This is a genomic window from Rhodococcus sp. P-2, from assembly GCF_016598535.1.
GTDB classification, from domain to species: domain Bacteria; phylum Actinomycetota; class Actinomycetes; order Mycobacteriales; family Mycobacteriaceae; genus Rhodococcus_F; species Rhodococcus_F baikonurensis.
Window position 1 is genome coordinate 5,091,739 of sequence record NZ_CP066779.1, and the last position, 57,671, is coordinate 5,149,409.

The following is a 57,671-nucleotide window of genomic DNA, read 5'->3' on the forward strand; positions in this document are numbered from 1 at the left end:
TCAACCGGATGAGCGCAGCTTTCGACGCTCCGTACGCCGCGATGACGCCCGTCGATCGGATCCCGGCCACACTGGCCAGGTTCACGACGGCTCCACCGTGTTCTCCCATCCATGCCCGATGCGCTTGCTGGACGTAGCCCAGGGCGGCAACCACGTTCACGTCGAAGATCTTGCGTACGGCGTCGAGGTCGGCCTCCATGAGCGAACCGAAGACCGGATTGATGCCGGTGTTGTTGACCAGAATGTCGAGCGATCCGAACTCGGCGACAGCACGGTCGACGGCACCGGAGCGGGCTTCGGCATCGGCAGCGTTGCCCGCGAATGCGACGACCTTGCCGCCGTGCCCCAGATCGGACAGTTCGGTTGCAGCGGCCTCGAGAGGCTCCGCCTTGCGTGCGGTGATCAAGACGTCGGCGCCGCGAGCGAGGAGCTCGGCGGTGACAGCTTTGCCGATTCCGCGACTTGCGCCGGTGACGATGGCGGAGCGGCCTTCGAGGTCGCGAGGACGAGTGCTGTTTTCGCTAGTCATGTCCCGAACGTTAGCGGACTCACACGCTGCTGGTCGGAACGACCGTCAGGTCACGGTAAAATCGATAGTTCTTGTGTCTGTAGTCAGGCATTGTTTACCCGTATTCGTCGTTTTTCCTGAGGAGTTTGCTTGATTACCGCCACTGACCTCGAAGTTCGTGCCGGTGTCCGCACCCTTCTCACAGCTCCCGGGCCTTCGCTGCGCATCCAGCCGGGCGACCGGATCGGTCTCGTCGGACGTAACGGAGCCGGAAAGACGACCACACTGCGCATCCTCGCCGGTGAAGGTGAGGCATACGCGGGAAGCGTCGTACGCACCGGTGAACTCGGATACCTCCCGCAGGACCCCAAGGAGGGCGACCTGAGCGTCCTCGCCAAGGACCGGGTTCTCTCCGCACGCGGCCTCGATACGATGCTCCGCGAGATGGAGAAGCAGCAGATTCTGATGGGCGAGGTGCTCGATCAGGAATCGCAGGACCGCGCGGTCAAGAAGTACGGCCAGCTCGAAGATCGATTCTCGGCCCTCGGCGGATACGAAGCCGAAAGCGAAGCCGCACGTATCACCAGCAGCCTCGGCCTCGAAGACCGTATTCTCGGGCAGCCGCTCAGCACGCTGTCCGGCGGTCAGCGGCGTCGTGTCGAATTGGCTCGAATCCTCTTTGCCGCCTCCGACGGCAGCGGTGCCCGCTCGGACACGACTCTGCTTCTCGACGAGCCCACCAACCACCTCGACGCCGACTCCATCACCTGGCTGCGTGGATTCCTCCAGAACCACGAGGGTGGACTGGTGGTCATCAGCCACGACGTCGACCTGCTCAACGACGTCGTCAACCGTGTGTGGTTCCTCGATGCCGTCCGCGGTGAGGCCGACGTCTACAACATGAACTGGAAGAAGTACCTCGACGCCCGCGCCACGGACGAGCAGCGTCGTCGCCGTGAGCGTGCGAATGCCGAGAAGAAGGCCGGCGCGCTGCGCATTCAGGCAGCGAAGATGGGCGCGAAGGCAACCAAAGCCGTCGCGGCTCAGAACATGGCCAAGCGAGCCGACAAATTGATGGCCAACCTCGATGCCGAACGTGTCTCGGACAAGGTTGCGCGTATTCGTTTCCCCGAACCCGCCGCTTGTGGCAAGACGCCGCTGATGGGCAAGAACCTCACCAAGGTGTACGGCTCGCTCGAGATCTTCACCGGTGTCGATCTTGCGATCGACCGTGGTTCTCGTGTGGTCATCCTCGGACTTAACGGTGCAGGTAAGACCACGCTTCTCCGCATTCTCGCGGGTGCGGAGAAGGCGGACGCGGGTGAACTGATCGCCGGTCACGGACTCAAGGTCGGTTACTTCGCTCAGGAGCACGACACCCTCGACGACGACGCGTCCGTGTGGGAGAACATCCGCCACGCCGCGCCGGATACGGGGGAGCAGGAACTGCGGTCGCTGCTCGGTGCCTTCATGTTCACCGGCCCGCAGCTCGAACAGCCGGCCGGAACGCTCTCGGGTGGTGAGAAGACGCGTCTGGCTCTGGCCGGTCTGGTGTCGTCCGCTGCCAACGTTCTGCTTCTCGACGAGCCCACCAACAACCTGGACCCGATCTCACGCGAGCAGGTGCTCGACGCGCTCCGAAGCTACACCGGCGCCGTCGTCCTGGTCACTCACGATCCGGGTGCTGCCGAGGCACTGAACCCCGAGCGCGTCATCCTCCTGCCCGACGGCAACGAGGACCACTGGTCGCAGGAGTACCTCGAGCTGATCCAGCTCGCCTAGCCCCCTGTGCGTGGTTAGGGAGTCCCCGCACTCCTCAACCACTCACAGGGGCGAAGCCCCTCAATCTCTCCGCCGTACCGATTCCTCGACCAGATCGAGAACAGCTGACAGGTTGTCGACACCATGGCCGGAGGCGATTCTCGCGACCAGGCCGTCCATCACCAGATCCAGATACCCGATCAGGATTTCGGTGGGAACGTCGTCACGGAGTCGACCTGCCGATTTCTGTCGGGCGAGACGCGCACTGGTCGCTTCCGTCAGTTCTACAGAGCGCTGTGACCACTTCTCGCGGAAATCGGCGTCGTTGCGCAGTCGACGCGCTATCTCCAGTCGCGTTCCCAGCCAGTCGAATTGATCGGGCTGCGCGAGCATGTCCCGCATGACCTGGACGAGGCCCTCTTCGGCGACGACATCTGCCATCCGGCTCGCATCCTCGCTTGCGAGAGCGAGAAACAGGCCGTCCTTGTCCTTGAAGTGATGAAAGATCGCTCCTCGGGACAAGCCGGTGACTTCTTCGAGACGGCGAACTGTGGCGCCGTCGTAGCCGTATTCCGCAAAGCAGCGGCGGGCGCCGTCAAGGATCTGACTGCGCCGTGCCGCGAGATGGTCTTCACTGACCTTGGGCACGTTGTTGTCCTCGTCTCGCGCTTTCTTTGTGCTCCGAACGCACGTGGCGGACTCAGCACCTCGCTGAGTCCGCCACGTGGGTTAGAACAGGGCTCGGTTGACTAGCCCCGGATCATGTTGCGAAGCACGTACTGCAGGATGCCACCGTTGCGGTAGTAATCCGCTTCGCCGGGGGTATCGATGCGTACGACTGCGTCGAACACGACCTTCTCGCCGTTCTCGCGCGTCGCCGTGACCTTCATGGTCTTCGGGGTGACGCCCTCGTTGAGCTTCTCGACACCTTCGATGTCGAAGGTCTCGGTGCCGTCGAGCTTGAGCGAACCTGCGGACTCGCCGACCGGGAACTGCAGCGGAACAACGCCCATGCCGATGAGGTTGGAGCGGTGGATGCGCTCGAACGACTCGGTGATGACGGCCTTGACGCCGAGCAGGCTGGTGCCCTTGGCTGCCCAGTCACGCGAGGATCCGGAGCCGTACTCCTTGCCGCCCAGGACGACCAGCGGGATGCCGGCTGCCTGGTAGTTCTGCGACGCGTCGTAGATGAATGCCTGCGGTGCGCCTTCCTGCGTGAAGTCGCGGGTGTATCCACCGGAGACGTCGTCGAGGAGCTGGTTGCGCAGACGGATGTTCGCGAACGTTCCGCGAATCATGACCTCGTGGTTACCGCGACGCGATCCGAGCGAGTTGTAATCCGCACGCTCGACGCCGTGGGAGTCGAGGTACTGCGCAGCGGGGGTACCGACCTTGATCGGACCTGCCGGGCTGATGTGGTCGGTGGTGACCGAGTCGCCGAGCAGTGCGAGGACGCGAGCGCCCTTGATGTCCTTGACCGGAGCCGGATCCATCGTCATGCCGTCGAAGTACGGTGGCTTCCGCACGTAGGTGGAGTTCACGTCCCACTCGAAGGTGTCACCCTTCGGGGTTTCGAGGTTCTGCCAGCGGCTGTCGCCCGCAAAGATGGTTGCGTACGACTTGCGGAACATGTCCTGGTCGATCGAGGACTTGATCGTCTCTTCGATTTCCTGCGTGGACGGCCAGATGTCCTTGAGGTAGACGGGGTTTCCGTCGGTGTCGTTACCGAGCGAATCGGTCTCGAAGTCGAAGTCCATGGTTCCGGCGAGGCCGTAGGCAATCACGAGCGGCGGGGAAGCCAAGTAGTTCATCTTGACGTCGGGGGAGATGCGTCCCTCGAAGTTACGGTTACCCGAGAGCACCGCGGTGACCGAGAGGTCGTTGTCGTTGATGGCCTTCGAGACTGCCTCGGGCAGCGGTCCGGTGTTACCGATGCACGTGGTGCAGCCGTAACCGCCGAGGTAGTAGCCGAGTTTCTCGAGGTACGGCCACAGGCCGGCCTTCTCGTAGTAGTCGGTGACGACCTGCGAACCGGGAGCCATGTTGGTCTTGACCCACGGCTTGGTGGCGAGGCCCTTTTCGACGGCGTTGCGTGCGAGCAGTGCTGCACCGAGCATGACCGACGGGTTGGACGTGTTGGTGCAGGAGGTGATACCTGCAACAACGACGGCGCCGTGGTCGAGAACGAACTCACCGGCGTCGGACTTGACGACGACCGGCTTGCTCGGACGGCCTTCTGCACCGTTGGCAGCGGAGAGAACGTCGACCGCTCCGTCGTCGGCAAACGACAGAACCGCGGGATCGGAAGCCGGGAAGGATTCCTCGACTGCCTCGTCGAGCTGGGTGTGCTCGGTCGGGTAGTTCTCTTCCACGTAGTTGTGGATGTCCTTGCGGAACGCAGTCTTGGACTCCGACAACAGGATTCGGTCCTGCGGGCGCTTCGGGCCGGCGATCGAGGGAACAACGGTTCCCAGATCCAGCTCGATGTACTCCGAGAAGACAGGCTCCTTGTCGGGGTTGTGCCACAGGCCCTGTTCCTTGGCGTACGCCTCGACGAGAGCGAGCTGCTCGTCGCTGCGGCCGGTGAGGCGCAGGTATTCGATGGTCTCGGCGTCGATCGGGAAGATCGCTGCGGTGGAACCGAATTCGGGGCTCATGTTGCCCAGCGTCGCGCGGTTCGCGAGCGGAACCTCGGCAACACCGTTGCCGTAGAACTCGACGAACTTGCCGACGACGCCGTGCTTGCGAAGCATCTCGGTGGCGGTGAGCACGACGTCGGTTGCGGTGACGCCGGGCTTGATCTCACCGGAGAGCTTGAAGCCGACAACGCGGGGGATCAGCATGGAGACGGGCTGGCCGAGCATTGCTGCCTCGGCCTCGATGCCGCCGACACCCCAGCCGAGCACGCCGAGGCCGTTGACCATCGTGGTGTGCGAGTCGGTGCCGACACAGGTGTCGGGGTATGCCTGTCCGTTACGGGACATGACGGTGGGCGCCAGGTACTCGATGTTGACCTGGTGAACGATGCCCATTCCCGGGGGGACGACCTTGAAGTCGTCGAATGCGCCCTGGCCCCAACGGAGGAACTGGTAACGCTCGCCGTTGCGCTCGTATTCGAGGTCGACGTTGCGCTCGAGTGCGTCGGCCTGGCCGAAGACGTCGAGGATGACCGAGTGGTCGATGACCATGTCGGCGGGGGAGAGCGGGTTGACCTTGTTCGGGTCGCCGCCGAGGGTGGTGACGGCCTCACGCATGGTGGCGAGGTCGACGATGCAAGGAACGCCGGTGAAGTCCTGCATGATCACGCGGGCAGGCGTGAACTGGATTTCGATGCTCGGCTCGGCCGAGGGATCCCAGCTTGCGATTGCGCGGATGTGATCCGCGGTGATGTTGGCACCGTCTTCGGTGCGGAGAAGGTTCTCGGCGAGAACCTTCAAGGAATAGGGCAATTTCTCGGTGCCGGGGACGGCCGAGAGGCGGAAGATCTCGTAAGAGTTCTCACCGACCTCGAGGGTTCCCTTGGCTCCGAATGAATCGATACTGGTGCTCACGTCTGCTCCACTCGTCTATGAGGGTCGCTACCGACGGGGCTGTGTCGGCAGCTGAAGCGAGGTACTTCGGCCGGGAAGATCCTCCGTAGCTCACGCCAATCGCACAGTTCGCGTGAGAACTGTCCGAACATCGGAGCTGCAGTAGAACCCGTCCTGACCGGTGGTACCTCTTGGTCCAAGTCTAACAGTACGCTTGTCCTGTGAGAATTCAGGGCAAGTTGACCGAAACAATCTTCATGCAGACCGGGGGCCTGCGCAACGCAGGCTTGGCTGGGTGACCGCACCCACAGCTACCGCTCGGGCGGCACGCGCGGCGGTTGTGTGTGACGCCTGGTGGCAGTCGACCTGAAGTAGGGTGCATGCAGGCCCGTCGCGGGTCGGCCGCCGAAAAACGACCTCGGAAGAACTCCCCGCATCTCAGCGGTGGACGGAATCCGAACAGCACCCGGATGAGAGATGTCTGCTCCTACCAATCACGCTTTTGCGCCTGTGCACGTGAAGTCCCCGTTGCACGTCGCCGTTCCGTCGGACGTCGATCTCGACGACGTGCTCGCGGACATTTCGACGGACGGTGTCTCCGCCCCAGAGTCCGATGTATCGGGGCTGACTGCGGTGGTGACCGACGCTCGTGAACGTGGTGTCGACTTGAGCGTCGTGGTCGTCGACGCGAATCCGGGCCGGCCGTCCGATCTTCGCGATCTGGCCACGACAGTCGGCAAAACCGAAGGCGGCACGGTTCTCGTTCTGAGCCCTGACTGGATGGGTAGCTACAGCGACTCGATCAGTCGCGTACAGCTCGAAACTGCACAGGACCGATCTTTCGGCGAAAGCGCGAGCGTGACCGCGGACCGCTTCTCGCACGAGATCGTGGCGCCAGGTCCGCCGTGGACGCTGTACACGGTCCTTGTCATCGCAGTGGTGGCGGTTATTGCCGGGATCACCTTTGCCGTGAAGTGGCGGCGCGGACCGGAAAATACGCAAACCAGACATACCGCGCCAACGTCAGAGACCGCGACATCGTCCGACCACCGGGCCGATTCCGTCTGACCTTGGTCCTTTTGCGAGATTTTCAGTAACTCGTCGAAAACAGGTACTCACCGCTGTTTGCAGTGAGTACCTGCCCTTTTTGGTGTCTGCATGCCATTCGACCAGCTCAAATACCGTTTGTGTTATTTGTGGCTAAAGTTTCCAAAGAACGCTTGAGTGTCGTACGGTACAACTGGCACTTTTTGGGGAAGAAGTGTCGCAGACAGGCTGATGTTGTTCGACGCGTACTTGTCGGTTGCCTTGTTCCCGAGGTGTCGACAGTGGCGTTGTGACGGCACGCCCGGGTCGACGAGCAGCTCTCGGGCTGTGGGCGGCCGGTGCTTGGTCTGCGCATTCCCTCCCCGCACGGATCGGCGACCCAGCGGGCCGTGGCGTTACACGCGAGGGAGAGTTATTTGTGAGGCAAGTAACACGTGGCGGCAAGTCCCGTCGTGGTCCTTCCCGTAAGTCGATGCGCCTGGCGCAGCTGGTCATCGGATTCGGCGTCGTCGGCTCCCTGATCGTCGGAACGCCGGCCATGTCCTCGGCCGTACCTCCACCGCCGCCGAATCCGAGTGACTCGGACATCGCTGCGGCCGATTCGCAGGTCTCGTCGAGCGTCGGCACCGTCAGCGCGCTCATCAATCAAGTCGCATCGGCCAACGAACAGTTGTCGGCACTCGACAACGAAGTCGCGATCAAGCGTGAAGACGTCAACAAGACGCTCGTGGATCTGCAGAACGCTCGCGGCGCCGCAGACACCGCGGCGCAGGCCGTCGGCGTCACCAAACAAGCTCTGAAAGACGCCTCGGCGCAGATCGAGGTCGCTCAGACGGACTTCGACAAGTACGCACGCTCGAGCTACGTCAAGGGCACCAACACCGCGTCCATCTCGTCATTCCTCGACGCCAAGGGCCCGGGCGACGTTCTCGATCGTGCACAGGTCCTCAAACTGCTCGCCAACACGCAGAGCGCAGTGCTCGACGGTCTTCAGCGAGCACGTACCGAGCAGGCGAACAAGGACTCCGCGACCCGCCAAGCGAAGCAGCAGGCCGACGCCGCCGCCGAGGTAGCCGCCCAGCTGAAGGATCTGGCCGAGCAGGCGATTCAGATCGCACGCAACGCCCTCGACCAGCAGGTAGCCAAGAAAGCCGCGATCGAAGCCGAGCGCAACTCCGCTCAGGCCCAGCTCGACGCCGCCCGAAACGCAGTCGCCGGCTTGCAGGGCCAACGCCAGGCGTACGCGACGTGGGACGAACAGCGTCGCGCCGAGGAAGCTCACCAGAAGGCTCTCGAAGCCGCCGCCAAGGAAGCTGCCGCACAAGCGGCCGCCCGCGCAGCAGCCGACCAGGCAGCCAAGGATCGAGCCGCGGCACTGGCAGCGGCTCAGCGCCCGCACACCGCAGTCGAAGACCCGACTCCGACCGTCATCCCGGACGACGACGACACCTGGACGGACGAGGAGACCGGGACCGACGAAGAAACCGGCACGGACGAAGAGACCGGCACCGAAGAGGAAACGGTCACCACACCCAAGCCCACCACTCCCAAGCCGACGACACCGAAGCCCAGCACGCCGAAGCCTTCCGTCACCGGAAGCGCTGCAATCGAATCCGTCATCGATCGTGGAATGTCTCAGCTCGGCGTGCAGTACGCCTGGGGCGGCGGCGACGAGAACGGGCCGACGCGAGGCATCCGTGACGGCGGCGTCGCAGACAGTTACGGCGATTTCAACAAGGTCGGTTTCGACTGCTCGGGGCTGATGATCTACGCCTTTGCCGGTATCGGCATCTCGCTGCCGCACTACACCGGCTATCAGTACACCGCGGGCACACAGGTTCCGTCGTCGGAGATGAAACGCGGCGACATGATCTTCTACGGTCCCAATGCCAGCCAACACGTGGCGCTCTACCTCGGTAACGGGCAGATGCTCGAGGCACCGCAGTCCGGTTCGAGTGTCATGGTCTCCCCGGTTCGCTGGGGCGGAATGACGCCGTACGCCGTCCGACTGGTGTCCTGATCGCTGCATCGTCAGAACACTGATGCCGGCATTGACGGGAGAAGTATCAAGTTCCCGACGTGGTGTTACGGCATCGAGCGCAACTACCTGGAATAATTGACGGGGAACACGTTACTGTCGGTACTTTTCTAGGTGAAAGCGATGGATTCTTGGTGACCTCACGTGAAGATTCGGTCGGAACGGTCGACGTAAGCAAGGCGAGCGGAAGTGCGGACGGAGCAGCACCTTCCCTGGCAGCCGACGTTCAGACCTTGGAACGAGCGATCTACGAGGTCAAGCGAGTCATCGTCGGGCAGGACCGGCTGGTCGAGCGCATTCTCGTCGGACTTCTCGCCAAGGGGCACGTCCTCCTCGAAGGCGTCCCCGGTGTCGCCAAGACGCTGGCTGTCGAGACTTTCGCGAAGGTCGTCGGCGGTTCGTTCTCCCGCGTGCAGTTCACCCCCGACCTGGTGCCCACCGACCTCATCGGCACGCGCATCTACCGTCAGGGCCGTGAAGAGTTCGACACCGAACTCGGACCCGTCGTCGCCAACTTCGTCCTGGCCGACGAGATCAACCGTGCTCCGGCCAAGGTGCAGTCCGCGCTCCTCGAGGTGATGGCGGAGCGCCACGTCTCGATCGGTGGCAAGCGCTACCACATGCCCGACCCGTTCCTGGTGATGGCGACGCAGAACCCCATCGAGAACGAGGGCGTCTACCCGCTGCCCGAAGCGCAGCGCGACCGCTTCCTGTTCAAGATCCTCGTCGACTACCCGACGGTGGAGGAAGAACGCGAAATCGTCTACCGGATGGGCGTCGCTGCCCCGGAGCCGCACCAGATCCTCGGTCCGGAGGAGTTGGTCAGGCTCCAACGCGTTGCAAGCAACGTCTTCGTCCATCACGCGCTGGTCGACTACGTGGTCCGAGTGATCGCCGCTACCCGCACGCCTCGTGAGGTCGGGCTCGAGGACGTTGCAGGCTGGATCGCGTACGGTGCCTCACCCCGCGCGACGCTCGGCATCATCGCCGCGTCACGGGCCCTCGCTCTCGTCCGTGGCCGCGACTACGTCGTGCCGCAGGACGTCATCGAAGTGATCCCGGACGTGTTGCGTCACCGTCTCGTTCTTTCCTACGACGCCATGGCCGACGAGGTGACTCCCGACGCCGTCATCGCTCGGGTGCTGCAGACCGTCGGACTGCCTCAGATCGCCGCGCGGCCGGTTCCGACCGTTCCCGGTCCGCCTCAGCAAGGCGCACCGCAAGCACCCCAGTTCAATGCACAGGGCCCCGTCACTCCACAGGGCACAGCCAATCCACAGGGAAACGGCGCGCCGATCGCGACCGCTGAGACGATGAGTCGCCCGCAGTGACCGATGGCCGCGACGGTGGCCAGGCGACACCCGCCGGATCCACCGGTTCTCCGCCGTCGTTCCGATCCGGCGAGCTCAGCGATCCCAAACTCACCGCTGCGCTGCGCACCCTCGAGCTGACGGTTCGTCGTCGCCTCGACGGTGTGCTGCACGGCGATCATCTCGGCCTGATTCCCGGCCCGGGTTCGGAACCGGGGGATGCTCGCGAGTATCAGCCGGGCGACGACGTGCGGCAGATGGATTGGTCCGTCACCGCCCGGACGACGCACCCACACGTGCGCCAGTCGGTCGCAGATCGTGAGCTCGAGACGTGGCTCGTCATCGACCTGTCCGCAAGTCTCGACTTCGGGACCGCCGGATGCGAGAAGCGCGACCTGGTTGTCGCCGCAGCCGCAGCAATCACCCACCTGACCAGTTCGGGCGGTAACCGCGTCGGCGCCATCATCTCGACCGGAGCTCAGACAACTCGAATTCCGGCCCGCGGTGGGCGAATTCACGCACAGGCGATGCTCCGCAAGATCGCGACGACTCCGCACGCTCCGGACGGGGTACGCGGTGATCTGGTCGGTGCGATCGAAGCACTCAGACGCCCACAGCGTCGGCGCGGACTCGCGGTGGTGATCAGTGACTTCCTCGGACCGATCGACTGGGAACGGTCGCTGCGCGCCATTTCGGGACGACACGACGTGCTCGGCGTCGAAGTGGTGGACCCGCGCGACCTCGAACTTCCGGACGTCGGCGACGTGGTGCTCCACGATCCCGAGTCCGGCCGGACCAGAGAATTCACCACGACGCCGCAACTACGCGCCGACTTCGCCAGAGTCGCCGCCGAGCACCGCGTCGAGGTCAGGCAAGCTCTACGTCGTTGCGGCGCACCGCTCATGTCTCTGCACACCGACAGGGACTGGATCGCCGACGTCGTGAGATTCATCTCGGCACGCCGCCACAGTTATGGTGCCGGCGCCGGAACTGGGGGCGTTCGTTCGTGAGTCTTTCTCAATTCACCGCACCGTGGTGGTTGCTGTTCCTCGCTGTCATCGCCGCGTTGGTGGTCGGTTACGTCCTCGTGCAGAAGCAGCGGGCCAAGCACACACTTCGGTTCACGAACTTCGCACTGCTGGAGAAGGTGGCGCCTTCCCGGCCCGGCCGGTGGCGTCATATTCCGGCGATTCTGATGGTCGTCGCGTTGGTGTTCTTCACTGTCGCCCTTGCCGGTCCGACGGCGGACAAGAAGGTCCCGCGAAACCGTGCCACCGTCATCCTCGTGATCGACGTGTCGCTGTCGATGCAGGCCACCGACGTCGAACCGACGCGATTGGCAGCAGCGCAGGAAGCAGCAAAGTCGTTTGCCGACGGTCTGACACCCGGAATCAACCTCGGGTTGGTCGCATTTGCCGGAACAGCGTCGGTTCTGGTGTCGCCCACCACGAATCGTGACGCGACGAAGGTCGCGATCGACAACCTCAAGCTCAGTGAGCGGACGGCGACGGGCGAAGCGATCTTCACCTCGTTGCAGTCGATCGACACGCTGTCGGCTGTGCTCGGCGGTAGCGATCAGGCGCCTCCGGCGCGCATCGTGTTGCTGTCCGACGGGAAGCAGACCGTTCCCGAGAACTCGGACGATCCGCGGGGCGGATTCACCGCTGCCCGTCAGGCCAAGGACAAGGGCGTGCCGATCTCGACCATTTCCTTCGGAACGACCTACGGCCGCGTCGAGATCGAAGGCGACCGAATCCCCGTCCCGGTCGACGACGCGTCACTGAAGGAGATCGCCAACCTTTCCGGCGGAAGTTTCTTCACGGCATCGAGCCTCGAAGAACTGCGCCAGGTTTACGACACGCTCGAAGAGCAGATCGGTTTCGAGACGACACGCGGCGACGCGAGCCGACCGTGGCTGATCCTCGGCGTAGTCTTCGCGACCGCTGGTCTGACGATTGCCCTGGTACGCAGGCAGCGTTTGCCTTGATCGTGAGCAGTTCCGAATTGTCCAAATACCGCTGGTACGCGGCCCGCAGAGAATTGATAGGTTGATCGCCATGTCTACCCCTCCCACGACAGTGGTTTCCGAACGGACCGTCACCACACCGCGCTCGGTGCTCGTCACCGGCGGCAACCGCGGAATCGGCTTGGCCGTCGCTCAGCGACTCGCTGCGGACGGTCACAAGGTAGCCGTCACACATCGCGGTTCCGGCGTCCCCGAAGGGTTGTTCGGCGTCGTCTGCGACGTCACCGACACCGAGTCGATCGACCGTGCGTTCAAAGAGGTCGAGGCGCACCAGGGCCCGGTCGAGGTCATCGTCGCCAATGCCGGCGTCACCGACGACACACTGATCATGCGGATGAGCGAAGAGCAGTTCACGAGCGTCGTCGACGCGAACCTCACCGGAACGTTCCGCCTCTCCAAGCGCGCAACCCGTTCGATGCTGCGCGCGCGCTTCGGACGGTTCATCTTCCTCGGTTCGGTCGTAGGCCTGGCAGGTCAAGCCGGGCAGGTCAACTACGCCGCGTCCAAGGCCGGCATCGTCGGTATCGCACGTTCCCTGACAAGGGAACTCGGGTCGCGCTCGATCACCGCCAACGTCGTCGCTCCCGGGTTCATCGAGACCGACATGACTGCCGCCCTGGGCGACGACGTCAAGGACAAGGCCACCGAGTTCATCCCGTTGCAACGCACCGGAAAGCCGGAAGATGTTGCAGCAGTAGTCAGTTTCCTCGCCTCGGACGATTCGGCTTACGTCTCGGGTGCGGTCATCCCCGTCGACGGCGGACTCGGCATGGGGCACTGACCCGCTTTTTCGCACACGCACACCTTTCTCGTACGTCTGAAATCAGGAGGACATCTCATGGGCGGTTTGCTCGAGGGTAAGACCATTCTTGTCACCGGCATCATCACCGATTCGTCGATCGCGTTCCACGTGGCCAAGGTCGCGCAGGAGCAGGGCGCGAAGGTGCTGATCACCGGATTCGATCGTCTGCGCCTCATCGACCGCATCGCCCAGCGCCTGCCGCAGCCCGTGCCGCCGGCAATCTCGCTCAACGTCCAGAGCTCGGAGGATCTCTCAACTCTCGCCGAGCGCGTGCGCGAGCTGGCTCCCGAGGGTATCGACGGCGTGGTCCACTCGATCGGCTTCGCTCCCCGTTCCTGCCTGGGCAGCCCGTTCATGGACGCGCCGTGGGAAGACGTGGCGGTCGCACTCGAGGTGTCCGCATACTCGTACAGCGCACTGGCCAAGGCATTGCTGCCGGTGCTCAACGACAACGCGTCCATCGTCGGAATGGATTTCGATCCGGCACGCGCAATGCCCTTCTACAACTGGATGGGTGTCTCGAAGGCAACCCTCGAGGCCGTCAACCGTTACGTGGCCAAAGAGGTCGGTGTCCGCGGCATCCGCTCGAACCTGGTGTCCTCCGGCCCGATCAAGACCCTGGCCGCCAAGGCCATCGCCGGTGACAGCACCGGTCCGGGCGCGGAGTTGGACAAGCTGAACACCGCATGGGACGGTGCTGCGCCCATCGGCTGGGACGTCGACGATCGCGAGCCCGTGGCCAAGACCGTCTGCACCGTGCTCTCGGATTGGTTGCCCGGCACGACCGCGTCGATCATCTACGTCGACGGCGGCTTCCACGCGATGGTCGGCTAGTAGCACCCCTTCTACTACGCAGGTGAGTACCCGGGTGACCCCCGCCGAACGGCATCACGCAAGATTGAACTCATGACCGCAAGTATGGACATGCAGTTCGATGCTCTTCTCGTTTTGTCGTTCGGCGGTCCCGAAAAACCCGAAGACGTACGGCCGTTCCTCGAAAACGTCACGCGCGGTAGGGGAGTGCCACCCGAACGGCTCGACGCCGTCGTCGAGCACTACATGCATTTCGGTGGGGTTTCTCCCATCAACGCTCTCAACCGAGACCTGATCGAACGGGTCGAAGGTGAGCTGGCAGCAGCCGGTGTCGACCTGCCCGTGTACTTCGGCAACCGCAACTGGCACCCGATGGTCGAGGACACCGTTGCCAAGATGCGCGAGGACGGTGTCCGCAACGCCGCCGTGTTCGCCACGTCGGCCTGGGGTGGTTACTCCGGATGTCGGCAGTACCACGAGGACATCGCCCGCGCCCGCGACGCGGTCGGTGACGGCGCACCGACGCTGACAAAACTTCGGCAGTACTACGACCATCCGCTGGTCGTCGGCGCGTTCGCCGACGGTGTGCGCGCGGCCCGCGCAGAGTTGCCCGAAGCTACTCGCGATACTGCGCGCCTGGTGTTCACGGCGCATTCGGTTCCGAGTGCCGCAGACCGCAATGCAGGGCCGCCGGCAGAGGGCGGAAACCTCTACAGCCGACAGGTCGCCGAGGCTGCGAAGTTGGTGGCCGAGGCCGTCGGCGTCGACGATTTCGATCTGGTGTGGCAATCGCGATCAGGTCCGCCGCAGGTTCCGTGGCTGGACCCCGACATCTGTGATCACCTGGATACGTTGGCCGCCAAGGATGTTCGCGCCGTGATCGTATGCCCCGTCGGTTTCGTCTCCGATCACCTCGAAGTGGTGTGGGATCTGGACACCGAGGCCAAGGACAAGGCAGCCGAACTCGGTATGGATTTCGTGCGCGCCGCGACACCCGGCCGCGATCAACGTTTTGCGCAGCTGGTGCCCGCGCTCGTCCGGGAGTTGGCCGACGCCGAGCAACCACTGCGACTGGGGGTCGAGCCGCTGCTCGGCTCGACCACCAATGGTGCCTCGTGTGCGGTGAACTGCTGCGCCGCTGTTCAGCGCCCCCGCTGACGGTCAGGAGTTCGGCTGCTTGAGCTTTCCGCAGGGCCCCGGAACTGTAGACGTACTGCGCGAGGTCAGGAGCGTCTCGACGATCTGTCGATCCTCCGGGCTCAGGGACGGGTCGATGTAGTTGAGTTTGGGCGCTCCCAGTTCGCGGACTCGCCCGGCAAGGGTCGCGACGAACGAGACTCGCTCTTCGTCGTCGTCGTTGACGTCGTGGATCTGAAGCACCGACACCGGGAACTTGCGCAGCGTCACAGGCAGGAATCGGGCGCCGAGCACATGGTCGACGTTGAATCCCGCCCACTGCCCCTGATTGGCTTCCACACACTCGGCGTCGGAGTGAATTGCGCTCTCGCCGATGTACTTACGTGCGGGCAGCATCTTCTTCGGTGCAAGTTCGGACGCGCCCTGCTGCAGGACGGGAAAGTCGCCGTCCGTGTACAACCACGGTTGGTTGGCCATCGCGATCAAGCGGCCGGCGTCCAGATCCGGGAGATAGCGGGACTTGAGGAGAAACGCGACGCTGTCGACCGAGATGCCCAACAGTTCGGCGGCCTTCTGTCGGCTCATCGCAAACGTCGGGGCATTCTTCGGGGCGATCTGGATCAAATTGACCATGCGAACTCCTGTAAGTGTTCAATTGTTGCGGGCTTGGTACAGCTGACATGACTATTCGCCGATTATCAACCTCTAGCTGATTTCCGACTTGTAGATGAGTCGGTTGTCACCATCCGAGTTCACGCAACCGGGGATCACCGATCCCGAAGTGGTGGCCGATTTCGTGGATCACGGTTCGGCGAACTTGCTCGATCACCTCGTCTTCGGTGCTGCAGATCGCACAGATTGCCCTGCGGTAGATCGTGATGCGGTCCGGAAGGACGCCGGCGTACGTGGTGGTTCTCTTGGTCAGAGGGATGCCCTGATACAGCCCGAGCAGTCCCGGTCGTCCGCCTTCGAGTTGAACGGTCACCGCGACGTTTGCCATCTCCGCACCCAATTTCGGCGGCAGGCTGTCGAGCGCCCGCTTGACCATGTCCTCGAACTGACTGTCGTCCACGTCGATCATCTGCCCATTGTGCGTGCGGGTGCGGGATCCGGGTGTGTCCATGTGGAAACAGTGCAGCTTACGGCTATGTTTAGGGCGTGGCCGAAGATCTCTATCACCGTTACGAATTCACATTCATCGTTCAGATGCTGACAGTCTCGCAAGAGCAGGCGATCGAAGAGAGCTTGGGCGGAAGAGTCGAGGACCGACGCGGGCTGCAGTTGCTGACACTCACCTCGGAAGGCATGCGGGCAGCGACGACGGCGATCACCGTGGTCGACCAGTTGGTGGCCGCAGGTGTGCGGCCTCAGAGGACACATCCTGATCTGGTGTCGCGCCAGGACATTGCCGACCGTGCGGGGGTGACGCGGCAGGCGGTCGGACAGTGGGTGCGAGGGGTCCGGCAGGCGGCTACTCCTTTCCCGATTCCGTACAACTCGGTTGCCGGGGGGATCTGGTTCTGGGGCGACGTCCTGGATTGGTTGCGCCGTCAGGGATACAGCCAGGACACCGGTTTGCGTTACCCGACGCTGGATGAACATATTCGCATCGACCGCCATATCGCGATCAATCACAAGACTGCGCGTTGATCGATTGAGTGGTTTGCTTGAAAATAGCTATTGAAACAAACCGACGGTAGGTATAAAGTCCCTAAATACCTCAATCAATCTATCGGTGCGTTGGTCCTGCTCTGGGGGGAGTCTGGTCTGCGCTGCAGATACCCGAGCATGCGAGCAGGAATCCATGGTTTCGACCCCCGAAGTAAGACCGATGCCCAAATCGGCCGCTCTCACGACTTCTGTGGCCCTTTCCAGCGATGTAGCAACGGCGAAGTTACGCGAAAATGCAACGGGCAGGGGCCGTCTGCGTGCGGCGACGGCGGCGCTGTTCCGGCGCTCACGCCCACGCGCGAGTTCCGCGCCACCGTTGAGCGTGCTGCTTCTCGTCACCTCCGACAACGGTCTGTCGCAGCGGGCTGGTCTTGTTCTTCGTGAGGCGGGGCACCACGTCCGCACAGCCGTCGTCGCCGACGCGGACGCGGTGCTGGCCGCGACATCTGCGGGAGATTTTGATCTCGTCATCTGCCCGTTTCTGAAAGCCTATGTACCGGAATCCGTTTGGCAGCGGTGGACGACGATCATCATTCACCCTGGCCCGCCCGGCGATCGCGGACCGTCGTCGCTGGACTGGGCGATTGCAGATGACGAACCGATCTGGGGAGTCACCGCGTTGCAGGCCGCCGAGGAACTCGACGCGGGAGCGGTGTGGGCGTGGCGGACGTTCGAACTCCAGAGCGGTGCAACCAAATCCTCGGTGTACAACGGGGCAGTCACCGATGCGGCGATGGAGTGCATTACGGAGGTCGTCGAACATTTCCGTACGCCCGACTACCAGCCGATCCCGTCGGACCGCGTCGCACGGCCGGTGGCATCGGCCCGATCGCGGCCGACCATGAAACAGTCCGAACGCGCGTTCAGTTGGGAGGAGGACGCGTCGAGCATCGTCCGCGCTGTCAACGCCGCCGACGGGTTTCCCGGTGTCGCCGTTCAGTTGGGGCTCGACCGGGTCTACGTCTACGACGCTCACCTCGACGCCCACGTCGATGCAGCGCCCGGCACCATCGTCGAGTACTTTCACCAGGCAATACGTGTTGCTACCGGTGCCGGCTCCGTGTGGGTCGGACATGCGCGGCTCGTCGGCGCGGGCAATGTCAAACTTCCGTCGACCGCGGTCGTGCGTCCGGACGTGTTCGTTCCACAGGTCTGGGAGAGCCGCTATCCCGAGACCGACTATCACCGAGACGGCGGTATCGGTTATCTCTCGTTTCGTTTCTACAACGGTGCGATGAGCACGAAGCAATGCGCGCGACTGGCGGCCAGGCTGCGTTGGGCGATCGCGCAGGACACCAAGATCCTTGTCCTGACGGGCGACTACGACAGATTCAGCAACGGTATCCACCTCAACGTCATCGAGGCGGCGTCGGATCAAGCCGGAGAGGCGTGGGCCAATATCAAGGCCATCAACGAGATCGCGAAAGCGATCGTCACCTGTACGGAACAGGTTGTGGTTGCGGCCTTCACCGGCAATGCCGGGGCCGGCGGGGTGATGCTCCCGCTCGGAGCCGACGTAGTCGTGGCCAGGGACGGCGTGGTTCTCAATCCTCATTACGCCACGATGGGCTTGTTCGGTTCGGAACTGCACACGTACACGCTTCCGGCCCGTGTCGGGGAGGAACAAGCTCGCAACCTGCTGACCGCGTGCAGTCCGATCGGTATCCGTCGAGCGTTGGACATCGGGCTCGTCGACGCGATCGGCCCCCGGCGGCCGGATTTGTTCGAGGCGTGGTTGAACGAGGTCGCCACCGACCTGCTCGAAGGTGGTCGGCTGGATTCGATACTGGAGCGCAAACGTCTTCGGCTGGAACGTGATCCGGTGGAGCCCTACGAGGAGCGCGAACTCGAGGAGATGAAGATCGACATGTTCGGGGACCGCAACGGCTTCGCCGAGAAGCGCCGGAATTTCGTGCTCAAGCTCTGATCGACACGCTGTTCGCCGACGCGACGCGTGCGGTGCGAACGACGTCCCACAGTCGTCGCAGCAGGTCGTCGCGCTTCTGAGCGGTGGACACGCTCGGGGCCTGATTGGTCGAGGTCGACGCAGCGACTGTAAGAATGGCTGCGACGTTGTCGGCGGTGTCGATCACCTGCAAATGCCGCGGTGACAGTGTCGACGGCCAGCGGTATCCGGCCTGCGCCTGCAGCGCTTCGGCGACCAGGGTGCGCGCGTCAGTGCCTGGGATTCCGGTGGCAACGGTCGGAAGTCCGCCGAGCACCTCTGCTGCGTCCCGAACAGCTTGGCGCAGTTCGTATTCGGCTTCACGGAGCCCGATCGTGTCGGCGCTGCCCGCGACAGTCGGGATGGAGAAGACCGTCCAGCGCAAGACGTCCGGGCCTTCCTTCGACGGTACGAGACCGACTCCAGGTTTGCCGACGGTGCCGATCTGGATCCCTTCACCCGCTGTGATCGCGGCGCGTGCGAACTCGGTTCCGGTGGGCAGGCCGCGTACGTCACCGGCAGTGGGAAGGACCAGGCGGATTTCGGCAGCCTCCGATCGAGCGATTCTCAGCAGAGTGGACACACCGGATGCCGTGACTCCCGGCCACTCGAGATCGTGTCGGACCGCGGTTTCCGCATCGGCCGCCCCGATCAGGTGCATCTGTGCCCACGCGGCAAGGGCATCGATGACATCGTCCGGCGCAGTGTCGCCGGCGAGCCATGACGCTGCCCACACGGTGAGGGTTGCGCTGGGAGAACTCATGACCGTGAAGTTTAGTTCGGCGTGGCGACATGCGCGGCCCCGGCGTTGTGACCTAGCGTGATCCGGCGTGAGCGGTGGCAACGGATACGGTGACATTTTCGCGGGTCATACCCGTAAACAGAAGCGCGTGACGCCCGAAGTGGCAGCCGAACGTGATCTGGTCGTCGAAGATGCGGCGACGGGATTCTGTGGGGCGGTAGTCGGGTTCGAGCGCACGTACGACGGCGATTTCGTGCGACTCGAGGACGGGCGCTCGCGGACGCGGTTGTTCGCGATGCGGGAGGCGGCTTTCCTGATCGACGGCTCACCGGTCACGCTGGTCCGACCGGCACCCAAACCCGCATCCTCCAAGCCCGCACGGTCGGCTTCGGGTTCGACGCGAGTCGAAGGCTTGCGGGCTCGCACGGCTCTGCCCAGCCGGATCTGGGTGGAGGGAGTTCACGATGCTGCCCTCGTCGAGCGGGTGTGGGGTCACGACCTTCGTGTGGAAGGTGTGGTCGTCGAACATCTCGAAGGCCTCGACAATCTGGGGGAGAGGCTTGCCGAATTCGGTCCAGGGCCCGGCCGTCGTGTCGGTGTTCTGGTCGATCACCTGGTCACCGGCTCCAAGGAAACGCAATTGACTCAGGGCCTCGGTCCTGACGTACTGGTGACGGGTCATCCCTACATCGACGTGTGGGAGGCCGTGCGTCCCAAGTCCGTCGGAATCGCTGCCTGGCCGAAGATTCCACGCGGCGAGGATTGGAAGACGGGAATCTGTCGCGAACTGGGCTGGGGAACACCTCAGGAGGGTTGGCGGCGGGTCTACAACTCGGTGGAGAGCTTCCGCGATCTCGAAGCTCCGCTGATCGGTGCTGTCGAACAACTTGTCGATTTCGTTACCGAGCCGAACTGACGTAGCAGCGGCCTGGGTCACACTCTCTGGTTAGATGGTGTTGTGGCTGCACTTATTTGGCTGATCGGAGCACTGGTGCTCGCCGGGGCCGAAGCTTTGGTGGGAGATTTCTTCCTGCTGATGCTCGCCGGTGGGGCACTCGCTACTGCCGGTGTCAGTGCTGTCACCGACTTCCCGGTGTGGGTCGACGCCGTCATGTTCGGGGTGTTTTCCGCCGCCCTAGTCCTGGGTGTGCGACCGATCATGTTGCGTCGCTTCGGTAGTCCGCCGCCGACCCCGACCGGAATTCAGGCACTCGAAGGTAAGCACGCCCTGGTTCTGGAAGAAGTGGGCGAGCATTCCGGGCAGGTCAAGTTGGACGGCGAGGTGTGGACTGCCAGGCCGTACGACACCACCGAGGTGTACCCGCCGGGCACCAAGGTGACGGTGATGGAAATCAACGGCGCAACAGCAGTCGTCTGGAGGGGACCTTAATGGCAGCACTCATAGTGCTCGGTGTGTTGGTGCTATTCGTGATCTTGGTGGTCGCGAAGTCGGTGGCACTGGTACCGCAGGCAGAAGCCGCGGTCATCGAACGGCTCGGCCGATATTCGAAGACGGTGTCCGGGCAGCTCACATTCTTGATCCCGTTCGCCGATCGCGTACGTGCCAAGGTGGACCTCCGCGAGCGGGTGGTCTCGTTTCCGCCTCAACCGGTGATCACCCAGGACAACCTGACCCTGTCCATCGACACGGTGGTGTACTTCCAGGTCACCAACCCGCAAGCTGCGGTGTACGAGATCAGCAACTACATCGCTGCCGTTGAGCAGTTGGCGACCACGACGCTGCGAAACGTCGTCGGCGGAATGACCCTCGAAGAGACGTTGACCTCGCGTGATTCCATCAACGGTCAGCTTCGCGGTGTCCTCGACGAGGCGACCGGTCGCTGGGGCCTGCGAGTGGCCCGCGTCGAGCTCAAGAGCATCGATCCGCCGCCCTCGATCCAGGAGTCGATGGAAAAACAGATGAAGGCGGACCGCGAGAAGCGCGCGATGATTCTGACGGCTGAAGGTCATCGCGAATCCGCTATCAAGACTGCCGAGGGCGCCAAGCAGAGCCAGATTCTTTCTGCCGAGGGCAACAAGCAGGCCTCGATCCTGAACGCCGAGGGTGAGCGTCAGTCCCAGATCCTTCGTGCTCAAGGTGACCGCGCGGCCAAGTACTTGCAGGCTCAAGGCGAGGCCAAGGCCATCGAGAAGGTTTTTGCTGCCATCAAGTCCGGTAAGCCGACTCCGGAATTGCTTGCATACCAGTACCTTCAGACGTTGCCGCAGATGGCGCAAGGCGATGCGAACAAGGTGTGGCTCGTCCCCAGCGACTTCGGGGACGCACTGAAGGGATTTGCGAAAACCCTTGGCGCGCAGGGTCAGGACGGCGTTTTCCGTTACGAGCCGCCGGCGGCCGAAGAGAATCTTCCCAACCCCGAGGACGATTCGGCCGAGGTAGCAGAGTGGTTCGAAACGAAGTCCGACCCGGCCATTGCGGAAGCAGTCCGCGCCGCTGAAGTTGCTGCACGTACTCCCGTCGAAGATCCGGCAGCTGCGGTCAGGCATCGCCGTGAAAGTGCGCCCGAGCAGCCCGGATTCGTCGATCCGGCGCTGCCGCAGCAGGGTGAAAATCCGTGGCCCGGTCAGCTGCCGCTGCCGCCCGAGCGTGAAGATTTCCAGCAGAAATACCCGTACCAGGGGCAGCCGCCCGAGGGCGGCCAGCGCCAGTAGGCACCTTTCGGAGTAAACGGACGGGCGCTCATCACCTAGGTGATGAGCGCCCGTCCCGTTCCACAGACGGCAATCGCCCAGAGGACGCTGACGAAGGTTCCCATGATGAACTGCTCGGACGCGTGAGGTTCGCGAAGTTCCGGGTACCGTGCGAGTCCCTTGACCGCCAAGACGATCGCGATGCCTTCCGGCCAGGTCGCGAGAATTGACGCCGCCACCGCGAGCCGTTCGAGTATGCCGATCACACGTCCGCCGCGAAGAGGTCCGGCGTCCGGTGCCGGGCTCCCGTCCGGTTGGCGACGGGCGATCTTGAAAGTGGCAAGCACCAACGGTGCACCGGCCGTGGCGGCGGCAAGTACGCACAGGACCAGCGTCGCCCCGAGCGCAAAACCGGTGACCGGGCTCGTTCGGGTCGATGCGAGCGCGGCAACACCCAGCGCCGGCAGCGCGACCACGGACGACGCCCATTCGGGCACCTCCAGTCGACCACGACTGAGCGGTCCCAGTGCCGCTGCAACTGCTGGCGCCGCGGCGGCGACTGCGAGTGCGATCAACGCCAGAACGACCATGTATCCGAGCCCCCTGCTGTGTCGACGAGTTTGTGTACTGATGCGAGCGTGAGCAGTCTAGGGCTGGAGTCTGACCAAAAGTCGTTCTGCGAGGCGACGCCCGGCGAGTTCTGCGTGCCACCCAGCGGTCAGGAGTCTCTTCGACATGGCCTGCTTGGTGATTCCGAGCCGGGTGGCCGCGGTGACCTGAGTGAGTCCGCTGTCCATCAGAGCTATGGCCTCGCGCCCGTCCTTCGTCTGTCTCGCGACGATCGTGCCGAGCAAGGTGAACGCGGCATCGACGTCGGCGGCAAGTTCGTTGCGTGTTCTGTCGTCCGGCGCCTGTTCGACGGCAATTTTCGCCGGGGCTCTCTTGGCGCGTTCGACGGCGATTCTTGCAGCTTCGAACGCGGGTCCGCGCCCGGCTCGGGTTTGCCGCGGGAGAGGGTGCTCGACTGGGCCGATCCCGATTCCGGCACTCCAGTACTCGCGCCGAATCAGCTCCAGTGCGACGAGGACGAGCAGTGCCGGATCGTCGGTCACTGCTTGAATCTCGTCGCCCGCAGTGCGCTCGAACGGTCGAAGGAGTTCGAGGTCGGCCATGTCGTCGATGATGTCCCCGACGCGATCGACGTCCCGTCGACTACCTCGCTGATCCACTGTCAGTACGAACATCAGTCAATGTTATGTAGTTGACTTTCAATAGTCAATCGTTTTGGGTTGACTCAATCAAATCAACCTCTTGAGGTTGACTGCTGTCGACGGTGGTTTCGCTCAGTGGAGGCTGACGGCGAGCGTCGAACACCAGACCGGAGATCCCGATTGCAATGCAGATCCCGGACAGGATCAGGAGACGAGGATCGGCTTCGCCGGACAGCGCATCGCCCAGAACGACAATCCCGACAGTGCCGGGCAAAATGCCGACGACGGTGGCAAGGATGTAGGGCACGATCCGGATCGACGAAATGCCGCAGCAGTAGTTCACCACCGAGAAGGGGACAAACGCGATCAAGCGCAGAGACCCGACGGCCAGCCACCCCCTCTTTTCGATCCGCTCGTCCACCCGCCGGATCGTCGGACTCGAAATCCGTTGCCAAACAACGTCGCGGCCGATGGCGCGGACCAGGTAGAGGGCCAGTACGGCACTCACAGTCGTTGCCGCCACAGTAAGGGCGATGCCGGTCACCGAGCCGAAGAGAACCCCCGCGCTGAGAGTGAAGACGGTCCGCGGAAACGGCGCGACGGTGACTATCGAATGAACCAGGAAGAACACGAGGGGAAACGCCGGGCCAACCGAGTCCGCCCACTCGCGCACCTGAGACACCGTGGGATGTGGGGCGAGGAGGGCAGCGAGGAACAAAGCGAGCACTACCAGGACTATTGCGATCAATCTTCGGTCCAGCAGGCGTCCCATCACAGGTCACAAGGCTACCTGTGAACGGTGAACCGAGCCGACTGCAGACCCGCAAACGCACGTTGAACATCGCCACGGAGATGGGAAAGCAGCGTGCTCCAGGCGACAATGAAACCGGTGCTGTGACGAAAACCACTAGGAGTTCGAGGCGGTGCGCACGTGCAGTCCCGGCCAGTGAAACGAACTCGCGGGTAACTCACATACATGCTGAACAATCGCTAGGTAAGGACCAGTCGCAGGTGCCCGAACGACTGAAACCCGAGTCTGCGGACCGGTCGGAAAATGGTCGTGAACGCCGTCGTGAACGGCGCTGTGAAGAACCTGACGTGATCCTCACGATATCTGAGCTCAGAGGCGGGTTAGCATCACAGAACTAACGAACAATTCCGATTATCGGTAAAGCGCTCACGCAAAAAATGAGAGGGAGCGGACACAGTGTCATTAGCTTCAGAAGCCGAGGCTGTCGAGCAGGCATATGCGGAGTGGCAGCGCTCCGTAGCCGGAGTGCTCGCCAAGTCCCGCAGAGTCGATGCGGCAGAACTGGGCCCCGAGCCACAGAAACTGCTCGAAACCGTCACATACGACGGCGTCACTGTCGCACCGCTCTACAGCCCACGCGACGAGCGTCCCGAGCAGAGCCTGCCGGGCACGTTCCCGTACGTGCGAGGCGTCGATGCTCACCGTGACGTCAATGCCGGTTGGTTGGTCTCCGCTGTATTCGGAACGGCCTCCGCGGCGGAGACGAACCGCAGCGTCCTCGACGCTCTCGAAAACGGTGTCAGTGCACTGTGGTTGAAGGTCGGTGCCAAGGGCCTCCCGGTCACCGACATCGCCGCTGCGCTCGAGGGTGTGCTTCTCGATCTCGCGCCGCTGACGCTCGACGCAGGCGCGGAGGCAGGCGATGCTGCCCGTGCACTCCTCTCTCTCCTCGACGCACGCGCCGAAGCCGGTGACGGCGTCAGCGATCGCGCCGGCATCCGCATCCACCTCGGTGCCGCACCGTTGACCAGTTCGTTCTCCGGCGCAGCCGACGTCGAACTTGCCGACGCCGTCGAGTTGGCCGCCCTCGCTGCAGCGCGTACGGAAACCGTGCACGCGATCACCGTCGACGGCACGGCGTTTCACAACGCCGGTGCCGGCGATGCCGAAGAACTCGGTGCTGCGATTGCCGCCGGCCTCGAGTATCTGCGTGCACTCACCGCCGAGAGTGGCCTGACCATCGGTGCCGCCTTGTCGCAGTTGGCTTTCCGCTACTCGGCAACCGACGACCAGTTCCAGACCATCGCGAAGTTCCGTGCCGCACGGCTCGTGTGGGCACGCATCGCGCAGGTTTGCGGCGCTTCCGATTTCGGCGGAGCACCTCAGCATGCGGTCACCTCCGCCGCGATGATGGCTCAGCGTGATCCCTGGGTGAACATGCTGCGCACCACCCTCGCCGCATTCGGCGCCGGTGTCGGCGGAGCAGACGCGGTGACGGTCCTTCCGTTCGACGTCGCTCTTGCCGACGGCACCCTCGGCGTCAGCAAGTCCTTCTCTTCACGCATCGCCCGCAACACCCAGTTGCTGCTGCTCGAAGAGTCACACCTGGGCCGTGTCCTCGACCCGTCTGCCGGATCCTGGTACGTCGAGGACCTGACACAGCAGATCGCCGCCACCGCGTGGGAGTTCTTCCAGGAGATCGAAGCAGCCGGCGGATACCTGGCGGCCCTCGAAGCGGGAATCGTCTCCGGTCGCATCGCTGCCACCAAAGCAAAGCGTGACTCCGACATCGCACATCGCAAAACCACGGTCACCGGAGTCAACGAGTTCCCGAACCTCGGCGAAACACCGCTGTCCGCCGAAGCGGTCGAGCCCGGTCAGACCGTCGCCCGCTATGCAGCTGCATTCGAAGCACTTCGTGACCGTTCGGATGCGTTCCTCGCCGCCGGCGGCGCACGTCCCACTGCGCTTCTCGCGCCGCTGGGCTCGGTCGCAGAACACAATGTGCGCACCACGTTTGCGTCCAACCTGCTCGCTTCGGGTGGTATCGACGCAGTCAACCCGGGCCCGCTCGAGGTGGGCGCCGAGGCGATCTCCGCAGCTGTCAAGGCTTCCGGTGCCACCGTCGCCGTGCTGTGTGGCACGGACAAGCGCTACGGCGAGAGTGCCGCAGCAGCTGTCGCCGAACTTCGCGCCGCCGGTATCACCAAGGTGCTGCTGGCCGGACCGGAAAAGGCAGTCGCAGACGCGACCGGCGATTCTCGCCCGGACGGATTCCTCACCGCCCGCATCGACGCAGTGTCGGCTCTGACCGAACTGCTCGACTTCATCGAGACGGGAAGCTCCAAGTGACGACACGAGAGGTCAAGCACGTGATCGGCAGTTTCGCCGAGGTCCCACTCGAGGACCCGCAGTCTCCGGCACCCACACCGCCGTCGGTCGAGCAGGCCCAGGCGCTCATCGAAGAGGGTGCAAACGCCAACAACTACGCCGCCGAGCAGGTTGTCTGGTCGACCCCGGAAGGCATCGACGTCAAGCCGGTGTACACCGCAGCCGACCGCGCAGCCGCCGCCGAGTCCGGTTACCCGCTCGACAGCTTCCCGGGCGCGGCGCCATTCCTGCGTGGTCCGTACCCGACCATGTACGTGAACCAGCCGTGGACCATTCGTCAGTACGCCGGCTTCTCCACTGCCGCGGAGTCGAATGCGTTCTACCGTCGTAACCTCGCAGCCGGCCAGAAAGGCCTGTCGGTCGCCTTCGACCTCGCCACGCACCGCGGCTACGACTCCGACCATCCACGCGTCGCCGGCGACGTCGGAATGGCCGGTGTCGCAATCGATTCCATCCTCGACATGCGTCAGCTCTTCGACGGAATCGACCTCTCGCAGGTGTCGGTCTCGATGACCATGAACGGCGCTGTACTGCCGATCCTCGCGCTGTACGTCGCAGCGGCAGGTGAGCAGGGTGTCACTCCGGACAAGCTGGCCGGAACGATCCAGAACGACATCCTCAAAGAGTTCATGGTTCGTAACACCTACATCTATCCGCCCAAGCCCTCCATGCGGATCATCTCGGACATCTTCGCGTACTCCAGTGCGGAAATGCCGAAGTACAACTCCATCTCGATCTCGGGTTACCACATCCAGGAAGCCGGAGCGACGGCCGATCTGGAACTGGCGTACACCCTCGCGGACGGCGTCGAGTACATCCGCGCCGGCCTCGACGCGGGTATGGACATCGACAAGTTCGCACCTCGCCTGTCCTTCTTCTGGGCCATCGGCATGAACTTCTTCATGGAGGTCGCCAAGCTGCGGGCCGGACGCCTCCTCTGGGCCGAGTTGGTGGCCAAGTTCGACCCCAAGAGCGCGAAGTCGCTCTCGCTGCGTACCCACTCGCAGACCTCCGGCTGGTCCCTGACCGCGCAGGACGTCTTCAACAACGTTCCGCGTACCTGCGTCGAAGCCATGGCTGCCACCCAGGGCCACACTCAGTCGCTGCACACCAACGCACTCGACGAGGCCATTGCGCTGCCGACGGACTTCTCCGCCCGCATCGCCCGTAACACCCAGTTGCTGCTGCAGCAGGAGTCCGGCACCGTGCGTCCCATCGACCCGTGGGGTGGCTCGTACTACGTCGAGTGGCTGACCAACGAGCTCGCCAACCGGGCTCGTAAGCACATCGAAGAGGTCGAGGAAGCCGGCGGTATGGCTCAGGCCATCAACGAAGGCATCCCGAAGCTGCGCATCGAGGAAGCCGCCGCCCGCACCCAGGCACGCATCGACTCCGGCCGGCAGCCGCTCGTCGGCGTCAACAAGTACGTTCCCGACGAGGTCGACACCATCGAGGTTCTCAAGGTCGAGAACTCCAAGGTGCGCAAAGAACAGCTCGAGAAGCTCGTTCGTCTACGCGCGGAACGTGATCCGGAAGCCGTCGAGGCCGCACTCGCGAACCTCACCCGCGCTGCCGCGTCCACCGAAGGCGGCATGGAGAACAATCTCCTCGCTCTCGCTGTCGTCGCGGCTCGCGCCATGGCTACCGTCGGCGAGATTTCCGACGCCCTCGAAAAGGTGTACGGACGCCACCAGGCCGAGATCCGCACCATCAGTGGTGTGTACCGCGACGAGGCAGGAACGGTGAGCAACATCAGCAAGGCGATGGAACTGGTCGAGAAATTCGCCGAGGACGAGGGACGTCGTCCCCGTATTCTCGTCGCGAAGATGGGCCAGGACGGTCACGACCGTGGCCAGAAGGTCATCTCCACGGCCTTCGCGGACATCGGATTCGACGTCGACGTCGGACCGCTGTTCCAGACCCCCGAAGAGGTCGCCAATCAGGCGGCCGACAACGACGTCCACGTAGTCGGTGTGTCGTCGTTGGCAGCCGGTCACCTCACCTTGGTGCCGGCGCTGCGGGAAGCTCTGGCTGCAGCCGGTCGTCCCGACATCATGATCGTCGTCGGCGGCGTCATTCCGCCCGGTGACTTCGACGAACTCTACGAGGCCGGCGCTGCTGCCATCTTCCCGCCTGGCACCGTCATCGCCGACGCTGCCAGCGGATTGTTGGAGAAGCTCTCCGCCCAACTGGGTCACGATCACAGCTGAGAAGGGGGTCACTGAAGATGGCACGTCAGCCCATCGACATTGATTCTCTCGCCGAGGCGGTGCGCGGAAATGAGCGTGCCGGCCTCGCTCGGGCGATCACCCTCGTCGAGTCCACTCGTGACGACCACCGAGCGCTCGCGCAGCAGCTTCTGCTGAAGTTGCTGCCCGAGGCCGGGGGAGCGCACCGGATCGGCATCACCGGCGTTCCCGGCGTCGGCAAGTCGACGTTCATCGACGCGCTCGGAATGTACTTGCTGGGCAAGGGACATCGGGTTGCGGTGTTGGCGGTCGATCCGTCCTCCACCCGCACCGGTGGCTCGATTCTCGGTGATAAGACGCGTATGGCTCGGCTCACGGTCGAGAAGAACGCGTACATCCGGCCGTCACCGACGTCCGGCACACTCGGCGGAGTTGCCAAGGCGACTCGCGAGACAATCGTGCTTCTCGAAGCCGCCGGTTTTGACGTCATCCTGGTGGAGACGGTGGGTGTCGGGCAGTCCGAGGTCACTGTTGCCAACATGGTGGACTGCTTCACCTTCCTGACCCTCGCTCGTACCGGTGATCAGCTCCAGGGCATCAAGAAGGGTGTCCTCGAGCTCGCAGATCTGGTGGCGGTCAACAAGGCCGATGGCAAGCACGAGCGCGAGGCAAAGGGTGCTGCCCGCGAACTTGCGGGAGCGCTTCGCCTGATCTACCCGCACGACGCCATCTGGAAGCCGCCCGTCATCACGATGAGCGGTCTCGAAGGTATCGGGCTGGACGAGTTCTGGGGAACTGTCACCAAGCACCGTGAGGTGCTCACCGAAGCAGGTCAGTTCGAGGAGAAGCGTCGCAAGCAACAGGTCGATTGGACCTGGACGATGGTCAACGATCAGCTGCTGCGCAGGCTCTCGAGCAACGATCGGGTGCGTGCGATCAGGGCCGACGTCGAGCAGAGCGTGCGTGACGGTTCGCTGACAGCGGCGTTGGCGGCGGGAAGAATTCTCGACGCGTTCGACGGAAGCAACTAGAGCGGAAAGAACGAAATCCCGGGTATCCGACAGCGGATACCCGGGATTTCTTCTGTGACGAGCTATCGTTCGCGCTTGACCGCAGGCTCGGTGAGTTCGGTCTCGACAGCGAGTTCGACTCCCGTGAAATCGCCTTCTGCCTCGGCCGGGGTGAGTGTGGACCGTTTCCACGCGTAGAACAGCAACGCCGCCCACGCGCCGAGAATGGCCAGGTAACCGGCCACCGTCACCGCCCCGGTGATGTCGAAGGATTTGAACAGCTTCTGCGCGTTGGTCAACACGATCACGCCGCCCACCGCTGTTCCGAGCAAGGTTGCAGGCACCCGGCTGACCAGCCACGCCGCAAACGGTGCTGCGATGACACCGCCGAGCGCGAGACCGGCGACAACGAGAAGGTTTCCCGCCGACTCACGACCCAATCCGACAAGAAATCCCAGCGACGCGGCTGACGCGACCAGAAACTCCGAGGCGCTGACCGAACCGATCACGGTGCGCGGCGCGGTCTTGCCCCGCGAGAGCAGCGTGCTGGTGGTGATCGGACCCCAACCACCACCGCCGGATGCATCGATGAAACCACCGAACAGGCCGAGCGGGGACAGGAAACGTGCAGTGTGCGGGGTGGTGCGAGCATCGGCCACGGCCGGTGGGCGGACCGAAAAGCGAAGTGCCACATAGACACCGATTGCCAGCAGAATCGTCGCCGTGATGGGGACCGCTGCTTCGGTGGACAGACCCGAGAGCACGGTGGCGCCGATGAATGCACCGACGGCGCCGGGCACACCGAGCTTGGCGACCAGCTTCCAGTCGATGTTCTTGAACTTCCAATGCGACACACCCGAAGCGAGGGTGGTGCCGACCTCGGCCAGGTGAACAGCGGCGCTGGCCTGAGCCGGACCGAGGCCACCGATCATCAGCAGAGTGGTTGCGGTGACACCGAAGGCCATGCCGAGGGCGCCGTCGACGAGCTGGGCGCCGACGCCGACAAGGGTGAACAAAAGAAGGTTGAACATGAGAAGACAGACTCCGAGCGAAGAAGCGACAAAGTCAGGGGTGCAGGCAGCGAGAATCGCCGCTCAGCAACACGCCTGATCGAAGCATGCGCTACGACGAGTGGGCCAGAACGCCATCAATCCGAGCGCAAATGCCGGGGAGGCATCGTGGCTGGAAATCTGCACGTCAGGGTCCTTCTGTTCTCGTTCGTTGGTGTTCTGTCCATGCGAGCATAACCGGTCCCGAGCTCGATCAACCCACGGCGCGGGCGAACTTTCCCACTCGGTGGACAAGTCGATCGAAGAATTCCGCCGGATCGGTGCTGACGGCGACGTCCGCGTTGGGCTCACGCTTCCAGTGCCCGACCCAGTCAGCAACCGTCGTTCCGATCAGCAGCGGACTCTCGGTTTCGACATCCACCGTTGCCGGTTTCAGCGTCGCCAACCTCGGGTCGAGCGCGACAGCAGCAGCAAAGGGATCATGCATGTGAGCAAGAAATCCCTGGTCGTACTCTCGATGGAACTCCATGTAGAACCGGATCGCGTCGGACATATGCCTGATCACGCTGTTGGACGCGGAACTGCGGACGTCGGGGCCGTCGTCGGGCGAGATGATCTCGTCCGGAGTGCTCCCGGCAGCTTCCGCGAGCCGACGCACATGTTCCGGGAACATCTCGATGGATTCGGTGACGTTGAGGCCGCAGATGATCGGGCGCCGGTGCGCGGGTACGACGGAGAACGCGTCGAACACCTCCTTGGCGGCGTGCGGATCCACCGAGACGTTCCACTCCGCGGTCGGCGTCGTGTTGCCCGGATAGTTGAACGACCCACCCATCACGACCAGTCGCTTCAGCAGAGACGGAAGATCGGGTTCACGCCTGATCGCCAGCGCAAGGTTGGTGAGCGGCCCCGTGACCAGCCCAGTGAGTTGTCCGGGGTACTCACGGACGAGATCAACCCAGAGGTCGGTGGCTGTTCGGACCGAGAGCTTGCGACCCGAATCGGGGAGGACGGCATGCCCGATCCCTTGCGGACCGTGAGTCTCCTCGGTGGTGCGCAGCGGGATGACCAGTGGCTCGCGGGCACCGAGTGCAACCTCGATGTCCGGGGCGCCGCAGAGAGCAAGCCAATTGAGGTTGTTGGCCGCGACCTGCTCCACCGGAACATTGCCGGCGGTGCTCGCTATCCCCAGAATCTCGGCCTCGGAGCTGGCAAGGAGATAGAGAAGCGCCAACGAGTCGTCGATACCGGTGTCGACGTCGACGATGAGCTTGTGCATGTCACTCATCGGTGGCCACCAGAATCGTCGGGGAATGCAGGACGGGGAAGTTCACCGATCGAGCGATGAAACATTTCGTGTGTGCGGGGCCGTGAAGCTCTTTCGCCGTCTCGACCATCTCCGCCTCGGCTACCAACACCGTCGGATTCAACGTCACTTCGATGAACTGGCCGCCGCCATCGGATTCCTCGATCATGCTGCCGACCGGCTGATCGCTGTAGTCGAGAACGACCACACCCGAAGCCGCTGCCAGACCGAGGTACCAGAGCATGTGGCACTGGGCGAGGGAGGCTACGAGCAGTTCCTCGGGGTTCCATCGCTGCGCGTCGCCGCGGAACGAGGGATCCGAGCTCCCGAGAAGCTCGGGCTTTCCGACCGCGGATATTGCATGATTGCGCGAATATGTCTGCGTGCTGGACGTTCCGGATCCCAGGTCGCCCGTCCACTGAAGGTCGAGTGTGTAGGTATGTGACTTCACAGGTCCATCTTGCCCTGAATGTGCCGGTCCCTCAGTGTGCCCACTCCGCCCGATCCGTTCCCCACGGACGGGCCGGTTCGGGGTAGTCCTCGAACTCTGCCAGCGGGGGTCGTGCGGTGGTCATGTCGCCATGGTTGACAACAACATTCAGGCCAGGAGCGGTCGGTAGACCGGGATGGACGGTCCGGCCGGGTGCGTCGAGAAGACGAGCGCCTGTACTTGCCAGGGACACGTCGACATCGCGGCCACGGCCGTCGTGCGAGCGCAGCGTCAACGCGTCGAGGATCCCCGCTGCCAGGAAGTACCCGGTCGAGTGGTCGAGGGCCTGCGCGGGCAAGGCGCCCGGATTCTCACCGCCCTCCAGGAACGAGATACCGGACGCGGCCTGCACGATGCTGTCGAAGCCGCGCCGATTCGCCCACGGACCTTCCCATCCCCAGGCACTGACGCGCCCGTGAATCAGGTGCGCAGGAAGATCCTGCCCGATGAGCGCTTCGAGGGCGCCGGGCCGGTAGCCGGTGACCAGCACGTCTGCGGTTTCGAGGAGTTCTCGGAACGCTGCCGCTCCCGCCGAGGATTTCAGGTCGAGAAGCGCCGACCGCTTGCCCTGTCCACTGTCGAGGTGCTGCCATCCGATCTCGGGGATCGCCGGGGGATCGATCCGCAGAACGTCAGCACCGACCAAAGCGAGGGCACGGGTCGCGACCGGGCCGGCGATGACCCGAGTCAGATCGAGAACACGCAACCGCTCCGAGTTCGGGAGGGCTTTCCCTTCGCCGCGTGCTCGGACGGACACCAAAGGCGCAGACCTCGCGGCTGCACACTGCTCACTCATGCGCCATTCGGTCTCGGTACGAACACGGACCGCGATGGCTCCGATCTCGGCGGCCTGCTGCTCGATCTCGATGGCGCTGAGTTCGGATATCCGTTGCGCTACATCATCCTTGGTCGCAGTCGGATCGAGTTCCAGAATGCTGAGCAGACGGTCGCGATGGTGCGGATAGTTGCCGTGCGTGCGGACCCAACCGTCGCGTGCGGCAAAGAACCCCGAGTATTCGGAGAACCCGCTTATCGGTTCGCCGCCGATGCGGAACAGTCGATCGCTCGAGAAGGACGCGGCGATGCGCTCGGGATCGAGGCTCCAGTGCCTGTCGACCTGGCCGTCTGATCGGTCAATTGCCGAGGCGAACGCCGCGACCGAGCCCACGGCCAGGTCGAACACCGGCAGGTGTGCCGCAAGGAAGCCCGCAGAGTCCGGGCATTCGATGTGCCCGCGTCGGTCGTCGGCGTGCACCCCGACGTCACGTTCGTATTCGTCGAGATAGAACCCGTACCCGTGATCCATGTGACGCCTTTCGGCAGGTCAGTGGCCGAGAAGCTCCCGGCACTTCTCTGCCAGCGTATCGCGGAGCGGCGCAGCGCGATCCGCCAGGTTTTGTTGCTGACGCACGTATTCGGCGCGGCCCGCGGGAGTTTCGATACGAATGGGGGAGTACCCGTACTCGGCGAGGTCGTAGGGGCTCGCGCGCATGTCGAGTTCACGTGCCAGGAGGGCGTGTTCGAAGCACTGCATCACCAGATCCGAATCGACGAGCGGCAACAGCTTGAAGCTCCACTTGTACAGGTCCATCCCTGCGTGCAGGCAGCCCGGCTGTTCGTGATCGACCTGGGTTTCCCGGGCAAGAGGGAGCGCGTTCTTGGGCGCCGCGTCCGGCGTGAAGAACCGGAACGCGTCGTAGTGCGTGCATTTGAGTGGCAGGGATTCGACGACCGCGTCGGTACCGGCGAACCCCAGCCGCAGTGGCACTGACTGGTGACGGATCGCGTCCTCGCCGCCGCGATAGACCATCGCCCATTCGTGGAGGCCGAAGCAGCCCAGCACGGCGGGCCGCGCCGACGTCTGATTCAACAGATTCCACACGAATTCGACTGTGTGACGCCGACGCTCCAGCACTGAGTCGTCGACCGTCGCGGTACCCGAATCGTCGACGCGGTAGCCGGAGAAGGCTGCGTATTCGCCGGCGTTCTCGAGTGCGACTCCGTAACCGGGGTGCCAGCGGCGCAGTTGGGCGGGCTTGAAGTTGTAGTACGTGAAGAGGAAGTCGTGCACCGGGTGAGAGATACCGGCGCTCCGACGCGCTCGGTGCGGCTCGACGAGCTTCTCCACCTCCTCGAGGTGAAGTGCCCGCCGAGCCGTCCACTCGCTCTGCGCGAGTGCGAGTGAAGGCACCGAACGTGTCATCGATCAGCTGTTTCTTTGTCCGGGAACAGCATCCGTGCCGCGATGGGTACCGTCGCGGACCGTTCCGACGTACTCCTCGAGCAGATCCTCGAGCGCGACGATACCGATCACGACTCCGTCGGCGTCCGCGACTGCGCCGAGATGAGAGCTCGCCCGACGTAGGCCGGCCAACGCTTCGGCCAGCGGCGTGCTGAGCGGAACGATGGGCAGCGGGCGGATATCCGACGTCGGAACGACGGTGTCCGGCCCGGCGGCTTCGTCGAGCACCTCGTCGAGCACGTCCTTGAGGTGCACGTACCCGGCCAGAGATCCGTCGCTCGCTCGCACCGGGTAACGGGAGTATCCGGTCTCGATGACCGCGCGCTCGATCTCACCCAGTGTTGTTCCCGACGGCGTGAGGGGAATGGTCCGCACCTTGTCGAGAGTGATCAGGACCTCGGAGACGGTGCGATCGGTCGATTCGAGTGCCTGCTTCAATCGCCTGTGTTCTTCGGCGTCGATCAGACCTTCGGATCGCGATTCACCGATCATCGCCGACAATTCCACGGCAGAGACCGTGACGTCGAGTTCGTCCTTCGGCTCGACGCGCAGGAGCTTCAGCACTCCGTTTGCGCAGAGGTTGTAGAACGCGATGATCGGGCGAGCGATCTTGATGAAGGCCAGATGCACGGGAACGAGCAGCATGGCCGTCTTCTCGGGGCCCGCCAACGCGATGTTCTTGGGCACCATCTCGCCGAGCAGGATGTGCAGCACGACGACCAGCGACAGCGCGATCGCAAACGAAATCGGGTGCAGCAATCCATCGGGAAGGCCCACGGCTTCCATCGGCACCTCGAGGAGATGCGCAATGGCAGGCTCCGCGACCTTACCGAGGAGGATCGAGCAGATCGTGATGCCCAGCTGAGCCGCAGCAAGCATCAGCGACAGGTTCTCACCGGCCTTGATGACCGTGAGCGCTCGCTTCTTGCCTTGAGCGACCAGTGCCTCGAGGCGGTCACGTCGTGCGGAGATCAGCGCGAACTCCGCACCGACGAAGAATGCGTTGCCGGCAAGCAGCACGACGGTGAGGAGAACACCGAAGAGGTTATTCATCGTCGGACTCCTTCTTGTCGTCGTCTGCGGATTCGGGTTCGACGTAAGCAGGGACAGGCGTGATAGTCACCCGGTCGATACGACGGCCGTCCATGCTGGTCACCCGCGCGATCCACTTGCCACGGGAATCGCCGGACGAGTCGACATCGGGCAACTCCACTTCGTCACCTTCGTCGGGGATGCGCCCCAGTTCGGTGAGCACCAACCCACCGAGGGTGTCGTAGTCGCCTTCGGGGGCGGTGTATCCCGTCGCCGACGTGACCTCGTCGATGCGCAAGAGGCCGGAGCACGACCATCCGTCGCCGACGCGTTGTACGTCGAGTTCGGGTTCGTCGTGTTCGTCGCGCACATCGCCGACGATTTCCTCGATGAGGTCTTCCATCGTGACGATGCCGGCTGTTCCGCCGTATTCGTCGACGACAAGAGCGACCTGCATGCCGTCGGAGCGGATCCGCTCCATGACGGTGTCTCCGTCCAAGCTCGACGGCACGACCGGAACACGTTGCGCCAGACTGTCGACGCGCGTCGTGCGCCTGCGTTCCGCGGGAACGGTGAACGCGTGCTTGATGTGTACGACGCCGACCGTGTCGTCCAGATCGCCGCGGACGACGGGGAAGCGCGAGTAGCCGGTCCGCGACGCCGTCACGATGAGGTCTGCGACGGTGTCCGAGAGTTCCAGCGATTCGATCTTCACTCGCGGAGTCATCAGCTCTTCTGCGGTGCGGTCACCGAACTGCAGTGAACGGTCGACGAGCATCGCCGTGCCCTTGTCGATGGACCCGCGCTGCGCGGACGTACGAACGAGTGACCCGAGTTCCTGCGGTGATCGCGCGGAGCGCAACTCTTCCGCAGGTTCGATGCCCAGGCGTCGCACGATCCAGTTGGCGGTTCCGTTGAGGCCGTTGATGGCCCACCGGAAGATCAGCGAGAAGCCTGCCTGCAGACCCGCAGTCGCGCGAGCAGTGGGCATCGGCTTGGAAATTGCGAGGTTCTTCGGTACGAGCTCACCGAAGATCATGGAGAACGAGGTCGCAAGCACCAGCGCCAAGATCAAAGACGTTGTGGAAGCGGCGGATTCACCGAGTCCGACGGCCTTCGCGACCGGCGTGATGAACCGCGCCAGAACGGGCTCGGCCAGGTAACCGGTGATCAGGGTGGTGATCGTGATGCCGAGTTGGGCACCGGAGAGCTGGAACGAGAGCGTCTTGTGCGCGTGTTGAACCTGACGCGAGCGTCGGTCGCCGTCGCGAGCGGCTTCGTCGACGGTGCTGCGCTCGAGAGCAGTCAGCGAGAATTCGGCCGCCACGAAGAGGGCGGTGCCTGCAGTCAGCGCGATGAAGCCGAAGAGGCTGAGAATGGTGAAAACGATGTCCATGTGTCATCGCCACCTGAGGTGTGCACGGGGGCCGCCGGGTTTGTCTCCCGGCTCGCTAGAGGAGCCCTCCGAACCGGCGGAATCAGACGATTCCTCGGATAAAACGACGGGTGTAGCGCCGGGTAAGTGTGTGGGTGCCTCGGGCACCGGGTTCCTCTCGTCAGAGCCGAGGATTTCTCGGCTGTAGCGGGCTCGGTCGGGTCGCCGAAGGGCACCCGACCGAGTTTTATTTCTTGTTTACGGATCCAATGATACCGGCGGGTGCCCGGGAGTAGGGACCCGAGCACCCGCCGACTGTCACAGAACGTGGTTCACCAACCCGACGGGAGTGGCCGTCCTTCGGCGAATCCGGCGGCGGACTGAACACCGAGAACCGCCTTCTCGTGCAGCTCTTCGAGTGAGCGTGCACCCGCGTACGTGCAGGTACTGCGCACGCCGGAACAAATCTGATCGATCAGGTCCTCGACTCCGGGGCGCTCGGGATCGAGACGCATCCGCGAACTCGAGATGCCTTCCTCGAACAATCCCTTACGGGCGCGATCGAAAGCAGTTTCGGTGGCTGTGCGAGCGGCAACAGCGCGCTTGGAAGCCATACCGAAGCTCTCCTTGTACGCGTTGCCCGCCTGATCGACTTTGAGGTCGCCGGGGGACTCGTACGTGCCGGCGAACCACGAGCCGATCATGACGTTCGACGCGCCCGCCGCGAGGGCGAGGGCAACATCGCGGGGGTGGCGAACGCCGCCGTCGGCCCAGACGTGCTTGCCGAGCTCGCGCGCCGCAGCCGCACATTCCGCGACGGCCGAGAACTGTGGGCGTCCGACGCCGGTCATCATGCGGGTCGTGCACATGGCGCCCGGCCCGACTCCGACCTTGACGATGTCGGCGCCGGCAGCGATCAGATCACGGGTGCCCTGTGCCGAGACCACGTTGCCTGCGACCAACGGAACGCCGAGGTCGAGCGCCTTGAGCGTGGTCAGCGCATCGATCATTCTCTGCTGGTGACCGTGCGCCGTGTCGACGACGATCACGTCGGCACCGGCGTCGACGAGTGCCTTGGCCTTGGCGCCCACGTCGCCGTTCACACCGACCGCCGCAGCGACCCGGAGTGCGCCGCGCTCGTCGACTGCAGGGTCGTAGATGCCGGCACGAATCGCGCCGGTGCGGGTGAGGACGCCGGCAAGAGTGCCGTCTTCGTTGACGATGACCGCGAGCGGATCGTGCTTGGCTTCGAGGAGTTCGAACACCTCGCGCGGCGTCGCGGTGACCGGGGCTGTGACGAAGTCGGTGATGGCGACCGAGCGCAGACGCGTGAACCGGTCGACGTCAGCGCACGCGGCCTCGGTGACCACGCCGAGTGGCTTGCCCTCTTCGACCACCACGACGGCGCCGTGTGCACGCTTGGGAAGCAGCGCCAGCGCGTCGGAGACGGCGTCGTCCGGACTCAGGGTGACCGGCGTGTCGGCGACGAGGTGGCGGCTCTTGACGAACGCCACGGTTTCGGCGACGGCTTCGGTGGGGACGTCCTGCGGAATGATGACCAGTCCGCCGCGGCGGGCAACTGTCTCGGCCATGCGGCGGCCGGCGACTGCCGTCATATTGGCGACGACGACAGGAATGGTGGTTCCGGATCCGTCGGAAGAAGTGAGATCGACGTCGAACCGGGAGGTGACCTCTGTCCGGTTAGGGACGAGAAAAACGTCGTCGTAGGTCAGGTCGTATGGGGGGCGTTGCCCTTCGAGGAACTGCACGTTTCACGAGCCTACCGTCGATTCCGCCGTGGCGCCCTCGGTATCGCGCGCTTGGGAGCGGGAGAGGGCGATCGTGGTCATGATCATGACGGCGACGGCGCACCCGATGAGAGCAATTCCGGGACCGTCCACGCGGAGGCGTTCGTCCAGCACCGTCATCCCCAGGAAGATGGCTGCGATCGGCTCGCCGATCGTCAGGGCGGGTAGCGACGCCGACAGCGGTCCGACCTGGAAGGCGCGTTGCTGGAGGTAGACCCCGATGGCGCCCGAGGCGATCAGCGCCCAGGTCTGCCACGCCGAAATCACTCCGACGACGCCGTGTCCGAGTAGGTCGGTGACGTACTTGGTGAATGCGACCGCCACACCGTAGAAGATGCCGGCCGCGGAGCCGAGAAGCAGTGCGCGCCAACCGCCGTCGAGTTTCGACAGGCCGCCGATGGTCGCAATCACGGCGACTGCGACCGTGATCGTCAGGGGTACAGCCCAATCCGACCACGGTGCATTGCTGTCGCCCTCGGTGGGATCGCCGACCACGAGGAAGATCGCCAACGAAATCGCGAGCATGATCGCCAGTGACCACGCCGAACGGGTGATGCGGATTCCCGAGAACTTGGCCGAGAGCGGCAGAGCAAACAAGAGCGAGGTCACGATCAGCGGCTGCACCACCAACACCGAACCCAACGACAGTGCAACGGCCTGCATGACGTAACCGCCGCCGTCACCGATCAATCCGGCCCACCACCGAGGACTCCGGATCAGCGACGCCACCAACGCCTCGCCTTCGGGAACCGCCGACGCTGCGCGCTGCTGAGCGACCGAAGCGCACGCGAAGAGCAGTGCAGCGAGAAGTGCGCAGAGAACCGAGATCAGTGGAAGATCACCCATGTCCTCAGTGTGCGCGCTTGCCCGCCCGATTTCCGGCAGACGGCTTTCCTGCGCCGGGTGCGCCGCGACGCGGAGCCAAGCCCTTGGACGCCAGACGCTCCGAACGAGTCGGGACCGGGGTGCCGTCCGCACGGATCTTCTTCACACTCTTGGGATCGGTGACCCGACGCGAGGAGGCGGCTCGTTTGTCGCCGTCCTTCTTCATCCGGCCTCCGGCAGCGGTCCGGCCTGCAGTGTCGTGTTCCTGACGGCCACGCTTGGCGGTGTGCTTGACGGCGACCGTCGTATCGGGAGCCTCGACCGGAATTCCCGTCGGTTCCATCGCTCCGGTGATGCGCGTGAGTTCCAGATCGTCCGGACGAACCCGCACACCGTGAACCTTGATGCCTGCCTGCTTGGTCAACTTCTCGACCGCATCACGTTCTTCGTCGGTGACGATGGTGACGACGACGCCCGATTCGCCGGCGCGTGCCGTCCGGCCGGCCCGGTGCAGGTAGTCCTTCGCCTCGGCCGGGGGATCGACGTGAACCACGAGCGTCACGTCGTCCACATGGATTCCGCGGGCTGCCACGTCGGTGGCGACCAGGACAGGAGTTGTCCCGTCGGAGAACGACGCGAGAGTCTTGGTCCGGTTGTTCTGTGTCTTGCCGCCGTGCAGAGCCCCGGCCGAGACACCGATCAAATGCAGTTGCTGCGCAAGACGATCCACGCCGTGCTTGGTCTTGACGAACATGATGGTCCGCCCCGCCCGTGAAGCGATATGTGCGACAACGGATCTCTTGTCGTCACGATCGACGAAGAGCAGGTGATGCTCCATGGTCGAGACGGTGGCAACCGGGGGAGCAGTCGAGTGCGATGCCGGATTGCGCAGGTAACCCGCGACCAGATCGTCGACCTTGCCGTCGAGGGTTGCCGAGAAGAGAAGACGCTGACCATCTTTCGGTGTCGTGTCGAGAATCTTCGCGACCTCGTCGATGAAACCCATGTCTGCCATGTGGTCGGCTTCGTCGATGGTCGTGATCACCACGTCGTCGAGAATCACCGACTTCTGCTCGAGTAGGTCGAGTAGACGGCCTGGGGTCGCGATGAGTAGATCGACACCTCTGGTCAGGATGTCTGCCTGGCGCTTGATCGGAACGCCACCGACCGCATTGGCCACACGCAAACCGATCTCGGTAGCGGCGTCGTCGAGTGCTTTGTGAATCTGGATCGCCAGTTCGCGGGTGGGAGCGAGCACCAAACCGCGCGGACGATTCCGCTTGCTGGCCCCGCCCTTGAGGCGCACCAACATCGGAAGCCCGAAGGCCAAGGTCTTTCCGGAACCCGTCGCGCCGCGCCCGAGAACATCCCGGCCGGCAAGGACGTCAGGGATGGTGGCCGACTGAATGGGGAAGGGAGCGTCGATGCCGTTTCGGCGCAACGCGTGCACCATCACGGCGGGGATTCCGAGGTCGACGAACGAACGCCCTTCGGTCGAGGTGGGCGAGTCGATCGTCGATTCCTGCATTTGTCCAGGCTACCGGGTATCGGTAGAGGCAGATGACCGCAACTACCGATACCCGCTGTGAATCAGGCCTCGATTTCGCTGCGGTCACCGCTCCACAGCGTGTGGAACTTGCCCGGCTTGTCGATGCGCTCGTAGGTGTGCGCGCCGAAGAAGTCGCGCTGACCCTGAGTCAGGGCAGCCGGCAGACGCTCCGCACGCAGACCGTCGTAGTACGAGAGCGAGGATGCGAACGCCGGTACCGGAATGCCGAGCATCGTCGCGGTGGCGACCACGCGGCGCCAGCTGTCGATGCCTGCCTCGATGGCCTCGCGGAAGTACGGCGCCAGGATCAAGCTCGGCAGGCTCGGATCTGCGTCGAATGCATCCTTGATGCGGTTGAGGAACTGCGCACGGATGATGCAGCCACCGCGCCAGATCGTTGCCAGGTCGGCAGGCTTGAGGTTCCAGTCGTACTCGGCGCTGCCGGCAGCGATCTGATCGAAGCCCTGCGCGTATGCCACGATCTTCGACGCGTACAGCGCTGCCTGGATGTCGGCGGCGAACTGCTCGGCGTCAGCAGGCTTGTCGCCGAGAGAACCGGCAGCCAGACCCTGCGCCTGAGCTGCGGCGCGCTGGTTGCGGCTACCGGACAGTGCGCGAGCAAACACGGCCTCGGCGATACCGGTGACCGGTACACCCAGATCGAGAGCGGACTTGACCGTCCAGCGGCCCGTGCCCTTCTGCTCGGCAGCGTCGACGATGACGTCGACCAACGGCTTGCCCGTCTCGGCGTCGACCTGGCGGAGCACCTCGGCGGTGATCTCGATCAGGTAGGACTCGAGCGTGCCCTTGTTCCACTCGGTGAAGACGTCCGCGACCTGACCGGCGTCGTAGCCCAGCGCGTCACGGAAGAGGTTGTACGCCTCGCCGATGAGCTGCATGTCGGCGTACTCGATGCCGTTGTGCACCATCTTGACGAAGTGACCGCTGCCGTCGGGGCCGATATGCGTGCAGCACGGGGTGCCGTCGACGTGAGCGGAGATGGACTCGAGAAGCGGGCCGAGAGCCTCGTACGACTCCTTCGGGCCGCCGGGCATGATCGACGGGCCGTTGAGTGCGCCTTCCTCGCCACCGGAGATACCAGCGCCGACGAAGTGCAGTCCGCGGGCACGGATCGCTGCTTCACGACGGATCGTGTCGGTGTACAGCGAGTTGCCGCCGTCGATGATGATGTCGCCGGGCTCCATGGCGTTCGCGAGCTCTTCGATGACAGCATCGGTCGGGGCGCCTGCCTTGACCATGATCAGAACGCGTCGCGGCTTCTGCAGTGCGGCAACAAACTCTTCGACGGTCTCGGTGCGCACGAAATCGCCCTCGGAACCATGCTCGGCGATCAAAGCATCGGTCTTCGCGATGCTGCGGTTGTGCAGGGCAACGGTGTGACCGTGGCGGGCGAAATTGCGGGCAATATTCGAACCCATGACGGCCAGGCCGGTGACGCCGATCTGAGCTCGGGGTGATTCGGTGCTAGTGGTTGACATGCTTACAGCTTTCCCTCTCGGTCCGCGGCTGTGAAATCCTGCGCTGTGCGCAGCCGGAAACTGTGCGGCCGCGACGCGCGTGAACATCAGACCGTGCATACAAAACACGGATGCAGATCACTTTAATTGCAGTGACCTGCATCCGTCTCGATACAGCTTCCGGCGCAGCCGGAAGGTTCTCAGTGTTCAGTTGTCGAGCCGCAGCTCAGCGTAGGTATTACCGCTGATCGCGCTTCGGGCCGTCGAATCCGTCATAGCTACGACGGTCGGTGCGGCTGCGGAAGCCACCACCACTGGTCGAGGCTGCGCGGTTGTCGCCACCGTCACGATTGCCCTGGTATCCACCGGAGGAGCGGTTGCCCTGGTAACCGGTCGAGGGGCGGCTGTCGCGATCACCGTACGAGCGGTTGTTGTCGCGGTTGCCCTGGTAGCCACCACCGGAAGAGCGGTTGCCCTGGTAACCGCCGCGGCTCTCGCCGTCGCGGCTTCCCTGGTAGCCACCACCGGAAGAGCGGTTGCCCTGGTAGCCCGTCGACGGGCGACTGTCGCGGTCTCCGTAGGACGGGCGGCTGTCGCGGTTGCCCTGGTAACCACCGCTGGAGCGGTCACCCTGGTATCCGGCGGAAGAACGGTTGCCCTGGTATCCGCCGCGGCTCTCGCCGTCACGGCTTCCCTGGTATCCACCCGACGAGCGGTTTCCTTGGTATCCGGTAGAGGGGCGGCTGTCGCGGTTGCCCTGGTAACCACCGCTGGAGCGGTCACCCTGGTATCCGCCGCGGCTCTCGCCGTCACGATTGCCCTGGTATCCACCCGAGGAGCGGTTGCCCTGGTATCCACCGGAGGCGCGGTTGCCCTGGTAGCCGCCGCGGCTTCCGCCACGATCACCGAAGGAGCGCTCGCCACGAGAAGAGCTCTCGCGCAACGGTTCTCCGGTCGGCTTCTTGGCGCCGGTGATGCGTGCCAGTTCAGCAGAACCCGGGGTGACAGCAACGGCTGCGGCGTTGACGCCGGCCATTCCGGTCAAACGCTTGAACTGACGCTTCTGGTTGGGCAGCACGATGGCGACAACGGTGCCCTTCTCGCCGGCGCGCGCGGTACGACCTGCGCGGTGCAGGTAGTCCTTGTGATCGGCCGGGGGATCGACGTGAACGACGAGGTCGATGCCGTCGACGTGGATACCGCGCGCTGCGACGTCCGTCGCGACGAGGACCGGGGTGCGGCCGTTCTTGAAACGCTCGAGGACGCGGGTGCGCTGGTTCTGGGCCTTGCCGCCGTGAAGCGACTCGGCAGCGATACCGACTGCACGGAGGCGGTCGGTGATTCCCTCGCAACCGAGCTTGGTGCGGGCGAACATGATCGTGCGTCCGTCACGGGCACCGATCTCGGCGAGGACGGAATCCTTCTGTCCACGGTCGACGAGGAGGACGTAGTGCTCCATCGTGTCGACGCTCGCGCGGCCGTCTTCGGTGGAGTGGGTGACGTGGTTGGCCAGGAACTGACGAACCAGCGACTGGACCTCACGGTCGAGGGTCGCCGAGAACAGCAGGCGCTGTCCGTCTGCGGGGGTCTCACCGAGGATCGAGCGAACCTCGGGCAGGAAGCCCATGTCCGCCATCTGGTCGGCTTCGTCGAGTGCGGTGATTTCCACCGAGTCGAGGATGCAGGTGCCCTGACGCAGGTGGTCGCCGAGACGACCCGGCGTTGCGACGAGGACGTCGACGCCGCGGCGAAGCTGATCGACCTGCTTGGCGAAGGGCGTTCCACCGACAGCGGGACGAACCGTCAGTCCGAGTGCACCGGCATACGAGTTCAGGGAGTCGACCACCTGGAAAGCAAGCTCACGGGTGGGGACGAGCACGAGAGCGCGGGGACGCTTGGCGGCCGGGCGATCTTCGTGGCGCGAGAGGCGGGTCAGCATCGGCAGGCCGAAGGCGAGAGTCTTGCCCGATCCGGTCTGTGCGCGGCCGAGAACGTTGGTTCCGGCGAGCGCGTCCGGGATGGACTGCGCCTGAATGGGAGACGGAACGGTGATGGAGTTGCGCGCCAATGCGGCAACAAGCTGCTCGGGCAGGCCGATCTCGGCGAAGGTGATACCCGGCTCGGTGGCGACTGCTTCTTCGGCAGCGGGGGTGTTGACGGTGGGGTCTTCGATGTTCTCGGAAGACGACATTTGGACAGCGTTGGTCACGCGGAAACCTCTCCGGACTACGGGCACGTCGCGGAGCGGAAGAAGCCATGCTGAAATACACGACACAGTTCGCAAAGGGACGAGCCAGGGCACATGTCACCTGGCAATCCGAACGCATACTGCGGGGAATTGGGCTGTGTGCCGTTATATGTTGACGGACCACGATGGTGGCCGTGGTCCACTCTACGCCACCGGCGACACCGAAGTCAGGTAACCCCGCCTGTGACCTGCACTACTACACGTGGTTGCGCTGGTCAAGACTCAGTATGCGTTGAAAAGCAGGCGAAGTTCGGTGAGCCAGGGCACTGCTACCGCCACGGTGGGCACCACAAGAATTGCAACCGCCCCCAGATACGCAAAAACTGCGATCCGAGGATCGGCATCGTCAGCGGAGAGGCGCTGCACTCGAATGAGCGTCGACGGACCACCTGCTGCCATCGCTCCGCGGGGTGCTGTCGATCCGGCACACGCGACCAGGGCTCGCGCCAGGGGAGTAGGGCCGGTGGCGCGCACAGCTGAATCGTCGGCGAGCAACTCCACCAGGAGCTGTACCGATCCCAGAGCCGACTTGCTACGGACGAAACGGGGAAACGCGTGATTGACAGCGGTGAACGCCTCGAGTACCAGGTCGTGACGCGCCCGCAAATGTGAGCGTTCGTGCGTCAGGATGGCCTTGACCTCGGCATGATCGAGGTTCTGCAAAGTGCCTTGACTGAGAACCACGCGTTGGCGCAGGCCCGGTAGGCAGTAGGCGATCGGTTCGTCCACGTCCAACACTCGCAGGTCGGGTGTGCGTTCCACCGAGGCGGGCATGGCACAGTCGTCGAGAAGGTCTACCAAGACGCGGTGCCGTGCACGGCGTCGTCGGGTCCTGACCGCGACCTGGATGATCGAGAAGATCAGCTTGGCGCCGATCAGGAGCGTCAGAGCAAAAACAACCACGTACAGAATCCACAGTGGCAACCCGAGTGCATCGATCTCGGCAGTCGGAGCCGTCGTCGGCCTACCGTCGGCGCCGGGAACGAGCAGCTGGCTGGCAATGGCCAGGCCCGAGCTGAATGCCGACAACACCGCAGCAATTGCGACGGCTTGCCACAGAACCAAAGCCGCGCGTGGAGCGCGGTAAGGCCACGTGGAGCGGCTCAGGAGTGCGGGAACCGGACCGGCCAGCAACAAGGCAAGCAGTCCGAAAACCAGCGCAGTAGTGGCGTTCATGTCCTACACATCATGCACGACGAAATCAGTTCGGCCTAGAAATTCCGGGCTGCGCAGCCTTTTTCGCGGACTCGCGCACCTCGAGGGCAGCAAGAGCTTCGCGGAGAGCATCGGCTTCGTCTGCATTGACCTGTCCCACGAAGTGGACAAGTGCCGCAGCGCGTCCGCCGGACTCGGGAGCCTGAGCCAGTGCGTCGACCATCAGGCTCGCGACCAGTTCTTCGCGCTTGTTGACGGGAAGATAGCGATGCGCGCGATCGTCACGCTGCTGAATCACCAGATGCTTCTTCGCCAGGCGCTGCAGAACGGTCATCACCGTCGTGTACGCCAATTCGCGATGCGTCGCGAGTGCCTCATGCACCTGTCGCACAGTTTGCGGTTCCGATGTGGACCACAAATGATCCATCACCGCGCGTTCGAGTTCACCTAGACCTGCCATTCTTCGATTCTACGGACTTCCACGACGAAATACGTACTACTGGTAGTAGTAACCGTCTCCGCAGGGGTGTGGTATTGGCCATAGTGATCTGCATGACGGTTACGGTGGTGTGAGTAGACAGAAATGCCGATACTGGGCAAGCCCACAGTCGATCCGCAGAAAGTAGCCGCACGTAGATGACGATCGACAGTTCGCCGGGCACCACGGAATCGACATCACGGATACGGGCACTTGCGCAGAAGGCTGCCGACATTGTTCGTTTCGGCATCCGCGATGCACCGTTGACGGTCGTCCTCCTTCTCACCATGTGGATCCTGGGTGCTGCCACCGGCAGCCTCGTACACGGACCGTCCCGCGATCTCGAGCACACGATCGGTGCGGGAATGGGTTCGATCCAGCACGGACGTATCTGGACTCCGCTCACCTCTGCTCTGTGGGCAGGAAACCTGCTCGGGTACATCGGTGCGAGTGTGCTCCTGATCGCTGTCGCGGCACCCCTCGAGCGGCGGATGGGAACGGTCAAGCTCGCAATTGCCGGAGCGAGCACCCAGATTCTCGGTGTTCTCCTCGGACTCGGCTGGGCTTCGTTCGTGAAGGTGTTCGATTCCAACTGGGGATTCCGTCTACACGTCGGCTCTGCTGTCGGCGCGAGTGCGTGGATCGTCGGCGCCGCGATGGCCGCCAGCTCGAACATGGGCACTTTGTGGCGTCGACGCATCCGCGTCGGCACCCTGGCCTTGACCATCACCTTGGCGTTGTTCAGCGGCCAGCTGCAAGACGTCATCAGGTTCTTCGCCGCGGTCGTAGGGCTGGTGATCGGGCAGTGGATCGTGGGACGGTCGGCTCGCGGCGAGCGCATCGCCGGGACCCAGAGGGAAGGTCGCGTTCTCGTCGCCATCGTCGTGGCGGCCAGTGCGATCGGACCGATGATCGCCGCGCTGTCCCCGCAAGCGGTGGGCCCACTCGCCGTGCTGCGGGATCTCTTCCGCGGCGTTCCCTGGACGGTCGCAGAAGTTCGCGAGCTGTGCGCCGAGTCGGCGTCGGATCCGGACTGCCGACGCGGCCTACTCGAGCTGAGACTTTCGGGCATCGGGCCGACTCTGCTCTCGTTGATGCCGTCGATTTTCGTTCTGGTATTGAGTGACGGGCTCCGTCGAGGCCGAAGATTCGCCTGGATTGCGACTGTCTGCGCTCAGGTCGTCCTACTGGTCCTCTCGATCGGGAACTTCGTCATCAGGTTCGTCGACGCCGTGGACAGCGACAGCCTGTTCTACGGAATCAGTGATCCGAACGTGTACCGCACTCTGGTGCCGTTCCTGACGCCGCTGTTCGTGCTGATCCTGTTAATCTCCACACGTCGATACTTCGACGTGGCGGCACCGGCCAAGACGTACCGGCGTCTGGGCGTTGCGATCGTGGCGTTGCTCGGGGTCCTCGCCGTGATCTACGTGGGCGGCGGAATGCTCGCCAGGCACGGGTTCGACCGCGAGCCGACGGTCGCGATGTTGCTCGCGGACTTCCCTCAGCGCCTCGTACCGCCGGTGTACCTACAGTTGATCGACCCGCGCCTGCTTCCCGTGGACATCGAGTCGACGTTGCTCTTCGAATGGACCGGCGTCGTGTTCTGGGGCGTTGCCGCCGTGTTGGTTTTCGTGAGTTTCCTCAAGCCGGTCAAGACCGCCGATCCCGAAGCCGCCGAACGAGCGCGATCTATGTTGATCGCCGGTACCGGCAGCCCGTTGTCGTGGATGACGACGTGGAAGGGGAACACCTACTGGTTCAGCGCGGACGGTTCGAGTTACGTCGCGTATCGCGTCATCGGCGGCGTTGCTCTCACCACTGGTGATCCGGTCGGTCCTCCCGATCGCATGCGCGCAGCGATCGAGGAGTTCGCCGAGTTCGCGTCGTCGAACGGGTGGATACCGTGCTTCTATTCGGTGACGGACGAGGCGCGCACCATCACCGATTCCATGGGCTGGAGCGGTCTACAGGTCGCCGAGGAAACGGTCCTCGATCTGGGCGGAATCGCGTTCACGGGCAAGCGGTTCCAGGACGTGCGCACCGCACTGAACCGGGCGAAGAAGTCCGGTATCTCCGCCGAGTGGATTTCCTTCCCTCATGCACCTCTCGCGATCAAGGATCAGATCGTCGCGATCTCGGAAGAATGGGTAGCGGACAAGGGGATGCCCGAGATGGGATTCACTCTCGGGGGACTCGACGAGGTCGACGACGAACAAGTGCGGTGCCTGATTGCCGTCGACGAGGATCGCACCGTGCACGGTGTCACGTCATGGCTACCGGTGTACCGCGACGGCAAAGTCGTCGGCTGGACCCTCGACTTCATGAGGCGACGCTCCGAAGGGTTCCGTCCCGCGATGGAGTTCCTCATCGCTTCCGCTGCACTCAAATTGGAGGAGGAGGGCGTCGAGTTCCTCAGTCTGTCCGGCGCGCCGTTGGCGACCATTGCCGGCGACTCCGGTACGGACTCAGCCGCGACCAACGCAGACGAACCTGAGGCCACGACCTTCTCGGCAATGATGGACAGCGTGCTCGACCTACTCGGTCGCACCCTGGAACCGGTGTACGGATTTCGATCGCTGTTGGCCTTCAAATCGAAGTTCCAGCCTCGGTACGTGCCGATGCACATGACTTTCGCCGATCCAGCCGCGTTGCCGAGCATCGGCAACGCGGTCGGACGGGCATACCTGCCGACCGTGACGATCGGTCAAGGTTTCAAACTCGTTCGGACGATTCTGGGTCGCTGATTCGCGATCGTCACGCAGGCTTTGCCGGCCCGCCGACGGCGCCGAACACGTGCCGGGTGCCGATCGGGACGATCAGCGGCCGATCCGAAACGGGATCGTCGATAACGGCAGCTTCGAGACCGAACACCTCGAGCAGAAGTTCCGCGGAAATGATGTCTTTGGGGACACCTGAAGCGACGACGGCGCCGTCGCGCATCACGATCAGATGATCGCTGTATCGGACCGCGAGATTGAGGTCGTGCAGAACCATCACCACGGTGCGCCCCATTTCCTCGTGGAGTTGATCCACCAGGTCGAGGACTTCCATCGAATGCGCAAGGTCGAGGTACGTGGTGGGCTCGTCGAGGAGCAGGATGTCGGTTCCCTGGGCGAGAGCCATCGAGATCCAGGCTCGCTGACGCTGGCCGCCGGACAATTGATCGACCGGCCGATCAGCGAGGTCGGAGACACCGGTCAGCTCCAGTGCTTCCGCGACCTCGCCCTCGTCGTCCGCGGACCACTGCCGAATCCACGACTGGTGCGGGTGGCGTCCACGCGAGACCAGATCGGCGACAGTGAGTCCTTCGGGCGCAACCGGAGTCTGGGGGAGCATGCCGAGCACCCGGGCGACTTCCTTGGTCTTCATCGAACTGATCGCCTTGCCGTCGAGGATGACCGATCCACCCTTGGGCTTGAGGAGACGACCGAGCGCACGGAGAAGTGTCGACTTGCCGCAACCGTTGGGTCCGATGACCGTCGTGATCACGCCGGTGGGGATCTCGAGATCGAGTCCGTCGACGATGATGCGATCCCCGTACCCGAGCGTCAGATTCTGCGCGACGAGACGCGAAGGAGCGTCGGTGGACTGGGCGATGGTGGTCATGCTGTGACCTTCCGATTGTTACGAACCAACAGGTAGAGCAAGAACGGGCCGCCCAGAGCGGAAGTCACGATTCCGACAGGGAGTTCCACAGGCAGAATTGTTCGAGCGATGACGTCACTGCCGACCACCAGTACAGCACCGGTCAGTGCGGAAGCCACGATGGGCGGGCCGGCCGAGCGCACCAGGCGCATGGCAACCTGTGGCGCCGCCAAAGCGACAAAGCCGACCGGACCTGCTGCTGCGGTCGCGATGGCGGCCAGTGCCACGGCGGAAAGCAACAGTTTGGCCTGCGATGATTGCAAGCGAACACCGAGTGAGGTGGCGTTGTCGTCGCCCAACCGCAGCGCTCCCATGGTGAACGAGGCGATCACCGCGTAGCCGCCGACTACTGCGACGGCGATCGCGACGGGCCACATCTGATTCCAGGTGGCACCGTTGAGCGAGCCGTTGAGCCACACCTGTGCGCGGGAGGCGTCGTTGATGTCCGCCGAGATGAGCAGCCATCCCGTCGCTGCAACCAGCATGGCGTTGATGCCGATACCGATCAGGATGAGGCGGAAACCCTCTACACCTTTGCGCCACGCCAAGGCGTAGATCACCACAGCTGTCAGCAGACCGCCACAGAGCGCAGCCAACGGAATGCCCAGTGTGGCAAGCATTCCCACGAACGAGCCACCGCCACCGAGGACGATGAGAGCAACCGCGGCAGCACTCGATCCGGCCGTGATTCCGAGGATGTCCGGGCTGGCGAGGGCATTGCGGGCAATCGTCTGGGTGACTGCACCGGCAATGCCCAGTGCCATACCGATGAAGAGGGCGGTGAGCGACCGCGGAAGTCGAAGGTCGAAGACGATCAGGTTCTGCGTCTTGCTTCCATTGCCGAGCAGTACGGAAATGACGTCGGGGATCGAGATCGGGTAGTCGCCACGTCCGATGTTGATGCAGAGCAGAAGGAACAGCGCAACTGCGAGGGCAATGCTCACCGACACCGCAAGCGGGCGATAGACCAGCGAGAATCCACCGAGGCGGATCGACTTACGAGAGGGGACGGTCCGGGGGAGTACCCGAATTTCCTGCTTGAGCGTCACAGACTTGCCAACTTCCTGCGGCGTACGAGAGCGATGAAGAACGGAGCGCCGAAGAGGGCCAGGATGATGCCGACCTGCAACTCACCGGGGCGCACGACCACGCGACCGATGATGTCCGCGGTGATCAACATGACTGCACCGAGCAAGCCCGCGTACGGGACCAGCCAGCGGTAGTCGGGTCCGGTGATGGCCCGGGCCACGTGGGGGACCACCAAACCGATGAACGCGATCGGACCACACGCCGCGGTGGCGGCGCCGGTCAGCAGGGTGATCGCGACGATGCCGAGTGTGCGACTGAACGCGATGTTGGTTCCCAAGGCTTTGGCAACGTCTTCACCCAGGCTGAGGACATTGAGCCCCGGCGTACTTGCCAAGGCGATGACCAAACCGAGTATCAGGAAAGGCAGGACCTGCCACAGGACGTCGAACCCGCGCCCGGATACCGAACCGACGACCCAGAACCGGTAGGCGTCCAAGCTGGTCTGGTCGAGGATGATCACGGCGTTGGTCATGGCTTGCAGGAAGAACGCGACGGCCGCGCCCGCCAGAGCCAGACTCAGAGGGCTGGCGCCGCCGTTTCCGATCGAGGACAAGCCGAAGACGACGATGCTGGCCACGAAAGATCCTGCGAACGCGAACCAGAGGTACTGACTCGGTGCGGTGAAGCCGAAGAGGTAGATCGCCATGACGACGAAGAACGCTGCGCCTGCGTTGAGGCCGAGTAGACCGGCATCCGCCAACGGGTTACGTGTGTGTCCCTGAATCAGCGCGCCGGCGATACCGAGTGCGATGCCGACAACGAGACCCAGGATGGTTCGCGGAGCGCGCAGGGTCCGCACGATGATGTCGGTCTGGGTGCCGTCAGAACTGAAGATGGCATGGAAGATTTCGGCAAACGTCAACGGCCGAGCGCCCACCGCGATGCTCGCGAGCATGACAAGTGCGAGAAGAACCGTCAGGACCGCGAGACCGATCAGGCGGCGCCGACGAGTTGCCCCGACGCTGTTGTCGCGCGCGAGTTCCTCGAAACCTTCGTCGCGTGCCGTGCTCTCACGGACCACCTCGATTCCGCTTCGATCGAAGGGTCTGCGTAGAGCCCGGCGAACACCGATGGGCTGTTTGGTCTTCGCGTCACGCGTGACCAGTCCGACCCATCCCTTTCCCGAGGTCCGACCCGTGGCGCCTTCACGGAATCCGAGGTTCCAGACGAGGAGACCGACGGCGATGGCTATCGCCGTCCCACCGAACACGGCGCGGTCGGCCTCGCCGCCTCCGTTGTCGTCACGGAGCGACTGAACGATGTACCAGCCGACGAGCAACGGAAGCAGGAACACTCCCGCGTCGAAAAACCCAGCTAGGACACGCATTCGGACAGGAGCCGGGCCGCGCGGCACTATGCGCCGTCCGTACGTCTCGCTGGGTCCTCGGGGATGTCCGTTCCCGAGTGGTTTGGTCATGGTCACTGGCGGTTCGAGCTCCTGGTCTTTGTGCGCAGGGAATTCGCATCTTAGGTTACGGAACCCTATGTGGGCGCGCTCCCCGCGGGGCAAGTTCCTGTGAATATGCGGTGCCCAGCGTCACAGTTCTTTACTCTTGAATTATGGTGAGGCTAACCTACATTAGGAACCACAAGACAACTTCGGCCGATTGGAGTGCACGGTGACCGTCACCTTGACCACCCAGCATGCGGATGTTCGTGAATTCGAACTCCGGTCGAACGCATTGAGCCGCACCAGCGTTCGCCTACGAGCACTCAACCCCGACTATCCTCGCGTCTATGCGGTTGCCGCCATGGCAGGCGAAGGCAAACGGCGCTGGTGGCAACTGAGTGAGGGTCTGCGCGGGGATCGGGTGCATCAGATGTTCGCCCGTTCACTTCAAGACCTCGACAGCGCTGAAGCTGCCGCGATCCAGGTCGCGACGTCACTTATTCATGCCGTGGTCGGCAGGGTGGCCGCGTCGATCGTCTCCGAAGGGTCCGCATGGGACCCAGGGCTGGAGAATCTGTTCATACACATGGACAGCGACGGTGGGATCGACTGGGCCGGCGTGGTCGACGAGACGCTGCGCGTGGCCCCGAACGGGCGAGAGGCCGGAAGCGACGGCGTCGTCGACATGCCCTGCGAAGAGGCGCTCCTTATTTGGACTGCGCACCGCTGCCTGACATCGCTGCGTGCCATCTACGACGCCGTCTCCCGATGTGCACCCGTCGACCAGTTCCGATTCTGGGGCCTGGTGGGGGAGTCGATCCTGGGCGCAGCCGCTTATGTTCCCATCCTGGCCGGTGAAGGCGAATCCGCAGCACAGCGTCGGGGGCAGGGTCTTCTCGACGCCTTTGTCGCAGCCGGGTTGCCGGTCCGCGCGCGCCGCAAGGTCTCGCTGCGTCCTCGTTGGAACCAATTCGATGAAGGGCTTGCTAAATTAGGTCAGCCTTGCCTATGATTGTGGAACACCTCGCGGAGAGTTGCACACCGCGAGAGTGGCGAAACTGCCGGACCGCGCCGGAGTCCTGAGGGCTGCAGAGACTCCCGGTCCTTCCCACGGCGGGTTTCACATCGAATGATGTGAAACCCGCCGGTTCTTTATCCAGACCTGATTCCAAGCTCGAGTTACCTCTCGTGTAATCAGATAGGGAGTGGCAGCCACACCGGCGCCAGAGAATCACAGATGGAGATGGCATGGTCGACACTGCTGAGACCGCAGAGATGATGAAACGCCTCGGAACGGGCTTCGACGCCACCATCGGCCTGGAATACACCGAACTGAGCTCGGACCGTGTGCGGGCACAGTGGACCGTCAAGCCCACGCTGCACCAGCCGGCAGGGATCCAGCACGGAGGCGTGTACTGCTCGGTGGTGGAGTCTCTCGCCAGCGTCGGCGGCACCGTGTGGCTGGGCGAGCGAGGCCACGTGGTCGGAGTCAACAACAACACCGACTTCCTGCGCGCAACGCGGGAAGGGACTCTCACCGCAGAAGCCACACCGATTCATCGCGGACGTACCCAGCAACTCTGGGAGGTTCGCATCACCGACGAGAACGACCGACTCGTTTCCAAGGGGCAGGTTCGCCTCGCCAACATCACCGAGGTGGCGAAGATCGGCAACTGACGACACGACAGTCGATCAAATGACGAAGGGCGGCAGTGGAGTTCAACTCCACTGCCGCCCTCGTCATTCGCTCAGATACTGATCGATCAGCCGGCAGCCTTCTGTTGCTTGCCTGCCGTCTTCTTGGTTTCGCCGTTGGAAGCGCCGCCGGACCCCGTCGCTTCCTTGTTCTTCTTCTCCAACTCGCCCATTGCGTTTCGCGCGAAGACCTGCTGCTCGGTGGACGCCATCTGAGCACGGCCACGCCCGAAGAACGTCACTGCCCACGACAAGAGCGTCGAGGCGCGTGAACGGAATCCGACGAGGTACAGGAGGTGAATTGCCAGCCAGGCGACCCACCCGATGAAGCCGCTGATCTCGAGCTTGCCGACTTTCGCCACCGCACTGAAGCGCGAGATGGTTGCCATGCTGCCCTTGTCGAAGTACTTGAACGGAACTCGTTCCGACGGCGACTTACCGTCCAGTGAGGCTTTGATCTGCTTGGCCGCATACTTGCCGCCTTGCATGGCGACCTGCGCCAATCCGGGGAGCTTGTCGAGCGACATCATGTCGCCGATGACGAAGACGTTGGGGTGTCCGGGAAGCGACAGGTCAGGATTGACCATGACGCGGCCGGCACGGTCGGTTTCGCCGCCGCTCTGCTCTGCGAGTTGCTTGCCGAGCGGGCTCGCCTGAACTCCGGCGGACCACACCTTGCACTGTGACTCGATACGGCGCAGCGTGCCGTCCTTCTCCTTGATGATCAGACCGTCGTTGTCGACATCGGTGACCATCGCGTCGAGCTGGATCTCGACGCCGAGCTTCTCGAGCGTCTCGGCCGCCTTGCGGCTGAGCTTCCCGCCGTACACGGGCAACACTGCAGGGGCACCGTCCAGGAGCACGACGCGGGCTTCACGTGGATCGATCTTCCGGAAAGCGCCGTCGAGCGTGCGACGGGAAAGCTCGGCGATCTGTCCGGCCAACTCCACCCCGGTGGGGCCGGCACCGACCACGACGAAGGTGAGCAAACGCGCGCGCTCCGCAGGATCGTCCGACAGCTCGGCCTGTTCGAACGCGCCGAGGATTCGTCCGCGCAGTTCGAGGGCGTCGTCGATCGTTTTCATGCCGGGTGCGAACTCTGCGAACTGATCGTTGCCGAAGTACGACTGACCGGCACCTGCTGCCACGATCAGGCTGTCGAACGGCGTCACGGTGACGCGTTCGAGAAGACGCGAGGTCACCGTCTGGTTCTCGAGATCGATGGTCTCGACCTCGCCGAGCAGGACCTGGGCGTTCTTCTGCTTGCGCAGCACCAGTCTCGTGGCGGGAGCGATGTCGCCGACCGAGAGGATGCCGGTGGCAACCTGATAGAGGAGCGGCTGAAACAGATGGTGGGTTGTACGCGCGATCATCGTGATGTCGGCATCGGCTTTTTTGAGAGCCTGAGTGCCGAACAGTCCTCCGAAGCCGGAACCGATCACCACTACGCGGTGGCGGTGCGGTTCAACCGACTGGATGCTCATTCCGTACTCCTCGAGTTCTAGGCGACAGTCCTACGGTAGTCCCACCGCGCGCGAGCTTCTCTGTGAGCAGCCCGGCAAGCGCAGCCGTGTCCGAATCGATCAAGCAGCCTCGAGTGTGATCACTCCCGATGCGATCCGCTTCGCCGAACCGGGGGTGATCACCACCTTCGTCGAGGTGCGGCTACTGGCGGACCGACAAAATGAACAGCGCGATGCACCCGCCGACGAAAACCAGGATCGACAGTGCCACCGACGCATACCCGACACCCACTCCAATTGCTGCCCAGTCCATGTGCTCAACCTCTCGTGTATTGCAATCTGGGGGTCAGATCACATTTGCCTGGTGTCATCACACCTCATCGACCCCTACTTCCGAAACCCGGCACGCCCAACCATTGACATGCAAGTAAATGCTTGCATATTGTGAAGTGGTGGACGACCGGATGAATGCAGTGTTCAAAGCGCTTGCCGATCCGACACGGAGGCTTCTTCTGGACCGCTTGTTCGTAGTCAACGGACAGTCACTCGGCGAGTTGTGCGACAGCCTCGACATGAGTCGGCAGGCAGTCACCCAGCACCTTGACGCGCTGGAGGATGCAAATCTGATCAGCACGGTCAGGCAGGGGAGATCCAAGCTCCACTATCTCAATCCCGTTGCGCTCGAAGAAATTCGAGAGCGGTGGATCAACAAATTCGAGGTACCGCGCCTGAACGCGCTCAGTGCCGTCAAAAGACTCGCGGAGGAAGCCATGGCCGACAAGCCCAGTTTCGTGTACGTCACCTACATCGCCAGCACGCCCGAAAACGTGTGGAAAGCACTGACGGACGCCCAGGCCACAGCGGAATACTGGGGACACAGCAACGTCTCCGACTGGCAGCCCGGATCGACGTGGGAGCACCGCCGGATCGACGGTTCGAACATCGCCGATGTGGTCGGCACCGTAGTCGAGAGCAACCCCCCGTCGAGGTTGGTCACCACCTGGGCCGACCCGAACGGCGAACCGGGCGTCGACATCTCGCGGGTGAGCTTCGACATCGAAGCATTCGACGCGATAGTGCGCCTGACCGTCAAACACACCGATCTCGCCGACGAATCGGCCCGGATGGAGGTTGCCGGCGGATGGTCTGCCGTGTTGTCGAACCTGAAGTCTTACCTCGAGACCGGAAACACTCTTCCCGTGGCACCGTGGGAGATGCCGGTCGGTTGACGGTTGTCGACCAGGACAAACGCGCGGTACGGCCGGGAAGAGTTCGCCGTACTCCTGCCCGAACTGTCGGTCCAGTCCGGTCTCAAATCCGCATAACCGTCAAATATCGGCGCGTTCAGTCTGTAAAGTTGCCAGATGGATGCTAGCGTTTGCTCCGACATCGAGTGAGGACGACCTCGTCTCGCAGGCAGGGGAGAAACGCTATGGGCGGCGACGCTTTTCAGAATGTTCCGGTTGATCGACGCAAGTTCGTCAAGACAGTTCTGGCGGCCTCGGCGGTAACTGTGCCCGTCGTGACGTCCATCAGCCTCGGTGGTGCGGCACCGGCCTTCGCAGCCGGTGACACGCCCAATCTTTCCGGAGCGCCTGGTCGTGGCCAGCAGAATCCGAGTCAACCAGGCGGTGAGCAGCCCGGCGGGAATCAACCCGGTGGCAATACTCCCGGAGGGAACGAGCCGGGCAATCCAGGGTCGTCGGGAAGTTCAGGGTCGTCGGGTAGTTCGGGTAGTTCCGGGAGTTCGGGATCGTCGGGAAGTTCCACAGGTTCCGGATCAACCGGTAGTTCCACAGGTTCGGGTGGAACTACTACAGCCAAGCCAACCGGCCCCACCGCGCCGACGGAGCCGA

General features: G+C 63.6%; 49 protein-coding genes (2 of these 49 only partly in view). 21 read left to right on the forward strand and 28 right to left on the reverse strand.

Features of this window, described 5'->3' with window-relative positions; genetic code table 11:
• Window positions 1–529 carry the 5' portion of an SDR family oxidoreductase gene (locus I7X09_RS23820; protein ID WP_200313982.1) on the reverse strand. 257 nt of this gene lie to the left of the window's left edge, so the window shows 529 of its 786 coding nt (coding positions 1–529); the start codon lies at window positions 527–529; the stop codon falls past the left edge of the window.
• A 129-nt stretch (window positions 530–658) separates the two neighbouring features.
• On the opposite strand from I7X09_RS23820, the gene I7X09_RS23825 reads away from it, so the two are divergent.
• Window positions 659–2,290, forward strand: a complete 1,632-nt coding sequence (locus I7X09_RS23825; RefSeq protein ID WP_003944932.1) for an ABC-F family ATP-binding cassette domain-containing protein — start codon at window positions 659–661, stop codon at window positions 2,288–2,290.
• A 60-nt stretch (window positions 2,291–2,350) separates the two neighbouring features.
• Here the strand turns inward: I7X09_RS23825 and I7X09_RS23830 are convergent, their stop codons facing one another.
• Together I7X09_RS23830 and acnA are read right to left on the reverse strand one after the other, a co-directional pair.
• The gene (locus I7X09_RS23830; RefSeq protein WP_003944970.1) at window positions 2,351–2,917 is read right to left on the reverse strand and encodes a TetR/AcrR family transcriptional regulator; all 567 of its coding nucleotides are present in this window, start codon (window positions 2,915–2,917) and stop codon (window positions 2,351–2,353) included.
• Between the two features lie 101 nt (window positions 2,918–3,018).
• Window positions 3,019–5,820 (reverse strand): aconitate hydratase AcnA, encoded by a 2,802-nt coding sequence (acnA, locus tag I7X09_RS23835; RefSeq protein WP_019748421.1) that lies wholly within the window; start codon window positions 5,818–5,820, stop codon window positions 3,019–3,021.
• A 456-nt stretch (window positions 5,821–6,276) separates the two neighbouring features.
• Between acnA and I7X09_RS23840 the strand changes: the two genes are divergently transcribed.
• From I7X09_RS23840 to I7X09_RS23875, 8 genes are all read left to right on the forward strand, one after another.
• Window positions 6,277–6,867: an Rv1476 family membrane protein gene (locus I7X09_RS23840; RefSeq protein WP_200313984.1), complete on the forward strand. Its 591-nt coding sequence runs from the start codon at window positions 6,277–6,279 to the stop codon at window positions 6,865–6,867.
• A gap of 451 nt (window positions 6,868–7,318) precedes the next feature.
• Complete coding sequence (locus I7X09_RS23845) at window positions 7,319–8,866, forward strand: NlpC/P60 family protein (protein ID WP_029255350.1); 1,548 nt, start codon at window positions 7,319–7,321, stop codon at window positions 8,864–8,866.
• Window positions 8,867–9,018: 152 nt separating this feature from the next.
• On the forward strand, window positions 9,019–10,215 hold the full coding sequence (locus I7X09_RS23850; RefSeq protein WP_200313986.1) for an AAA family ATPase: 1,197 nt from the start codon (window positions 9,019–9,021) through the stop codon (window positions 10,213–10,215).
• Window positions 10,212–11,204, forward strand: a complete 993-nt coding sequence (locus I7X09_RS23855) for a DUF58 domain-containing protein (protein WP_095970164.1) — start codon at window positions 10,212–10,214, stop codon at window positions 11,202–11,204. Before I7X09_RS23850 ends, I7X09_RS23855 begins: the two co-directional genes overlap by 4 nt.
• Window positions 11,201–12,181, forward strand: a complete 981-nt coding sequence (locus I7X09_RS23860) for a VWA domain-containing protein (RefSeq protein ID WP_095970163.1) — start codon at window positions 11,201–11,203, stop codon at window positions 12,179–12,181. Before I7X09_RS23855 ends, I7X09_RS23860 begins: the two co-directional genes overlap by 4 nt.
• Before the next feature lie 70 nt (window positions 12,182–12,251).
• Entirely contained in the window at window positions 12,252–13,001 is a 750-nt protein-coding gene (gene fabG1 / locus I7X09_RS23865) for a 3-oxoacyl-ACP reductase FabG1 (protein WP_007727875.1), read from the forward strand.
• Between the two features lie 57 nt (window positions 13,002–13,058).
• Window positions 13,059–13,856: an NADH-dependent enoyl-ACP reductase InhA gene (inhA, locus tag I7X09_RS23870; protein ID WP_095970162.1), complete on the forward strand. Its 798-nt coding sequence runs from the start codon at window positions 13,059–13,061 to the stop codon at window positions 13,854–13,856.
• A gap of 84 nt (window positions 13,857–13,940) precedes the next feature.
• Complete coding sequence (locus I7X09_RS23875) at window positions 13,941–14,993, forward strand: ferrochelatase (protein WP_124568680.1); 1,053 nt, start codon at window positions 13,941–13,943, stop codon at window positions 14,991–14,993.
• Between the two features lie 3 nt (window positions 14,994–14,996).
• Here the strand turns inward: I7X09_RS23875 and I7X09_RS23880 are convergent, their stop codons facing one another.
• Both I7X09_RS23880 and I7X09_RS23885 read right to left on the reverse strand, forming a co-directional pair.
• The gene (locus tag I7X09_RS23880; RefSeq protein WP_124568607.1) at window positions 14,997–15,605 is read right to left on the reverse strand and encodes a transcriptional regulator; all 609 of its coding nucleotides are present in this window, start codon (window positions 15,603–15,605) and stop codon (window positions 14,997–14,999) included.
• 106 nt (window positions 15,606–15,711) lie between these two features.
• Entirely contained in the window at window positions 15,712–16,053 is a 342-nt protein-coding gene (locus I7X09_RS23885) for a metallopeptidase family protein (RefSeq protein ID WP_003944783.1), read from the reverse strand.
• Between the two features lie 77 nt (window positions 16,054–16,130).
• On the opposite strand from I7X09_RS23885, the gene I7X09_RS23890 reads away from it, so the two are divergent.
• Together I7X09_RS23890 and I7X09_RS23895 are read left to right on the forward strand one after the other, a co-directional pair.
• Window positions 16,131–16,622: a hypothetical protein gene (locus tag I7X09_RS23890; RefSeq protein WP_095970159.1), complete on the forward strand. Its 492-nt coding sequence runs from the start codon at window positions 16,131–16,133 to the stop codon at window positions 16,620–16,622.
• Between the two features lie 181 nt (window positions 16,623–16,803).
• Window positions 16,804–18,570: an enoyl-CoA hydratase-related protein gene (locus I7X09_RS23895; RefSeq protein WP_234036696.1), complete on the forward strand. Its 1,767-nt coding sequence runs from the start codon at window positions 16,804–16,806 to the stop codon at window positions 18,568–18,570.
• Here the strand turns inward: I7X09_RS23895 and I7X09_RS23900 are convergent.
• Complete coding sequence (locus tag I7X09_RS23900; RefSeq protein ID WP_124568604.1) at window positions 18,560–19,351, reverse strand: hypothetical protein; 792 nt, start codon at window positions 19,349–19,351, stop codon at window positions 18,560–18,562. The two genes, I7X09_RS23895 and I7X09_RS23900, sit on opposite strands and share 11 nt — an antisense overlap.
• A 67-nt stretch (window positions 19,352–19,418) precedes the next feature.
• Between I7X09_RS23900 and I7X09_RS23905 the strand changes: the two genes are divergently transcribed.
• The 3 genes from I7X09_RS23905 to I7X09_RS23915 are packed head-to-tail and all read left to right on the forward strand — an operon-like array spanning window position 19,419 to window position 22,003.
• A complete protein-coding gene (locus tag I7X09_RS23905; RefSeq protein WP_095970156.1) occupies window positions 19,419–20,246 on the forward strand; it encodes a DUF3097 domain-containing protein in 828 nt (275 codons plus the stop codon).
• Between the two features lie 42 nt (window positions 20,247–20,288).
• Window positions 20,289–20,720 (forward strand): NfeD family protein, encoded by a 432-nt coding sequence (locus I7X09_RS23910; RefSeq protein WP_003944877.1) that lies wholly within the window; start codon window positions 20,289–20,291, stop codon window positions 20,718–20,720.
• Entirely contained in the window at window positions 20,720–22,003 is a 1,284-nt protein-coding gene (locus I7X09_RS23915; protein ID WP_030536387.1) for an SPFH domain-containing protein, read from the forward strand. Before I7X09_RS23910 ends, I7X09_RS23915 begins: the two co-directional genes overlap by 1 nt.
• Window positions 22,004–22,038: 35 nt before the next feature.
• On the opposite strand, the gene I7X09_RS23920 is transcribed toward I7X09_RS23915, so the two are convergent.
• From I7X09_RS23920 to I7X09_RS23930, 3 genes are read right to left on the reverse strand one after another with little or no spacing between them, the layout of a single operon-like run.
• A complete protein-coding gene (locus I7X09_RS23920) occupies window positions 22,039–22,572 on the reverse strand; it encodes a hypothetical protein (protein WP_095970155.1) in 534 nt (177 codons plus the stop codon).
• Window positions 22,573–22,629: 57 nt separating this feature from the next.
• A complete protein-coding gene (locus I7X09_RS23925; RefSeq protein WP_200313990.1) occupies window positions 22,630–23,226 on the reverse strand; it encodes a hypothetical protein in 597 nt (198 codons plus the stop codon).
• A 31-nt stretch (window positions 23,227–23,257) separates the two neighbouring features.
• Window positions 23,258–23,965, reverse strand: coding sequence for a TVP38/TMEM64 family protein (locus I7X09_RS23930; RefSeq protein WP_185564785.1), 708 nt, complete (start codon window positions 23,963–23,965; stop codon window positions 23,258–23,260).
• Between the two features lie 435 nt (window positions 23,966–24,400).
• Between I7X09_RS23930 and mutA the strand changes: the two genes are divergently transcribed.
• Genes mutA through meaB form a run of 3 tightly spaced genes read left to right on the forward strand, consistent with a single transcriptional unit; the run spans window position 24,401 to window position 29,555 of the window.
• Window positions 24,401–26,296 carry a methylmalonyl-CoA mutase small subunit gene (gene mutA, locus I7X09_RS23935; protein ID WP_166810192.1) on the forward strand — a complete coding sequence of 632 codons (1,896 nt, stop codon included), beginning with the start codon at window positions 24,401–24,403 and terminating at the stop codon, window positions 26,294–26,296.
• Window positions 26,293–28,545, forward strand: a complete 2,253-nt coding sequence (scpA, locus tag I7X09_RS23940; protein WP_095970151.1) for a methylmalonyl-CoA mutase — start codon at window positions 26,293–26,295, stop codon at window positions 28,543–28,545. The genes mutA and scpA overlap by 4 nt, the downstream gene beginning before the upstream one ends.
• A gap of 17 nt (window positions 28,546–28,562) precedes the next feature.
• Window positions 28,563–29,555, forward strand: a complete 993-nt coding sequence (meaB, locus tag I7X09_RS23945; RefSeq protein ID WP_095970150.1) for a methylmalonyl Co-A mutase-associated GTPase MeaB — start codon at window positions 28,563–28,565, stop codon at window positions 29,553–29,555.
• 62 nt (window positions 29,556–29,617) lie between these two features.
• On the opposite strand, the gene I7X09_RS23950 is transcribed toward meaB, so the two are convergent.
• The 14 genes from I7X09_RS23950 to I7X09_RS24015 form a co-directional block, all read right to left on the reverse strand.
• The gene (locus tag I7X09_RS23950; protein WP_095970149.1) at window positions 29,618–30,565 is read right to left on the reverse strand and encodes a sulfite exporter TauE/SafE family protein; all 948 of its coding nucleotides are present in this window, start codon (window positions 30,563–30,565) and stop codon (window positions 29,618–29,620) included.
• A 232-nt stretch (window positions 30,566–30,797) separates the two neighbouring features.
• On the reverse strand, window positions 30,798–31,832 hold the full coding sequence (locus tag I7X09_RS23955) for a nucleoside hydrolase (protein WP_124568598.1): 1,035 nt from the start codon (window positions 31,830–31,832) through the stop codon (window positions 30,798–30,800).
• The gene (locus I7X09_RS23960) at window positions 31,825–32,301 is read right to left on the reverse strand and encodes an OsmC family protein (RefSeq protein WP_200313992.1); all 477 of its coding nucleotides are present in this window, start codon (window positions 32,299–32,301) and stop codon (window positions 31,825–31,827) included. The genes I7X09_RS23955 and I7X09_RS23960 overlap by 8 nt, the downstream gene beginning before the upstream one ends.
• Before the next feature lie 31 nt (window positions 32,302–32,332).
• Window positions 32,333–33,646, reverse strand: coding sequence for a CoA transferase (locus I7X09_RS23965; protein WP_200313993.1), 1,314 nt, complete (start codon window positions 33,644–33,646; stop codon window positions 32,333–32,335).
• Window positions 33,647–33,664: 18 nt separating this feature from the next.
• On the reverse strand, window positions 33,665–34,543 hold the full coding sequence (locus I7X09_RS23970) for a 3-methyladenine DNA glycosylase (protein WP_200313995.1): 879 nt from the start codon (window positions 34,541–34,543) through the stop codon (window positions 33,665–33,667).
• 3 nt (window positions 34,544–34,546) lie between these two features.
• Complete coding sequence (locus I7X09_RS23975) at window positions 34,547–35,635, reverse strand: hemolysin family protein (RefSeq protein ID WP_095970144.1); 1,089 nt, start codon at window positions 35,633–35,635, stop codon at window positions 34,547–34,549.
• Window positions 35,628–37,010: a hemolysin family protein gene (locus I7X09_RS23980; protein WP_095970143.1), complete on the reverse strand. Its 1,383-nt coding sequence runs from the start codon at window positions 37,008–37,010 to the stop codon at window positions 35,628–35,630. The genes I7X09_RS23975 and I7X09_RS23980 overlap by 8 nt, the downstream gene beginning before the upstream one ends.
• A gap of 311 nt (window positions 37,011–37,321) precedes the next feature.
• A complete protein-coding gene (locus tag I7X09_RS23985; protein WP_095970142.1) occupies window positions 37,322–38,758 on the reverse strand; it encodes a GuaB1 family IMP dehydrogenase-related protein in 1,437 nt (478 codons plus the stop codon).
• Between the two features lie 3 nt (window positions 38,759–38,761).
• Window positions 38,762–39,643, reverse strand: a complete 882-nt coding sequence (locus I7X09_RS23990) for a DMT family transporter (RefSeq protein WP_095970141.1) — start codon at window positions 39,641–39,643, stop codon at window positions 38,762–38,764.
• A 4-nt stretch (window positions 39,644–39,647) separates the two neighbouring features.
• Window positions 39,648–41,150: a DEAD/DEAH box helicase gene (locus tag I7X09_RS23995; RefSeq protein ID WP_200313997.1), complete on the reverse strand. Its 1,503-nt coding sequence runs from the start codon at window positions 41,148–41,150 to the stop codon at window positions 39,648–39,650.
• Between the two features lie 62 nt (window positions 41,151–41,212).
• A complete protein-coding gene (gndA, locus tag I7X09_RS24000) occupies window positions 41,213–42,670 on the reverse strand; it encodes an NADP-dependent phosphogluconate dehydrogenase (RefSeq protein WP_007730904.1) in 1,458 nt (485 codons plus the stop codon).
• A 217-nt stretch (window positions 42,671–42,887) separates the two neighbouring features.
• Window positions 42,888–44,858: a DEAD/DEAH box helicase gene (locus tag I7X09_RS24005; RefSeq protein ID WP_200313999.1), complete on the reverse strand. Its 1,971-nt coding sequence runs from the start codon at window positions 44,856–44,858 to the stop codon at window positions 42,888–42,890.
• 261 nt (window positions 44,859–45,119) lie between these two features.
• On the reverse strand, window positions 45,120–46,073 hold the full coding sequence (locus I7X09_RS24010) for a M56 family metallopeptidase (RefSeq protein WP_003944922.1): 954 nt from the start codon (window positions 46,071–46,073) through the stop codon (window positions 45,120–45,122).
• Between the two features lie 25 nt (window positions 46,074–46,098).
• Complete coding sequence (locus tag I7X09_RS24015) at window positions 46,099–46,512, reverse strand: BlaI/MecI/CopY family transcriptional regulator (RefSeq protein WP_003944876.1); 414 nt, start codon at window positions 46,510–46,512, stop codon at window positions 46,099–46,101.
• A 176-nt stretch (window positions 46,513–46,688) separates the two neighbouring features.
• On the opposite strand from I7X09_RS24015, the gene I7X09_RS24020 reads away from it, so the two are divergent.
• The gene (locus I7X09_RS24020; RefSeq protein ID WP_200314001.1) at window positions 46,689–49,277 is read left to right on the forward strand and encodes a bifunctional lysylphosphatidylglycerol flippase/synthetase MprF; all 2,589 of its coding nucleotides are present in this window, start codon (window positions 46,689–46,691) and stop codon (window positions 49,275–49,277) included.
• A 10-nt stretch (window positions 49,278–49,287) separates the two neighbouring features.
• Here I7X09_RS24020 and I7X09_RS24025 read toward each other — a convergent pair whose 3' ends face one another.
• The 3 genes from I7X09_RS24025 to I7X09_RS24035 are packed head-to-tail and all read right to left on the reverse strand — an operon-like array spanning window position 49,288 to window position 52,684.
• On the reverse strand, window positions 49,288–50,139 hold the full coding sequence (locus I7X09_RS24025; protein WP_020907760.1) for an ABC transporter ATP-binding protein: 852 nt from the start codon (window positions 50,137–50,139) through the stop codon (window positions 49,288–49,290).
• Complete coding sequence (locus tag I7X09_RS24030; RefSeq protein ID WP_124568588.1) at window positions 50,136–51,227, reverse strand: FecCD family ABC transporter permease; 1,092 nt, start codon at window positions 51,225–51,227, stop codon at window positions 50,136–50,138. The genes I7X09_RS24025 and I7X09_RS24030 overlap by 4 nt, the downstream gene beginning before the upstream one ends.
• Entirely contained in the window at window positions 51,224–52,684 is a 1,461-nt protein-coding gene (locus I7X09_RS24035) for a FecCD family ABC transporter permease (protein ID WP_378375604.1), read from the reverse strand. Before I7X09_RS24035 ends, I7X09_RS24030 begins: the two co-directional genes overlap by 4 nt.
• Before the next feature lie 202 nt (window positions 52,685–52,886).
• Here I7X09_RS24035 and I7X09_RS24040 point away from each other — a divergent pair, with 202 nt between their 5' ends.
• Together I7X09_RS24040 and I7X09_RS24045 are read left to right on the forward strand one after the other, a co-directional pair.
• The gene (locus tag I7X09_RS24040; protein ID WP_095970134.1) at window positions 52,887–53,669 is read left to right on the forward strand and encodes a hypothetical protein; all 783 of its coding nucleotides are present in this window, start codon (window positions 52,887–52,889) and stop codon (window positions 53,667–53,669) included.
• 236 nt (window positions 53,670–53,905) lie between these two features.
• A complete protein-coding gene (locus tag I7X09_RS24045) occupies window positions 53,906–54,334 on the forward strand; it encodes a PaaI family thioesterase (protein ID WP_200314005.1) in 429 nt (142 codons plus the stop codon).
• A gap of 86 nt (window positions 54,335–54,420) precedes the next feature.
• On the opposite strand, the gene I7X09_RS24050 is transcribed toward I7X09_RS24045, so the two are convergent.
• Window positions 54,421–55,836, reverse strand: coding sequence for an NAD(P)/FAD-dependent oxidoreductase (locus I7X09_RS24050; RefSeq protein WP_200314007.1), 1,416 nt, complete (start codon window positions 55,834–55,836; stop codon window positions 54,421–54,423).
• A gap of 410 nt (window positions 55,837–56,246) precedes the next feature.
• Between I7X09_RS24050 and I7X09_RS24055 the strand changes: the two genes are divergently transcribed.
• Window positions 56,247–57,044, forward strand: a complete 798-nt coding sequence (locus tag I7X09_RS24055) for an ArsR/SmtB family transcription factor (RefSeq protein ID WP_095970132.1) — start codon at window positions 56,247–56,249, stop codon at window positions 57,042–57,044.
• Window positions 57,045–57,465: 421 nt separating this feature from the next.
• Here the strand turns inward: I7X09_RS24055 and I7X09_RS24060 are convergent, their stop codons facing one another.
• Window positions 57,466–57,671, reverse strand: partial view of a hypothetical protein gene (locus tag I7X09_RS24060; protein WP_200314009.1) — the 3' portion only. It continues 82 nt past the right edge of the window; the window shows 206 of its 288 coding nt (coding positions 83–288); its start codon lies beyond the right edge, outside the window; the stop codon is at window positions 57,466–57,468.

Coding starts and splice junctions, on each gene's coding strand:
- I7X09_RS23875 (WP_124568680.1), top strand. CDS start 13,941: ATGGACATGCAGTTCGATGCTCTTCTCGTTTTGTCGTTCGGCGGTCCC.
- I7X09_RS23920 (WP_095970155.1), bottom strand. CDS start 22,572: ATGGTCGTTCTGGCGTTGATCGCACTCGCAGTCGCCGCCGCGGCGCCA.
- I7X09_RS24010 (WP_003944922.1), bottom strand. CDS start 46,073: ATGAACGCCACTACTGCGCTGGTTTTCGGACTGCTTGCCTTGTTGCTG.
- I7X09_RS23900 (WP_124568604.1), bottom strand. CDS start 19,351: ATGAGTTCTCCCAGCGCAACCCTCACCGTGTGGGCAGCGTCATGGCTC.
- I7X09_RS23885 (WP_003944783.1), bottom strand. CDS start 16,053: ATGATCGACGTGGACGACAGTCAGTTCGAGGACATGGTCAAGCGGGCG.
- I7X09_RS24050 (WP_200314007.1), bottom strand. CDS start 55,836: ATGAGCATCCAGTCGGTTGAACCGCACCGCCACCGCGTAGTGGTGATC.
- I7X09_RS23840 (WP_200313984.1), top strand. CDS start 6,277: ATGTCTGCTCCTACCAATCACGCTTTTGCGCCTGTGCACGTGAAGTCC.
- I7X09_RS23980 (WP_095970143.1), bottom strand. CDS start 37,010: ATGGACATCGTTTTCACCATTCTCAGCCTCTTCGGCTTCATCGCGCTG.
- I7X09_RS24015 (WP_003944876.1), bottom strand. CDS start 46,512: ATGGCAGGTCTAGGTGAACTCGAACGCGCGGTGATGGATCATTTGTGG.
- gndA (WP_007730904.1), bottom strand. CDS start 42,670: ATGTCAACCACTAGCACCGAATCACCCCGAGCTCAGATCGGCGTCACC.
- I7X09_RS23925 (WP_200313990.1), bottom strand. CDS start 23,226: ATGTTCGTACTGACAGTGGATCAGCGAGGTAGTCGACGGGACGTCGAT.
- I7X09_RS23970 (WP_200313995.1), bottom strand. CDS start 34,543: ATGACACGTTCGGTGCCTTCACTCGCACTCGCGCAGAGCGAGTGGACG.
- I7X09_RS23915 (WP_030536387.1), top strand. CDS start 20,720: ATGGCAGCACTCATAGTGCTCGGTGTGTTGGTGCTATTCGTGATCTTG.
- I7X09_RS24020 (WP_200314001.1), top strand. CDS start 46,689: ATGACGATCGACAGTTCGCCGGGCACCACGGAATCGACATCACGGATA.
- I7X09_RS24025 (WP_020907760.1), bottom strand. CDS start 50,139: ATGACCACCATCGCCCAGTCCACCGACGCTCCTTCGCGTCTCGTCGCG.
- meaB (WP_095970150.1), top strand. CDS start 28,563: ATGGCACGTCAGCCCATCGACATTGATTCTCTCGCCGAGGCGGTGCGC.
- I7X09_RS23880 (WP_124568607.1), bottom strand. CDS start 15,605: ATGGTCAATTTGATCCAGATCGCCCCGAAGAATGCCCCGACGTTTGCG.
- I7X09_RS23965 (WP_200313993.1), bottom strand. CDS start 33,646: ATGGATCACGGGTACGGGTTCTATCTCGACGAATACGAACGTGACGTC.
- I7X09_RS23950 (WP_095970149.1), bottom strand. CDS start 30,565: ATGTTCAACCTTCTTTTGTTCACCCTTGTCGGCGTCGGCGCCCAGCTC.
- I7X09_RS23930 (WP_185564785.1), bottom strand. CDS start 23,965: ATGGGACGCCTGCTGGACCGAAGATTGATCGCAATAGTCCTGGTAGTG.
- I7X09_RS23990 (WP_095970141.1), bottom strand. CDS start 39,643: ATGGGTGATCTTCCACTGATCTCGGTTCTCTGCGCACTTCTCGCTGCA.
- I7X09_RS23955 (WP_124568598.1), bottom strand. CDS start 31,832: ATGAGTGACATGCACAAGCTCATCGTCGACGTCGACACCGGTATCGAC.
- I7X09_RS24035 (WP_378375604.1), bottom strand. CDS start 52,684: ATGACCAAACCACTCGGGAACGGACATCCCCGAGGACCCAGCGAGACG.
- fabG1 (WP_007727875.1), top strand. CDS start 12,252: ATGTCTACCCCTCCCACGACAGTGGTTTCCGAACGGACCGTCACCACA.
- I7X09_RS24055 (WP_095970132.1), top strand. CDS start 56,247: ATGCTTGCATATTGTGAAGTGGTGGACGACCGGATGAATGCAGTGTTC.
- I7X09_RS23845 (WP_029255350.1), top strand. CDS start 7,319: ATGCGCCTGGCGCAGCTGGTCATCGGATTCGGCGTCGTCGGCTCCCTG.
- I7X09_RS23995 (WP_200313997.1), bottom strand. CDS start 41,150: ATGCAGGAATCGACGATCGACTCGCCCACCTCGACCGAAGGGCGTTCG.
- I7X09_RS23975 (WP_095970144.1), bottom strand. CDS start 35,635: ATGAATAACCTCTTCGGTGTTCTCCTCACCGTCGTGCTGCTTGCCGGC.
- inhA (WP_095970162.1), top strand. CDS start 13,059: ATGGGCGGTTTGCTCGAGGGTAAGACCATTCTTGTCACCGGCATCATC.
- I7X09_RS23895 (WP_234036696.1), top strand. CDS start 16,804: ATGCCCAAATCGGCCGCTCTCACGACTTCTGTGGCCCTTTCCAGCGAT.
- I7X09_RS24045 (WP_200314005.1), top strand. CDS start 53,906: ATGGTCGACACTGCTGAGACCGCAGAGATGATGAAACGCCTCGGAACG.